The 57,671-nt window shown below is 42.2% G+C and carries 45 protein-coding genes and 2 riboswitches (1 of these 47 only partly in view); of the genes, 12 read left to right on the forward strand and 33 right to left on the reverse strand.

Going from position 1 to position 57,671, the window contains the following annotated elements; all coding sequences use genetic code 11:
* The 3 genes from RSX31_RS19155 to RSX31_RS19165 form a co-directional block, all read right to left on the reverse strand.
* Positions 1-221, reverse strand: the start of a protein-coding gene (locus RSX31_RS19155) for a DUF2243 domain-containing protein (RefSeq protein ID WP_148994434.1). The gene continues 256 nt to the left of window position 1, outside the view; 221 of the gene's 477 nt are visible here — the first part of the coding sequence; it begins with the start codon at positions 219-221; the stop codon falls past the left edge of the window.
* Positions 222-428: 207 nt separating this feature from the next.
* On the reverse strand, positions 429-1,694 hold the full coding sequence (gene hflX, locus RSX31_RS19160; RefSeq protein WP_315635694.1) for a GTPase HflX: 1,266 nt from the start codon (positions 1,692-1,694) through the stop codon (positions 429-431).
* Between the two features lie 471 nt (positions 1,695-2,165).
* Complete coding sequence (locus tag RSX31_RS19165) at positions 2,166-3,017, reverse strand: CBO0543 family protein (protein ID WP_315635695.1); 852 nt, start codon at positions 3,015-3,017, stop codon at positions 2,166-2,168.
* A gap of 134 nt (positions 3,018-3,151) precedes the next feature.
* Between RSX31_RS19165 and RSX31_RS19170 the strand changes: the two genes are divergently transcribed.
* Entirely contained in the window at positions 3,152-4,192 is a 1,041-nt protein-coding gene (locus RSX31_RS19170; RefSeq protein ID WP_315635696.1) for a DUF3231 family protein, read from the forward strand.
* Between the two features lie 112 nt (positions 4,193-4,304).
* On the opposite strand, the gene RSX31_RS19175 is transcribed toward RSX31_RS19170, so the two are convergent.
* From RSX31_RS19175 to RSX31_RS19190, 4 genes are read right to left on the reverse strand one after another with little or no spacing between them, the layout of a single operon-like run.
* Entirely contained in the window at positions 4,305-5,240 is a 936-nt protein-coding gene (locus RSX31_RS19175; RefSeq protein ID WP_315635697.1) for a hypothetical protein, read from the reverse strand.
* Positions 5,237-6,331 carry a hypothetical protein gene (locus RSX31_RS19180; RefSeq protein WP_315635698.1) on the reverse strand — a complete coding sequence of 365 codons (1,095 nt, stop codon included), beginning with the start codon at positions 6,329-6,331 and terminating at the stop codon, positions 5,237-5,239. The genes RSX31_RS19175 and RSX31_RS19180 overlap by 4 nt, the downstream gene beginning before the upstream one ends.
* Before the next feature lies 1 nt (position 6,332).
* Positions 6,333-6,782, reverse strand: a complete 450-nt coding sequence (locus tag RSX31_RS19185; protein ID WP_315635699.1) for a hypothetical protein — start codon at positions 6,780-6,782, stop codon at positions 6,333-6,335.
* Complete coding sequence (locus RSX31_RS19190) at positions 6,779-7,309, reverse strand: sigma-70 family RNA polymerase sigma factor (RefSeq protein WP_315635832.1); 531 nt, start codon at positions 7,307-7,309, stop codon at positions 6,779-6,781. Before RSX31_RS19190 ends, RSX31_RS19185 begins: the two co-directional genes overlap by 4 nt.
* Before the next feature lie 607 nt (positions 7,310-7,916).
* Between RSX31_RS19190 and RSX31_RS19195 the strand changes: the two genes are divergently transcribed.
* On the forward strand, positions 7,917-8,342 hold the full coding sequence (locus tag RSX31_RS19195) for a hypothetical protein (protein ID WP_148968207.1): 426 nt from the start codon (positions 7,917-7,919) through the stop codon (positions 8,340-8,342).
* 45 nt (positions 8,343-8,387) lie between these two features.
* Here RSX31_RS19195 and RSX31_RS19200 read toward each other — a convergent pair whose 3' ends face one another.
* Positions 8,388-11,714, reverse strand: coding sequence for a GH36-type glycosyl hydrolase domain-containing protein (locus RSX31_RS19200; RefSeq protein ID WP_315635700.1), 3,327 nt, complete (start codon positions 11,712-11,714; stop codon positions 8,388-8,390).
* Between the two features lie 19 nt (positions 11,715-11,733).
* Positions 11,734-13,899, reverse strand: coding sequence for a beta-glucosidase BglX (bglX, locus tag RSX31_RS19205; protein ID WP_315635701.1), 2,166 nt, complete (start codon positions 13,897-13,899; stop codon positions 11,734-11,736).
* Positions 13,900-14,275: 376 nt separating this feature from the next.
* Here bglX and RSX31_RS19210 point away from each other — a divergent pair, with 376 nt between their 5' ends.
* From RSX31_RS19210 to RSX31_RS19235, 6 genes are all read left to right on the forward strand, one after another.
* Positions 14,276-15,511 carry a sugar ABC transporter substrate-binding protein gene (locus RSX31_RS19210; protein ID WP_315635702.1) on the forward strand — a complete coding sequence of 412 codons (1,236 nt, stop codon included), beginning with the start codon at positions 14,276-14,278 and terminating at the stop codon, positions 15,509-15,511.
* 161 nt (positions 15,512-15,672) lie between these two features.
* Entirely contained in the window at positions 15,673-16,572 is a 900-nt protein-coding gene (locus RSX31_RS19215; RefSeq protein WP_148967978.1) for a carbohydrate ABC transporter permease, read from the forward strand.
* Between the two features lie 33 nt (positions 16,573-16,605).
* Positions 16,606-17,436 (forward strand): carbohydrate ABC transporter permease, encoded by an 831-nt coding sequence (locus RSX31_RS19220; RefSeq protein WP_315635703.1) that lies wholly within the window; start codon positions 16,606-16,608, stop codon positions 17,434-17,436.
* A gap of 121 nt (positions 17,437-17,557) precedes the next feature.
* Positions 17,558-18,550: a LacI family DNA-binding transcriptional regulator gene (locus tag RSX31_RS19225; protein WP_315635704.1), complete on the forward strand. Its 993-nt coding sequence runs from the start codon at positions 17,558-17,560 to the stop codon at positions 18,548-18,550.
* Positions 18,551-18,848: 298 nt separating this feature from the next.
* The gene (locus tag RSX31_RS19230) at positions 18,849-19,424 is read left to right on the forward strand and encodes a TetR/AcrR family transcriptional regulator (RefSeq protein WP_315635705.1); all 576 of its coding nucleotides are present in this window, start codon (positions 18,849-18,851) and stop codon (positions 19,422-19,424) included.
* Between the two features lie 77 nt (positions 19,425-19,501).
* Positions 19,502-22,669 carry a bifunctional cytochrome P450/NADPH--P450 reductase gene (locus tag RSX31_RS19235; protein WP_315635706.1) on the forward strand — a complete coding sequence of 1,056 codons (3,168 nt, stop codon included), beginning with the start codon at positions 19,502-19,504 and terminating at the stop codon, positions 22,667-22,669.
* A 223-nt stretch (positions 22,670-22,892) separates the two neighbouring features.
* On the opposite strand, the gene RSX31_RS19240 is transcribed toward RSX31_RS19235, so the two are convergent.
* The 11 genes from RSX31_RS19240 to RSX31_RS19290 all read right to left on the reverse strand — a co-directional run bounded on the left by RSX31_RS19240 (position 22,893) and on the right by RSX31_RS19290 (position 40,919).
* Complete coding sequence (locus RSX31_RS19240; RefSeq protein ID WP_315635707.1) at positions 22,893-27,203, reverse strand: bifunctional 2',3'-cyclic-nucleotide 2'-phosphodiesterase/3'-nucleotidase; 4,311 nt, start codon at positions 27,201-27,203, stop codon at positions 22,893-22,895.
* Positions 27,204-27,410: 207 nt separating this feature from the next.
* Positions 27,411-29,234, reverse strand: coding sequence for a hypothetical protein (locus tag RSX31_RS19245; protein WP_315635708.1), 1,824 nt, complete (start codon positions 29,232-29,234; stop codon positions 27,411-27,413).
* Positions 29,227-30,309: a glycosyltransferase gene (locus RSX31_RS19250; protein ID WP_148994450.1), complete on the reverse strand. Its 1,083-nt coding sequence runs from the start codon at positions 30,307-30,309 to the stop codon at positions 29,227-29,229. Before RSX31_RS19250 ends, RSX31_RS19245 begins: the two co-directional genes overlap by 8 nt.
* 424 nt (positions 30,310-30,733) lie before the next feature.
* On the reverse strand, positions 30,734-31,564 hold the full coding sequence (locus RSX31_RS19255; RefSeq protein ID WP_148994451.1) for a carbohydrate ABC transporter permease: 831 nt from the start codon (positions 31,562-31,564) through the stop codon (positions 30,734-30,736).
* A gap of 13 nt (positions 31,565-31,577) precedes the next feature.
* Positions 31,578-32,477 carry a carbohydrate ABC transporter permease gene (locus tag RSX31_RS19260; protein WP_315635709.1) on the reverse strand — a complete coding sequence of 300 codons (900 nt, stop codon included), beginning with the start codon at positions 32,475-32,477 and terminating at the stop codon, positions 31,578-31,580.
* A 151-nt stretch (positions 32,478-32,628) separates the two neighbouring features.
* On the reverse strand, positions 32,629-33,879 hold the full coding sequence (locus RSX31_RS19265) for an ABC transporter substrate-binding protein (RefSeq protein ID WP_148994452.1): 1,251 nt from the start codon (positions 33,877-33,879) through the stop codon (positions 32,629-32,631).
* A gap of 55 nt (positions 33,880-33,934) precedes the next feature.
* Entirely contained in the window at positions 33,935-36,043 is a 2,109-nt protein-coding gene (locus tag RSX31_RS19270) for an amylo-alpha-1,6-glucosidase (protein ID WP_315635710.1), read from the reverse strand.
* Between the two features lie 145 nt (positions 36,044-36,188).
* A complete protein-coding gene (locus tag RSX31_RS19275) occupies positions 36,189-37,205 on the reverse strand; it encodes a LacI family DNA-binding transcriptional regulator (RefSeq protein WP_315635711.1) in 1,017 nt (338 codons plus the stop codon).
* Between the two features lie 512 nt (positions 37,206-37,717).
* Positions 37,718-38,584, reverse strand: a complete 867-nt coding sequence (locus RSX31_RS19280) for an AraC family transcriptional regulator (RefSeq protein ID WP_315635712.1) — start codon at positions 38,582-38,584, stop codon at positions 37,718-37,720.
* Positions 38,585-38,712: 128 nt separating this feature from the next.
* Complete coding sequence (locus RSX31_RS19285) at positions 38,713-40,158, reverse strand: DEAD/DEAH box helicase (RefSeq protein ID WP_315635713.1); 1,446 nt, start codon at positions 40,156-40,158, stop codon at positions 38,713-38,715.
* A gap of 560 nt (positions 40,159-40,718) precedes the next feature.
* Complete coding sequence (locus RSX31_RS19290) at positions 40,719-40,919, reverse strand: cold-shock protein (protein ID WP_064094055.1); 201 nt, start codon at positions 40,917-40,919, stop codon at positions 40,719-40,721.
* A 318-nt stretch (positions 40,920-41,237) separates the two neighbouring features.
* Here RSX31_RS19290 and RSX31_RS19295 point away from each other — a divergent pair, with 318 nt between their 5' ends.
* Positions 41,238-41,450, forward strand: coding sequence for a hypothetical protein (locus RSX31_RS19295; RefSeq protein ID WP_148994456.1), 213 nt, complete (start codon positions 41,238-41,240; stop codon positions 41,448-41,450).
* A 96-nt stretch (positions 41,451-41,546) separates the two neighbouring features.
* Here the strand turns inward: RSX31_RS19295 and RSX31_RS19300 are convergent, their stop codons facing one another.
* From RSX31_RS19300 to RSX31_RS19310, 3 genes are all read right to left on the reverse strand, one after another.
* The gene (locus RSX31_RS19300) at positions 41,547-41,747 is read right to left on the reverse strand and encodes a cold-shock protein (protein ID WP_060671790.1); all 201 of its coding nucleotides are present in this window, start codon (positions 41,745-41,747) and stop codon (positions 41,547-41,549) included.
* 250 nt (positions 41,748-41,997) lie between these two features.
* Entirely contained in the window at positions 41,998-42,147 is a 150-nt protein-coding gene (locus RSX31_RS19305; RefSeq protein WP_082051258.1) for a DUF3934 family protein, read from the reverse strand.
* A gap of 85 nt (positions 42,148-42,232) precedes the next feature.
* Positions 42,233-43,006 (reverse strand): MerR family transcriptional regulator, encoded by a 774-nt coding sequence (locus tag RSX31_RS19310; protein ID WP_315635714.1) that lies wholly within the window; start codon positions 43,004-43,006, stop codon positions 42,233-42,235.
* Between the two features lie 199 nt (positions 43,007-43,205).
* On the opposite strand from RSX31_RS19310, the gene rluF reads away from it, so the two are divergent.
* On the forward strand, positions 43,206-43,913 hold the full coding sequence (gene rluF, locus RSX31_RS19315) for a 23S rRNA pseudouridine(2604) synthase RluF (protein ID WP_148994458.1): 708 nt from the start codon (positions 43,206-43,208) through the stop codon (positions 43,911-43,913).
* 60 nt (positions 43,914-43,973) lie between these two features.
* Here the strand turns inward: rluF and RSX31_RS19320 are convergent, their stop codons facing one another.
* The 7 genes from RSX31_RS19320 to RSX31_RS19350 form a co-directional block, all read right to left on the reverse strand.
* Positions 43,974-44,384 carry a DUF1761 domain-containing protein gene (locus RSX31_RS19320; RefSeq protein WP_148994459.1) on the reverse strand — a complete coding sequence of 137 codons (411 nt, stop codon included), beginning with the start codon at positions 44,382-44,384 and terminating at the stop codon, positions 43,974-43,976.
* A gap of 95 nt (positions 44,385-44,479) precedes the next feature.
* Positions 44,480-45,280, reverse strand: coding sequence for an AraC family transcriptional regulator (locus RSX31_RS19325; protein ID WP_148994460.1), 801 nt, complete (start codon positions 45,278-45,280; stop codon positions 44,480-44,482).
* Between the two features lie 196 nt (positions 45,281-45,476).
* A complete protein-coding gene (locus RSX31_RS19330; RefSeq protein WP_315635715.1) occupies positions 45,477-45,968 on the reverse strand; it encodes a response regulator in 492 nt (163 codons plus the stop codon).
* A gap of 79 nt (positions 45,969-46,047) precedes the next feature.
* Positions 46,048-47,079 (reverse strand): fatty acid desaturase, encoded by a 1,032-nt coding sequence (locus tag RSX31_RS19335; RefSeq protein WP_148994462.1) that lies wholly within the window; start codon positions 47,077-47,079, stop codon positions 46,048-46,050.
* Positions 47,080-47,423: 344 nt separating this feature from the next.
* A complete protein-coding gene (locus tag RSX31_RS19340; protein WP_148967959.1) occupies positions 47,424-48,257 on the reverse strand; it encodes an aldo/keto reductase in 834 nt (277 codons plus the stop codon).
* 196 nt (positions 48,258-48,453) lie between these two features.
* Positions 48,454-49,440: a TRM11 family SAM-dependent methyltransferase gene (locus RSX31_RS19345; RefSeq protein ID WP_315635716.1), complete on the reverse strand. Its 987-nt coding sequence runs from the start codon at positions 49,438-49,440 to the stop codon at positions 48,454-48,456.
* Positions 49,441-49,504: 64 nt separating this feature from the next.
* Positions 49,505-50,374 (reverse strand): 5'-methylthioadenosine/S-adenosylhomocysteine nucleosidase, encoded by an 870-nt coding sequence (locus RSX31_RS19350; protein WP_148967958.1) that lies wholly within the window; start codon positions 50,372-50,374, stop codon positions 49,505-49,507.
* A gap of 170 nt (positions 50,375-50,544) precedes the next feature.
* A riboswitch (purine riboswitch) is annotated at positions 50,545-50,648 on the reverse strand.
* Positions 50,649-50,846: 198 nt separating this feature from the next.
* Here RSX31_RS19350 and RSX31_RS19355 point away from each other — a divergent pair.
* On the forward strand, positions 50,847-51,746 hold the full coding sequence (locus tag RSX31_RS19355; protein WP_282137141.1) for a Gfo/Idh/MocA family protein: 900 nt from the start codon (positions 50,847-50,849) through the stop codon (positions 51,744-51,746).
* Between the two features lie 55 nt (positions 51,747-51,801).
* On the opposite strand, the gene RSX31_RS19360 is transcribed toward RSX31_RS19355, so the two are convergent.
* The gene (locus tag RSX31_RS19360; protein WP_148994464.1) at positions 51,802-53,295 is read right to left on the reverse strand and encodes an amidase family protein; all 1,494 of its coding nucleotides are present in this window, start codon (positions 53,293-53,295) and stop codon (positions 51,802-51,804) included.
* 318 nt (positions 53,296-53,613) lie between these two features.
* Between RSX31_RS19360 and RSX31_RS19365 the strand changes: the two genes are divergently transcribed.
* On the forward strand, positions 53,614-54,966 hold the full coding sequence (locus RSX31_RS19365) for a glucoamylase family protein (RefSeq protein ID WP_315635717.1): 1,353 nt from the start codon (positions 53,614-53,616) through the stop codon (positions 54,964-54,966).
* A gap of 71 nt (positions 54,967-55,037) precedes the next feature.
* On the opposite strand, the gene mmuM is transcribed toward RSX31_RS19365, so the two are convergent.
* Entirely contained in the window at positions 55,038-55,988 is a 951-nt protein-coding gene (mmuM, locus tag RSX31_RS19370; RefSeq protein ID WP_315635718.1) for a homocysteine S-methyltransferase, read from the reverse strand.
* Complete coding sequence (mmuP, locus tag RSX31_RS19375) at positions 55,957-57,369, reverse strand: S-methylmethionine permease (protein ID WP_148994467.1); 1,413 nt, start codon at positions 57,367-57,369, stop codon at positions 55,957-55,959. The genes mmuM and mmuP overlap by 32 nt, the downstream gene beginning before the upstream one ends.
* A gap of 93 nt (positions 57,370-57,462) precedes the next feature.
* A riboswitch (SAM riboswitch) is annotated at positions 57,463-57,569 on the reverse strand.
* Positions 57,570-57,671: the final 102 nt, after the last annotated feature.

Below are 57,671 nucleotides of genomic sequence, written 5' to 3' on the forward strand. Positions count from 1 at the left end.
GCATACATAAATAACCCGCCGATTGTAGCAAACCAGCTAAATGCATGAAAAAAACCATCAGATACTAGCCCTATCGTTGTTGTGGACTTGTCATAAAAATGATGCCAATGAAGCAACTGATGGAATACTGTTTCATCAATAAATGCAACGATCCCCATCCCAAATAAGATACCGGACCATAGATTCCTTGTTGAAGACGTCTTTGTATAGGTGGCTTTCATAGTTACAGGACCCTCCTTTGTAAATTATTAGCCATTCTACCCCTTCCTTTATGGGGATAAACTTTTCTTAAATAGGTCTAAATGGTTCATGAGCCATTGAAAAACTCGCCTTCCCCCTTAGTTCCGAAAGACTTATCGGAAGGTACTTACTATAATATCAAAAATAAAAACAGGACCTTTCGACTAAAAAAGGTCCTGTTTTCCTATTTATTCTTGAATGACATACTGTTGATATTTTTCAAAATCACTTACCTTACACTCGATTGTCAATTTTGTCCCAGCTTCTTCATATTCTGTTTCCACTACATTCGCTTGTTCATTGAAATAAGAAATCAAATGGCCTTTATCGTAAGGAATAACCATCTGACACTTTTTGTAGTTTTTAAAAATATAACTCTTCACGACGTCCAGTAATTCGTCCATCCCGATTCTCTTTTTAGCCGATAAATAAATTCGATCCTTTTCGACTCTAGGAACCTCTCCTTCTACTAACTCTGATTTATTAAAGGCATAGATGACTGGAATGTCGCCCACTCCAATGCCTTCAAGGGTTTTATCAGTCACCTTCATCAATTTCTCGTAGTGGGGATCGGAATAATCAACCACGTGAATGATGAGATCAGCCTCCACCACTTCTTCAAGTGTTGAACGGAACGCTTTGACCAACTGATGGGGCAGTTTGTTAACGAATCCAACCGTGTCTGTCAGGAGAAATGCCTTTTTGTCCGGTAAGGTGATATTTCTCACCGATGTTTCAAGAGTCGCAAACAACATATCCTTTTCAAATACTTGTTTATTCTCGTTTGGATGGAATTTTTCTACGAAAGCATTCATAGTCGTAGACTTCCCTGCATTTGTGTATCCGACAAGGGATACGACCGGTATCTCACTCTTTCGACGCTGCTTACGCTGGGTACTTCGCAAGTCGACGAGGGAATCCAGCTCTTTATTCAACGCTGTGATTTTCTCTTCAATCTTACGTCGATCAAGCTCGAGCTTCGTTTCACCCGCACCACGGTTCGCGAGTCCTGAGCCGCCGCCTTGACGCCCCAGTGACTCACGGCGTCCTATAAGACGCGGGAGCATGTATTGCAATTGAGCTACCTCTACTTGAAGTTGCGCTTCCCGGGTTTTCGCACGTTCTGCGAAGATATCGAGAATCAACATCGTCCGGTCCATTACCCGAATATCGAGCTTCTCTTCCAGTACACGAATTTGCGAAGGAGACAGCTCATCATTCGAAATGAGCACCTCTGCTTCCCACTCTTCAATAAGTGGCAGGAGCTCCTCGATCTTCCCCTTACCAATATAATGAACATGATTCGGACGGGGCAGATTTTGAGTCAGTTCACCGACAACATCAATATGCCTCGCTTCTGCCAATCCATTTAACTCAAGCATCGAATATTCGAAGTCATTATTCTTATCTTTTGTATTAACGCCTATGGCGATTGCTTTTAAACGTTCTTCCATTACTTCGTCACTTCCTATCTTTTAGTGTGTACAGAAAAAAACACAGGCCTCTGCCTGTGCTTTTCGTAAATGGATTTGAATAAACCGGTGGCGCATGAAGAAGACCGCATTTTCCCCTGGCGTTTTCCCAAGAAAACACACAAAATGGCACCACTCGGTAAGTATTCAGTTCTATTTTTTCAAGAAGAAAAGAAAGAGGAGCCATTCAGCCGCTCTTTCCTTCATTCAACGTCAAATGAAGAATTCCTTTAAAAATAGTCAGACCGATCCCATTTACCCTGCACACAGGCAGAGCCTTTGAACATATTCAATTAAGCGTTCAAATTGCGGATGCGTAGTCTGATTAAAATCAAAAGGAAAACCTCCATTTCTCATAAATTATAATCATCTTACCACAAACAGCTGAGGATGGGAAGATATGGTTTGAGGGACGGACCTTCAATTAGCCAAATCCATATTGGAATTGCCTATTTAGAGGTCCGTCCCTCGCTTCATATATCTGAGAAGCCGCAGGTTCAGACAGGATAGAAGGAGGATGAGCGCAAATTGGGCAATGGAGAGTGAGATGTTCCAGTTGGTGGTGTGAAAGAGATCGAGCGCTGCTGTGCATTGTTGAATCACACTCAAGACCGCAATCCAAACAAGGTATCTCCATAGAGTGGGATCATTCGCTTGCCTGCTCAAAAAAATCAAAAGCGGGACACTTAATAATATCAACCGATAAAAGAAATCAAACGGATGTACGTCTTTCACAACATAATAATAAAGCTCATATCTCCCTTTCAATACCGCGTCTATAAACAAATTCATATATAAGATAAAGAATAGGCTTCCATACCACTCCAGAGGCGTCAAATGAAAGAACGTCTTCTTTATACCAAGTAATTTATCAACGAATCGAAAGTTATATAACAAGGTCATATATAAGATTGGATAAATAGGAACGGAGTATATCAGTCTCCAGCCACTGTACTGAAAGAAGGTAGAATAGTGAGCGGCCACAAACTCATAACATAATGCAAATAGTGTCCACCCCAGTATGTACATCCCCTTGATGATTAAATTCTTCTTTGCGGGAAAAAAAGCTAAAAACAGGATATTAATCGCTGGGTAAATCCCAACCGCACCTACAAAATCAATCCAGTCCACCCCTGCTTCGAAATAGGAATATAACTTGAACATTCCACCCAAAATGGAATCTGCAAATAAAGCTAAATATATGGAAAACAAAGAAGTAACGTACATCTCGATGATCAGAAGCCTTTTTCTTACCATATAGACGAAACCATTCAGGACAAAAATTGTTATCCACATCAATAGCATATACATCATCCTAGCCATTCTTTAGATGTATTCATTATTCACTTAAATCATGGGAATACACTCTAAAAAACCATAAATATAAGAATCTCGATAAATAAATCTTTTAAGAAAAATCTATACTAATGATACATTTTTTGAACAGAAGGAGACCTATCCATGTCACATCATCCCAAAACAAATTTAACCTCAGCCGAATGGCCGCTCTTTGGTCTACATATCAAAGTGACACTTTGGCTCTGTGTGTATTTGAATATTTCCTTGCAAAAAATCAGGACCCTGATACGGCATCCATTCTCCGTTTATCTCAAGAAAAATCTGAGCAGCATATTGACTTCATCTCATCCATTTTCAAAGAGGAACATATCCCTATCCCTTTTGGATTTTCAAAGGAAAAGGACGTGTTCCCAGATGCCCCTGCCATTTATGGCGATACGTTTTTCTTAATGTATCTCCGGCAAATGGCGAAGGTTGGGATGATTACCTATAGCGGGGCCGTATCCCTTACTGTACGAGAAGACATCCTTGATTTCTTCCAACAGGCCCTTCGATTTTCCAGTGACCTCTACAAAAAAGCAACGGAGACAGGAAAGGAAAAAGGAGTTTTAATAAGGCCCCCATATATTGATTATCCTGAAAAAGTGGAATTTATTAAGGAAAAATCATATATGAGTTCCAGCCTGAATCCCTTTGTCAATAGACGGCCACTGAATGCCATTGAAATATCACATTTATTCCTTAACACGGAAACCAATTTACTCGGAAGCATGATTGCGACAAGCTTCGCACAAATGGCGCAATCAAAGGAAGTAAGAAAATTCATGTCCAGGACGCAGGAAATTGCACAAAAGCACCTCAATATATTTAGTGATGCTCTCATCAATAATGATATGCAGGCTCCCATGTCTTGGGATACCAATGTAAAAGCTTCAACTGTCCCTGCTTTCTCCGATAAACTGATGATGTTCCACACCACTCTGATAAGTAATGCCGGGATGGGGAACTATGGTACGGCTGCAGCGGCAAGTATGAGAGCTGACCTTGTATCAAATTATTTTAGACTCATACTGGAGGTGGCGGAATTAGGCAAAAGTGGTGCGGACATCTTGATCAATAACGGCTGGCTGGAAGAACCACCTCAATCTGCTGATCGAAAGAAGTTGGCGGAAGATAAGTGATGAGGTGAGGTCCGTCCCTCATCACGTTAACCTACTAAAGAAAAAAACTCCAAATCAACTCTTTTCCACTTGATTTACAAGCGGAATGATGGAAGATTTGGAGGTCCGTCCCTCAGTTCTTGATCGATACATTTACTTGATCGGAATGGGAAATGGTGATGGGGTGTTGTCCGCTTCCTAGTTTGAGGGTGGCGGATTTGTTCGGGATTCCTTCTTCGATTACGTCTTTATCGGATGCACTCACAGGTTCTGTCATTTGCCATTCTACTTCCTCCCCTTGGATGTCTCCGACGTTATCGGCATTGATGGTCAGGTCTTCATTTGAGGCGAGAATCAGGTTGACCCGCGCAGAGGTTGATACTTCCCAGGAGCTCGAAAGGGTTCTAGGTTTTAATGTGACTTCACTGTAGTCACTCGAGATTTCGAGGGACTTGGATGCCGGGATAACGAGTGTCGCATCCATCTCCTGCCCTGATTGCATCCAGCCATTGTAGTCAGGAAGACTTTTTAATGTGATATAAAGTGTATCATCTTTCCTTGTCGTCATTAGATAATCTTCCGGATTCCCAAGTAATGGTTTCCCTTCAGTAAAGGAAGAACGATACGTACCAAACACACTCACTTCTTTATCCGTAACTGTTTCAACCGTTAACGTATGATGGCTTGAATCAACGACGATCCGTTTCACCTCATCACCTACCTGATAGTTAAACGAAGGAAGGTCTGCTGTTCTCATTTCAGAATCAAAGAACGTTTGCAACTCCCCTGTCAATCCTGTCGCCTGCAGAACCGTAAATCCGATTCCCACCGTTCCTATGACAGCCACAAATATTATACTAAGGAAATCATATTTTAATATTGGCTTCTCCTGCTTTGATAAGAATAAGTACACTAGGATTTCTGCCCCTAACACAATCAGCAGTACAGGCCACCAACCTGCCAGCACATAGGCTGAATCCCATTTTAACAGCTGTGAAAACAGGAGGAAAATTCCCAGGAACAAAAGGGATGCCCCCATTGAGATGGATCCGACTCGCCAAGTTCTCATTCTGATACCTCCTCTTTTGAATGGGCTTTTTTACTTCCGGACACCAATTTAATTCCCCCCCCTATAAGAAGGAGGCAAACAATTCCCGGCTGGATATAGCTATACATCACATGATACAAATCAATGCCATACGTCTCTAAAAACGGTAATGATAGGGGCATAAGGATGTTCGTAGCCAAGTAATAAACTCCAAGCAACATCAATCCAATTCCTACCCACTTCTGCTGATTGATTAAGTAAGACACAATCGGCGTATCTTCTAAAGGTTCCTTTCCGTGTTTAGAAGCACGTTGCAATCCATCAAAGAAGCTGTAGAACCAGATGATCGGAACTAAGAATAGAAAAATCCCTAACCGAAGTACGTCTAATATATAAATGGAGAATAAGAACACTGCCATAAGCTGAATGCCCCGTCGCTGATAACCAAGATACAAATGCCCCGCCCCCGGAAACATCGATAAAAATGTGGCGAATGCCTTACTCTTTCTCCCACCTTCATGCTGGGCTTCCAGGTCTTCCAATACTGACCTATCCGTCAACACTTCCCCAGCCTGTTTTTTATTCAGAAGTTGCATCGTATCGAAGAAATTGTATACCCATACGACAGGTAGAACGATCAAGAACACCATAAACTCCCCTCTCCCCGTCATCGCTGTTACAAAGAGAATCATCGCAGCTACTCCGAGGAACGTTGCCAAAAATGTGACACCACGGTTCATCAATCCCAGTTGAAAATGACCGAGCCCTGGTACCATGGATAGAATGATGGTATAGAAGCGTTCGGTGCTCAGCTGTCCAGAATCACTTTCTACCACCGGTTCTCTTGAAGCTTCATTCGCTTTCAACATTCTTGATGCCACAAGTGCCGTATTAACGATACTGATGAGATATAATAAGAACGCAAACCCAATGGTGATAAAAGCTAAACCATCCCAGTTCAACACTTGTGCTCCCACGAATGCAACGGGAAATGACGCCATCAATACGAGGATAAACAGGGCCCCTCTTAATACCTTACCTAAGTACATCAATCCCACACCGGGTATAAAAGCCAACAAAAACGCAATGATTGGATTCTTCTTTTTATCCATCTTACTCTGCCTCCTGTTCTTCAATTTTTTCTACTTCATCAAGTAAAGCCGTTGTTTTATTTAAGATATTTTCTGTAAAGGATGCCGACTGCTGACCTCTTTCAAATTCCGTCGTGATCTTTATAAGTTCACCAAAGATACCAGTCGCCATCAAAATCAACGTCATGGCCGTAGCCAGCACGTAATGAAACACCTTTTCCTCATACCAGAGTTTCTTCACTGGCTTCTTCACTGAATCCGGCTTAAACGGAATTCGCTCCATCACCTCATCTGTATAGAGGGACGGACCTTCAATGGAAGGAAGCTCGTCTTGAACCGATTCGATTGCTTCCATATAAAGACTCATGCATTGATCGCAGCCGTATAAATGCTCCTCGTATTCGGTTCGCTTATTATCTTTCATTTCATCTCTGGCGTAATTCTTCCACTCTTCCAATGCAATATGACTCATATGAAATCCTCCTCCTTCCAGTGCTTCCGCATCCAAAGCCTTGCCCGGTACAGCTTTGTTTCAATCGTCTTCACCTGCACATGCTGTTCATTTGCAAGCTGCTGATAGGACTTTTCTTTTATGTAGAATCCTTCAATCACTTCTCTGTAAGATTCGGGAACTTCTTCTAAATGCCTCAAAACGAGCTGCTTTTGTTCTTTTTTTAATAATCGTCTTTCTACAGCATCCCGGGACTCTCTCTCAGGGAGGTCGTCGACCAGGTCCTCCTTCTGTCTTGCCTGTCTTCGCTTACAATCAATGGCATGGTTCACAGCGATTCTCGTCATCCATGTCTTGAACCCTTGATGCTCGTACTGGGGGAGAGAGGAATAAATCTTCATCCATGCTTCCTGTGATGCATCTTCCGCATCTTTCTGATTTCTCAGAACGCCGTAAATGCATTTAAAAACATACTGCTTATGCATTTCGATCAACATCCGAAACGCATGCTCACTGCCATTCATCGCCTTTTCAATTAGCGGATCCACCAACCTCTCTCCCCCTTTCTTGTGGTCTCATAGTAATAGACGAAAGAAAATGGTGATTCCCTACAGTTTTTTCGAAATTTTTTTGTTGGAGATGGTGCCCGTTACATTTGATTGGATTCTTAGCTGGTCATGGCTCGTAACTTCATGATTTGAGATTTCATCTTTAAATTCTGGATTTCGCCGTTAAACATCGACTCAACAGGAGATTATATGAACCGGGTAGAACCGGGTAGCGGATCGATATCTCCTATTGAATGCACGTTCGCTGATATATTTGAAATTTCACTGATATAATGAAAATTCCGCTGATAAACTGGTCGATTTCGCTGATATAATGACAAGTTCCAGAATTTCGCTCCCTCTTACTAATCGAAACAATACGAATTTTGTAGGTTATTCGTTGGTTCTCGATAAAAAGATCCAGCAACGCAACTTTATCCAATTTATCTCGATTAAAATTGAAAAAAATCGCAATTTATATCAATCTCTCCACATCCCCACTGCCACACCCATCCAGAAAATCACCCTTATTTACCACCTAACAAGAAATCCACATTCCTGATATACTCGTAAAGTACTTATCTTCATAAAAAAGGGAGTGGATATGATGAAAGAGGGAATTACCTTAATAGTGGAGATCATTAACAACCTCCACGACATGTTAATAAGAATAACGAGTGAGCTCGGTTTCACCCTTACGGATAAAGATCTGCACTTTTGGATTATGGGGATCATCGGTATCTCCGTGTTCTTTTTTGTATACATTGTGTCTAAGATTCTATCGAAGCTTAAGTTCGGGATCACGGCTCTGGCTTTCTTCTATACATTGACCTTCATGTTTGTGTTGGTCTTCGCAATTGAAATTCAGCAGGCAATCACAAACCGGGGGCAGATGGAGTTTATTGATGCCATCGTTGGTTTATGGGGATACATTGTGTTTTTCTTCATCTACATTGGTTTCGCAGCCATCATTCTACTAATTAAGTATTTCTATCAAAAGCTTTCCCGGAACAAAGAAGAGACCCTGTCATAAAAAAAGAGCAAACGCCATATGCGCTTGCTCCCCAACTATTTCATCTTACATAAACACTTCAATTCCATTGGATTCCTCACTCAAAAGACCCTCAAGAACCTCTCGTTTAATCCTCATACCACCCATACGATATCGATTAGATACCTCTTCTGTCTCCACTTCTTCACCATTAACCACAACGCGGCCGCTCTCTTGCCCCATATGATAAGTGAATGTCACTGGACGATTCATAAATTTAAAATCAAATGTCAATCCGTCAAATTTCTCAGGTAAAACGGGATCTATGATCAAATCTTCTGCTTCTTGACGGATACCCAGGCAGTTGGATATTAATTGATTCATGTAGATTCCAGGTCCGCTTGAGTAGATTCTCCAGCCGCCTTTTACCGGTACGGTCCCTGCGCGCAGCTCGTTAAAGCGTTCTTGCGCCTCGTATCGAGTATTGAATTTACCGTCGGAGCTGCTGAAGTATGCGTTACTTTGTCTTCTTTCAGCGTTTGGAACGACTTCAGTCAACCCGACCGGATTGATGATTTCAAGTCCCTTCCACACTTCCTCCGTATTTCCGAGCTTCGCCATCGCTTCAACAAAGCGAATATGAGCGTGAACATATTGCAGACCGATTTCCCGGCCGAAATTGGCTGCTTGTTCTGCTCGTTTGAAATGTGTGCTTACTCCACCTTCATAGTTTGCAGGGCGGTTCATTAATCGGACTCCGTCTGGACAGTAGAGGTGTTCCTTCACCAATTTGTAGTGGGATTCTGCTTGTTCCCTTGTGAATAATTCAGAAATGATACTGCGGTTCATCGGCAGCAGTCGATACTCTATGCCCGTTTTCGTGTCCGTCGGGTGAAGCATTAATTCTGCATGTGCCGGCTCTTCCATGTACACGAAGCCTGGTATCACATCATTTTGTAAAATATAGCGTTTGTAATCATTCTGTATTCCTGAAGCAAGTGCCTTGAATTTCGAAGCTTCTTCATCCCGTACTCCCTCAAGCACGTTAGATAATTGATTCAAGACCTGATAGGTAAGGGCTACTGTCCAGCTGCTCGCCATGAATTGTTTCAGCTGGGGGTTTGCCGGTTGAAGCGTATCATCCCAGTCCCCATCGCCGTATGACGAAAGGAATGTGTCATGCAAGAAATGCTCTTTAATGTAGGCGATTTCTTTATGAATATGGTGTAATAGCGTCGCCTTTCCTTCCGATAAATCAAAGCCATCCCGGGTCGAATAAGGGATTTCTTCCTCCAGAATACTGTAATCATTGGTTGCTGTGATATAGTCACCGACAACTTTTAACGGCCAAACGATGATATCTCCATGACTATCATCCTGCTGGATCTTGAAGTAACGGTCAAACATGAACCATTGCGGCCAATTACCGTTGTCTTCATATTGATGGGAATAGACGGTTTTGATGATATCTTTCACACTTTGGTAGTTGTGAGTGGCCATGAAGTACTCCGTCGGACCCTGGCAAACATCGCGGGTTCCCCATGCCGCTCCGCCGTATTGCTCCAGTCCATGTGGTACGGAGAAATGGACAAGCATATTGTGAGTGTACCACCACGATAAGGAGTTGACTTTGGCCAGTTCACTAGGAACCTCCCCATGTTGAGAAAGCTTGAACCCATTCATCACTTGATGATAGTACTCTCGATAGCGCTCAATTTCAACGGTCATATCCGACTTTTCGAATTCTCTATCTTCCCCGTGAAGAAGTCCTTGAATGGTCATGGTCCATTCTGATGTCGCGGTTAAGTCGAGTACACAAAGTGATGCACTTCCGGCTGGGAGGTTCTTACCCAATCTTTCCTCGTTCTCCACACTCATGTCAGCCCCATCTACCTTCATCTTGTAACATAGGTCAGGGTACGTCTGGCTGCTTTCAGATTGAGAATCAGCAGAAACGGCGAGAATATCACCATTTTTTTCAAGCTTATAAGGGACTTCATACTCATTGTTGTTCATTGTAATCTGATTGGAAACAAGATAACGGTACTGTTTTCCGTTCTCTGATCGTACGTTCAGTCGGACTTCAGGCGTATCGACCGTCGTATAATTTGTAATGATGATCGTGTCATCCTGCGTCTTGTAATACCAGCGTGCATAGTTGAAGCCTAATTCAAACATGGAAGGCATGGTTAATAAACGATACACTCCCTCAACCTCAACATAAATGCGCTGACCGGACGTTTTCATGACGTTCAAATGATTCCGGGTATTCGTTATCATCTTGTTAAACGATGTATTTCCAATCACGAGTTGGGAGTTGAATACTCCGTACATGAAGGATGTGGATGTGATGGTCCCTTCCTTCAGCTCATGATTTCCTCCAGACATGAGGATGTGTCCATGAGGGCGTTCAACCACCAATTCTTTTTCCTTTAACACGACATGTTCGTGAGTGTCTGTGAAGAAGGAAAGCAAACGGTCGCCATCCCATTCTTCCGTATGACGCTCAGTAAATAGACCATCAATTTCTTCTTTGGACATTTCTTCCGTTTGAAGGGGTTCGCCAATTTCAGGTGATAGAATCACCTTTTCGAGAGGAGCACTGAAACTCTCATTAAGCTGCTGTACTTCATTCCATGCATGTTCCACCTCTTGGTGATATTCTAATGTTGTGATCGCCTCAGAATGATTTTCTCTGAATAGACCGTAGAAGACAAAATGTTCTTGTCCTGATAATTGGACCTTCTCTGATTGCAGTGCCGTATATGCAAATTCATATTGATAGACTTCGTTTGCCAATGAAGGCGTGGTCAAGATTTCCGGTTGGTTTGTTTCCTTGTACGATAAGCCGAAAAATTGGAACCCGTCCGTCGAGTAGCCGACCGTCTTTCCGATAGATCCTTGCTGAATATACGGAAAGCCATTCGATTGTGGTTGATTTTGACGAGAGCAGACGACAAATCCTTTATCATCTTCAAATACTTTGTGATCCACGTATTGGGACATATAAGCTTCATTTGAGCGGACGCCGCCTTTATCTGCCAATCCTAAGTCCTGTCCATAAATGACATCGACCTCCGCGTCCTGCCCATCTACCATCACATCCCAGAACCAAACTCCTGTTTGTGTCAAAGAAAAGGTTACTTCGAATTGAAGAGTCTTATGGTTCCCTGACCACTTCACCTGTGTTTCTGAAAATCGCACCTCACTCGTTGATTGAACACCGATTAATGGGACAATCTCGATTTGGGATGATTCATAGATTCGTAGATAAAGATTGTTTAACGAGCCATCGATGGAATTCGTCAATAATTGGTTGATCATGGTAGATGCATGGTTTATTTCAAAAAGATCACCGCTATTTAAAAAGGTGAATTGAAGATCACCGGATGTAAGCTTATGTGTAGTATTCATTCTGTTCCCCTCATTTCGTCTATTTTACTAATGTAAAGGATTGCTCCATTGCTTCTTTGCTATTTGGACCTGCATAGGCAATAAATGTACCCGGGTCACTGTCAAACTGTAAATCTGAATGATGATAACGTAGCTGTGGTTCTGATAGGGTAAAGGTAACCAGCTTCTGCTCTCCCGGTTCCAGGACGATTTTTTGAAAGTCCTTAAGTTCCTTTAGTGGTCGGATCACTTCCCCGCTTACATCCCGCACATAAAGCTGAACGACTTCCTCGCCTCTCATAGATCCGCTGTTTGTTACGGTAACCGAAACGGTAATCGGCTGATTTGGTGTCATAACAGATTCAGTAATCGTCATGTCGCTATACGAAAATGAGGTATAACTTAAACCGAAACCAAACGGTAGAAGCGGATCATTCGGAATATCCAGGTATTGTGAAACATAACGGACCTGGGCATCCGGTGCTCCCTTTGGTCTTCCGGTATTGAAGTGATTATAGTAAACCGGTACCTGTCCTACACTATATGGGAAGGACATGGTCAGTCGTCCGGACGGATTTTCATCTCCGTATAAAAGGTCGGCCACCGCTGCCCCGCCTTCCGTTCCGGGGTACCAGGCTTCGAGGACCGCATCTACCTGGTCGATGACCCCATGTAAATCCAGTGGTCTACCATTAAATAGAATGGCCACCATCGGTTTATTTAATTTCTTCAATCGCGAAACAAGTTCCAGCTGGGCATCAGGTAGTTTAATATTCGCTCTACACCCTGCCTCCCCACTCATTTCAGAATCCTCCCCAAGTGCCAGAACGATGATATCTGCTCCTTCCGCCACTCTCTCTGCCTCAAGCAATTGCTCTTCAGAAACCGTTTGAATTTCAGATCCTTTAGCAATCGTTAGGTGAGAAGATTCCACTTTCATCTTCATTCCATCCATTAATGTCACGGCATCTTCTTTTGATCCTAACCATGACCAAGGTCCAAGGATGTCCTTGTTTTGAGCAAAAGGTCCAATAAGTGAAATTTTCTGGTTCCGTTTTAAAGGTAAAACGCTCTCATTTTTAAGTAGAACGCAAGACTTTGCTGCTAGTTTACGAGCTGCCAAGCGGTGTTCAGAGTTTAACACCACTTCTTGTTCAAGCTTTTCATCTGCACCGCGGTAAGGATTCTCGAATAATCCTAACTTTTGTTTAAGCTCTAAAATGCGTAAAACGCCTTCGTCGATGATGGATTCATCTACTGCTTTTTCTTCCACCAGCGTTTTTAAATATTTCACATACGTCGAAGTCATCATTTCGATATCAACACCGGCTGTAATTGCTTTAAGGGCAGCTTCCTTCTCATCCTCTGCCACACCATGGGGAATCATTTCTTTCACTGCTCCCCAATCCGATATAAGAACTCCCTTGAATTCCATTTCTTCTCGAAGTATGGATCGCATAAGCTTTTTATTTCCTGTAGCCGGTATCCCAAACACCGTATTAAAAGCGGTCATGACCATTTCACAGCCTTCATCAAGAGCCGCTTTGTATGCCGGTAAATAGGTTTCTCTGAGTTCCCGCTCCGACATATCAACCGTGTTATAATCACGTCCGCCTTCAGCTGCACCATAGGCGGCAAAGTGTTTGACACAAGCTGCCACACGGTTATGGTCGTGAGTTAGATCCTTCCCTTGAAACCCTCTCACAAATGCTCTGGCAAATTGACTGTTTAAAAAGGAATCTTCACCTGTAGACTCCATCACTCTTCCCCAGCGAGGATCGCGAACGAGATCCACCATCGGGGCAAACGTCACATGGACTCCGGATACTGATGCTTCTTTTGCAGCAATTTCCGCACTCTTTTCCGCTAACTCCAGGTCCCATGAGCATCCGATCCCAAGAGGTACCGGGAAGATCGTTTTGAAACCGTGTACAATATCAGACATGACTAATAAAGGAATGCCCAGTCTGTTTTCTTCCATATGAGTGCGCTGAATGTTAATAACGTTCCTTGCACCAGAAGCTCCCAATACAGATCCACTATTTCGGACAACTTCCTCGTCGATCCCCATGTCGACCATCGGGCCGGTAATTTCACCTTGATCGCTTGCCCCTTTAAAAAAAGGAGTAGCAAGCTGGGTAAGCTGTGCAATTTTTTCATCCAATGTCATTTTGTCAAGTAATGCAGTCAGTTTATTTTCATTCATAAGTAGAACCTCCAATTGGTTTTTTCATTTTGGTTCTTTCAAATTATTGAAACGTTTCGATTAACAATTGAAGAAAAGTATAAAGGTAAATGGTTGGTCAGTCAACTATATAATCTAACTCTACCACCCTTCTAAAAACCTTGTTATAACAATAAATTACATAAGGTATATATAGGTGTAATATGGAATGAAACTTAAAATTCTAGTATTTTTCAGAAAAGTGTTGAAAGCGGATACACCTTTGATTATAATATAGTCATCGAAACGTTTCAATAACACCTGGTAAGATATTTTCCATAACAGGAAATTAACTCTTACCACCTCTGATTCAATTTTTTTAATAGGGTTTCAAACTAATAGAAATGGAGATGAAGGTATGAAAAAGAAAACATGGTCTTTCTTTATGATTTGTGTACTTGCGCTATCTACTGTATTAGCAGGCTGCGGCGGTGGAAGCGATTCTGAAGATGGGAAGAAAACCATCACTGTCTGGGCAATGGGTGAAGAAGGTAAGAAGCTTAGTAAGCTTGCTGAAGAATTTGAAAAAGAAAACACAGATATCAAAGTAAAGGTACAAGCGATTCCTTGGGAAACAGCTCATGACAAACTATTAACAGCTGTTGCTTCAAAAAATGGACCTGACGTTCTTCAACTGGGTACAACCTGGGTTCCGGAGTTTGCAGACGCAGGAGCGTTGCTTGATTTAACTCCATATTTAGAAGATTACCCGGATTTCAAACCTGAGAACTATTTCGCAGGTTCTGCGGACTCTATGACCTATGATGATCAAGTGGTCGGGATTCCTTGGTATATCGATACTCGTGTCTTATACTACCGAACTGACCTGTTAAAAGAAGCAGGATACGATCAAGCACCTGCTACTTGGGATGAAATGAAAGATGCAGCGACGAAGTTAAACGACAGAGGCGATGATGTTTACGGTCTTGATATCGACCGCAACGACCAAATCACACCGTTTATCTTTGCTTGGCAAAATGGGTATGAATTTGAAGGTAAAGATAAGATGAATTTCGATAGTCCTGAATTTAAAGAAGCGATAGAATACTATACAAGCTACTTTAAGGAAGGAATCAGCCCTACTACTGAAGGAATGGATATTGTCCAGGCGTTTAAAGATGGCGTGAAACCGATGTTCTTCAGTGGTCCATGGATGATCAATATCATTAATGACCAGGCTCCGGATCTTAAGGATAAATGGTCAGTGGCCGTTATGCCGAAGAAAGAAAAGAATACATCAAGCATGGGTGGAGCAAACTTCTCTATCTTCCATAATTCAGAGAATGTAGACGAGTCCCTTAAATTCATCTCTTATGTGAATGAAGTGGATACACAAATGGAATGGCTGGAAATGTCCAATACTCTTCCATCAAGAAAAGAAGCATGGGAAGAGCCTAAATTAAAAGACGATCCACTATTATCCGTGTTCGGGGAACAGCTGAAATCTACTAAAGCTTCTCCACAAATCAAAGAGTTTGAAAAGATCGCACAAGAATTCCTTTCAACAATTGAGAGAGTAACCGTTGGCGACGCTGACTTAGACAAAGAATTAGAACAATTTAATAAAAAAGCACAGGAAATGGTAGAAGAGTAAATCGAGTCATTCAAGACGAAAATAAATGAAACAAACGCTTCTATTATGAAGTTATAGTAAGGTACATTTGGAGTTACAGGCATAAGGATCAGCCCTTTGCCTGAGCTCCATTTTTAGCAAGCTTACCTTTACGAAGCGTAGTTTTAGTTAGGTGGGATATCATGGGCAATGGATTCAAATTCAGTAAAAACAATAAACATCCATATGTGTTTATAGCTCCTGCGGTTATCATATTGACTGTCTTTAGTATCATTCCGATCATTGTAGCGTTCTTTATTAGCTTTACAGACCTTGACTTAAAAGGCTTAGCTGATTGGTCCAACATCAGTTTCATCGGACTTGAGAATTATTCAAAGTTGATAACGGATGATTTATTTCATAAGTCGATCATTAATACGTTGTTTTATGTAGTCATCGGCGTTCCCCTTGTCATTATATTCTCTTTGGGAATCGCCTTATTGCTGAACTACGGAACAAGCTCGTTATTCAAAGTATTTCGGGGCGTATACTACATGCCTTCCATCACAAATATCATTGCCGTCGCAGTTATTTGGGGATTTCTTTACAATACAGAGTACGGGTTGTTCAACTACCTATTATCACTATTAGATGTGGATAAAATTCCTTGGTTAGGAGAGCCAACGATTGCGAAACTATCGTTGATTGTTTTAGCCGTATGGAAGGGAATCGGAATCAACATGATCATCTTCCTTGCTGCCTTGCAAGGAATACCGAAGTCCTATTACGAGGCTGCTGAAATGGATGGTGCCAATCGATTACAGGTACTGTTCAATGTCACGATTCCATTACTCCGGTATGCTACTTTCTTCGTGACGATCACCACCCTGATTGGCTGGTTGCAATTCTTCGAAGAACCATTTGTCATGACCAATGGCGGTCCATTGGACGGTACGATATCAATGGCATTATTCATCTACAAAAAAGGCTTCCAATTCAGTGAATTTGGTTATGCCGCAGCAGGTTCGTTTATTCTATTTATCTTTATCATTTTGATTACGCTATTCCAATTCAAGCTTAGAAAATCTGATACAGAATATTAAGTCTGAAAATTTATTAGTATCGGGGCTGAAACAATGAAAGCAAATACAATGAAACGAAAAACCGAAAAAACGCTGGTTGCCTTACTCATGATTCTTGGTGGAGTCCTTGTATCCATCCCTTTCATCTGGATGATTTCAAGCTCATTCAAACCTGAAAGTGAAGTTCTGCAAATCCCACCTACCCTGTTCCCAGAGAATCCTACAATGGAGAACTACCTTAACTTATTTGAAAGCATGAACTTTGGTGTGTATTTGAGAAATACCCTTGTCATCGTCTTATTTTCCTTTTTAGGATTATTCTTTAATGCCATGGCCGGTTATGGATTTGCAAAGTTTCATTTTAAAGGGAAAGAAAAGATCTTTTATATAGTGCTTGCAACCATGATGATTCCTGCACAAGTCACGATGATTCCCGTTTACTTAATCTTGAACGAGATGGGATTGACCAATACGATGGCCGGGATCATCCTGCCGGGGCTTGCAGCAGCATTCAGTATCTTCCTATTCAGACAGTTTATGACCACGATTCCAACTGATCTGCTTGAAGCAGCCCGCCTTGATGGGGCAGGAGAATTCTATATCTTCTTTAAATTAATCGTTCCCATCGCGAAGCCGATCTTTGCTGTACAGGGAATCCTGACGTTTATCGGAGCATGGAACAGCTTCCTATGGCCGTTGATCATCGCGAATGATGAGAGTCTCTACACCCTTTCAGTAGGACTATCCCTCCTTCAAGGGCAGTATGCGAATAACTTTGGTCTTCAAATGGCTGGAGCAGCCTTCATGGTCGTACCGATTATCATCATCTTCTCTTTCTTCCAAAAATATATCGTCGAAGGCTTTACGATGTCGGGGATTAAATAGTAAGGGGAAAACATCACCTCTACTAGTCGAGAGTGTGAATGACTATACTATAAAGGTATAATGGATTTAACAATTTAGATGGAACAACCGCTATTCGTATAGCAATCAAGGATGTGAATAAATGGCAACAATCAAAGATGTAGCAAAGCTTTCAGGAGTAGCCGTTTCAACGGCCTCCTACGCTTTAAATAACAGTACCAAAGTAAGCGAAGAAACAAGAAAGAAAGTATTGGATGCAGCAAAACAATTGAACTATCAAAAGAACGGACTCGCATCCGATTTAAAACGTACCAACACGAATACCATCGCCTTGATTCTGAGTGATTTATCAGGTCCGTATTATTCTGAATTAATTAAAGGCGTCCAGGATGTGACATCTACTAACGGGTACGACCTCATAGCCTGCAGTTCAATTGGCGGTGCCCAATCTACAGCCATTAAATTTTTGAAAGAAAAACGAGTCGACGGTGTGATTATCTTAGCCCATAACATCACAGACGAAACGATATTGGAATCCACCCGCGAAGGATTCCCTATCGTCGTGTTGGACCGGGATATTAAACATGACTATGTTCTCCAGGTGGAAGTCGACAATGTCGAAGGTGGATTTCAGGCTACGGAACATCTGATTAGGAAAGGTCACCGGAATATTGCTTATATTAGCGGACCTTATAACTCCCATGACAATGAACTCCGCTTCCAGGGCTTTAAGCAAGCCTTGGAGAAACATGATATTCCTTATCGTTCTAAATGGAAAACATCAGGTGGATTTACACGTGAAGGCGGATATAAAGCAACGAAAATGCTCATTGCCCAACAAGATATCCCCCAAGCCATTTTTTATGCCAACGATGAAATGGCGATCGGTGGCTTGCAGGCCCTGTCAGAGAAGAATATTCGGGTCCCGGAAGACCTTTCCATTATCGGATTTGATGATATTCAACTGGCTGAGTACGTATCTCCCCCATTGACCACAATGAGACAGCCGAAATACGAAGCCGGCGCACTCGCTGTTCATCTAATCTTTCAGAAGCTTGCTAAAGAGGAAGTCGATCCTTATTATAAGTTGACGACTGAATTAGTGGAACGGAAATCAGTTAAGGACAATAAGTAGACTTGAAGAGAAGCGAATCCGTGAAGATGGGTTTGCTTTTTCTTTATCTTCGTGAAACACCTCTAAAAGCTTATGTATCCTTCTTATTGCAAATAACACTTCTAATAATGTCACCTGTACAAAAACACATTCCAACTCCTCTCTTAAAGTGACTCTTACTAGAACCTCCTCCACATACGTTAACAAAACCTTCACAAATATTAGGTACATTGTGTGATTGAGATGGTATTTTACTGGGTATACAATGAGGAGGAATGAATATTCATTCCGTATTTAACCGATGAAAGGCTGAATCCTTATGGCAACTGCAGTAAATAAACGAGACAGCATTATATCAAGCGCTTTGGTTCTTTTTGCTGAGCGTGGATATGACGCGACTACGATTCCAATGATTGCGACATCTGCAGGAGTTGGAGCCGGTACCATCTATCGTTACTTTGATAACAAAGAAGTGCTTGGCAACAAGCTTTTTCAAGAGTATGTAAGGATATTTACAGAAACTCTTGAAAATGAATTCCCTTATGATGAAACCATTCGGGAGCAATTTCATCATATATTTCAAGCCATGATTCAATTTACAACAAAGCAAAGCCAAGCACTTTATTTTATTAAAACACATAGCAGTGCCCATTTTTTAGATAAAGTAAGTCATGATAGCTTTCAAGGACTCCTGGAGATCCTAAAGAATTTCTTTGATTCAGGAAAAGAGAAAAAAGAAATTAAGGAGCTTCCTTCCTCCGCTCTGATTGCCATCGTTTACGGAGCGTTTCTAGAGCTTCAACGATTGGTTCGTATTGGGGAGCTGGAACCGGAAGCAAAACTATTAAAAGATGTAGAAGAAAGTATGTGGGACGCTGTACGGTTACATGTATGAGAAATGATTTGTTTCTCATACACCAAACGGAATGAACGTTCATTCCGTTATAATTCTTTTTTAAGAGGTGCTATTAAATGACAAACTCAAACCAACTTCCGCAGCCAAAGACGTATGGACCCCTTGGCAGTTTGCCGGTCATCGATAAAGACAAACCTCTTCAATCCTATATGAAGCTTGCAAGAGAGCTCGGCCCGATCTTTCAGTTTCAATTTCCGGGACGTATCAGTACGTTTGTATCGAGTGCCTCCCTTGCTGAAGAAATTTGCGACGAAACACGATTTGATAAGAAGGTCGGCCCTGCCTTACAAAAAGTAAGAGCATTTGGCGGCGACGGTCTTTTCACAAGTGAAACGACGGAAAACAATTGGAAAAAGGCGCATAATATCCTGCTTCCAAGCTTCAGCCAGCAGGCAATGAAGGGCTATCATGCTAAAATGATCGATCTCGCCACCCAACTTATCCAGAAATGGGACCGCTTAAATCCGGCTGATGAAATCGATGTTCCTGAAGATATGACTCGCTTAACCTTGGATACGATCGGTCTCTGCGGTTTTAATTACCGCTTTAACAGCTTTTACAGGGAAAACGCCCACCCATTTGTCGACAGTATGGTCCGGGCAATGGACGAAGCCATGAGTCAAACGCAGCGACTTGGTGTTCAAGATAAATTGATGGTTAAATCTAAAAAACAATTCAAGGAAGACATTCAATACATGTTCAATCTGGTAGATGAATTGATTGCGAAACGGAAACAAAATGGTGATCAGGGTGAGGATGACCTGCTCTCTCATATGTTAAAAGGAACCGATCCGGAAACGGGTGAAGCGTTGGATGATGAAAACATCCGTTATCAAATCATCACTTTTTTAATTGCAGGACACGAAACAACGAGTGGGCTTCTATCGTTTACCCTTTACTTTCTCATGAATAATCCGGAAAAATTGAAGAAAGCGCAGCAAGAAGTGGATGAAGTGCTGGGTGACGACGTTCCTGATTATAAACAAGTGAAGAAATTGAAATATATTCGCATGGTGCTTAATGAAGCACTTCGTCTATGGCCGACCGCACCGGCATTTTCCGTTTATGCAAAAGAAGACACAACTTTAAACGGGCAATACAAAGTTAATAAAGATGATGTATTCACCCTTATTATTCCTGAGCTTCACCGTGATCCATCCGTTTGGGGAGATGACGTGGAATCGTTTATACCAGAGCGTTTTGAGGACCCGTCTTCGATTCCATATCATGCTTACAAACCTTTCGGAAACGGACAGCGCGCCTGCATCGGACAGCAGTTTGCCCTTCACGAAGCGACCCTTGTTCTCGGAATGGTTTTGCAACACTTTGACCTGATTGATCATAAAGAATATCAATTGGAAGTAAAAGAAACCTTGACCCTCAAGCCAGATGGTTTGACGATGCGCGTTTCACCAAGGAAACCGGTCGTGTCCTTTACCGCTGCTTCTTCGGAAGAAGTGAAATCTGAGAAAAAAGCAGCACAAGCTTCTCTAGAGTCGACTCATGGTACTCCACTCTATATTCTGTTTGGATCAAACATGGGAACAGCTGAAGGAATCGCCCGCGATCTTGCTGAAACAGGTCGTCAACAAGGCTTTATAGCCGAGGTTGCTCCTTTAAATGATTATACGAGCGGGCTTCCGACAGAAGGAGCGGTTCTCATCGTTTCTGCTTCCTATAACGGAAATCCTCCGGACAATGCGGACGCATTCGTTTCTTGGCTAAGTGAAACGGAGGAAGGAACACTAAACGATGTTCGCTATGCGGTATTCGGATGTGGCGACCACAACTGGGCGACTACGTACCAACGCATTCCTACCTTCATTGATGAGCAGATGGAACAAAAAGGAGCTCACCGTCTGTCGAACACAGGCCATGGTGATGCAAGCGACGATTTTGAAGGAGATTACGAGAAATGGTCGGAAGCACTTTGGCCGAATCTAGCAAAAGAATTGAACATTGAGCTTCATCCAAACGGGGAAGAAAGCAGCTCGATCACGATGAATTTTGTCAGTGATGTCAGTGACACACCACTTGCCCGCACCCATCATGCCTTTACATCGGTGGTAAGTAGAAATATTGAATTGCAGCATGTGGAAAGTGGAAGGAATACAAGACATCTTGAGTTGACTCTTCCAGAGGGTGTAGATTATCAGGAAGGAGACCATATCGGGGTGCTTCCCCGCAATCCAAGCTCTCTTGTTGAGCGAGTGCTCAGTCGATTCAACCTGAACGGCCAAGACTATGTCCAACTCACTGGAGATCCGGGAAAAGCAGTCCACCTTCCAACAGAGAACCCAGTAAATCTTAAAGAATTACTCTCTAATTATGTGGAATTCCAAGAACCCGCTACTCGTTCGCAAATCCGGGCACTTGCGTCTCATACTGTATGTCCTCCCCATGTATTAGAGCTTGAAGAGCTATTGGAGGATGGAACGTACAAAAGGGAGATACTAAGTAAACGGATCACCATGCTGGATCTGGTGGAAAAGTACCTTGCCTGTGAAATTCCGTTTGAAGGGTTCCTGCTTTTACTCCCAGCACTAAAAGCAAGATACTACTCGATTTCAAGCTCTCCCCTCTACAAAGAAGGAGAAGCGAGCATCACGGTCAGCGTCGTTCGCGGAGAAGCATGGAGTGGAAATGGAGAATACAAAGGAATAGCATCAAACTATCTGGCAGAACGTTCCGAAGGCGATAAGATAGCGTGCTTTATCTCTACACCTCAATCGAACTTCCAGCTTCCGGACGCAACCGAAACACCAATCGTCATGATCGGCCCTGGTACTGGAATTGCACCATTCAGGGGATTTATCCAGGCACGCCGCATTCTTAAAGAAAAAGGAGAAACGCTGGGAGCAGCCCACCTTTACTTCGGCTGCCGCAATCCTGAACACGATTTCTTATATCAAGCGGAATTAGAGAAGGCCGAACAAGATGGAATCGTAACTCTTCACACGGCTTTCTCAAGATGCCCTGGTAAAGAAAAGACATACGTCCAGCACCGTTTGGCGGAAAGCGCTGAAGACATCCTACCTTTATTGAAAGATGGAGGCCGCTTATACATCTGTGGAGACGGTGGTAAAATGGCACCGGATGTGGAACGCACATTAGTAGAATGCTATATGCATTTCTATCAAACAACGAAAGAAGAAGCTGACGCATGGCTGGGATCACTTGAAGAAGATGGTCGATATGCCAAGGATGTTTGGGCAGGAGCGTAAATTTTAAAGGAAGCAGCGGACCTTTGTTGGGTTCGCTTCTTTTTTGTTGGGCTGCAGGAATTCTCAGGATCATTTAGAGGTATTATTGACTCCTTAGGTGCCTGGCACTTTCCCTATCCTATCAAACTGTCCCGCTACTTATCTCCTAAACCCTTAAATGCGCCCACTACAAAACAACACACCAAAAAAGCACCGGATGATTACGGTGCTTTCAAACAAATCTTTACTTATTAACCTTTGTAATACGTCCTTCTTCAACAGGATCTACTGTCCCTTGTGCTTTAATGTATGAAACGAAAGCTTCTAAATCTACGATATCAATGACTTGATTCTTACCTTCTAATAGTACCGTATATCCGTCACCGCCGCCTGCCATAAAGTTGTTCACCGTGATTGAGTATGTTTTGGCCAGGTTAAGTGGTTGATCGTCTCCAGTTGTAACGGATTGGATTCTGCTTCCTTCAGGTTTACTGCTATCATATGAAACCTTCAATCCGGAAATCTGTAAGATTCTTGGTGCATTGGGATCTTTCGCCCATTGAGATTCGAATAGTTCATAGACCTGCTGTCCAGTCAGATCCATCGTTACAAGATCATTACCGAATGGCTGAACAGTGAAGGCTTCTTTCCATGTGATTTCACCTGCATCGATTTCTGCACGGATACCTCCTGGATTCATAAAGGCAAAATCTGTTCCTGTATGACTTCTCATGGCATCTGCAATCAGATTACCCATGGCAGACTCACCATCAGGATTTTGATCCCTGCTGATTCCTTTTTTTGTGTTCCCAATTTTCACATTCAGGATAGGTGCAACATCTGCAAGATATTCATCGAGTAATTCTTTAATCCCGGCATCTGGCGTGATGGTTCTGACGGCAGATACGATTTCTGCTTTTTTCGACGTGATATCCTTGGTAGCTGGATCAATCACGAAATCCACATCCGAAAACGCTGTACCATAAGAATACGATTGAACAAGTAGCTTTCCATCCACAATCGTATTTGCATACTGATGATTGTGTCCACCAAACATAATATCCACTTCATCGTCTACTTTTGTTGCGATATCAGCCAGTTCTTCTGTAGGGTTGGATCCATCGGTGTTTGATTTCACCGGGTTATGGGATAGGACGACAATCGCCTCTACACCCTTTTCCTTTAGTTCTTCTGCATATTTGTTAATCGCTTCGGCTTCATCCGTAAATGTTACTCCCGCTGTTCCACTCGGTGTGACAATTCCTGGTGTATCGGAGAAAGCAATTCCTATAAATCCAACCGGAACTCCGTTAACCTCTTTTACCACATATGGAGAAAGAATCGGTTCTTTGGTTTTGCTATCCACTACGTTTGCCGCTACATAAGGGAAATTCGCCCCTTCAAACACCCCATATTTAGAGTAGGTTTTCGAATGTCTTCCCCCGTCGATCAGGCGCATCATTTCATCTACACCTTCGTCAAACTCATGGTTTCCTACAGTACCTACATCAAAACCAATTTCATTTAGCATTTTGATGGTTGGTTCATCCTGTAATAACGCAGATACGGGAGAACTTGCCCCGGCGACATCTCCTGCATGCACCATTAGTGTGTTGGGATTCGTTGCTTCACGTTCTTTTAAATGGGCAGCCAAGTATTCAATTCCCCCAGCATTCAAACCTTTGTTATACGTGTCCAATTGACCGTGAAGATCATTGATGCCTAACAATTGAACTTCAAAGGGCTCTTCTGCAGGAAAATCAATCTTGTATTTATGGAATCCATTCGTACCTTCTCCGACATGATGAATGTTCGATGTTTGCTGAGCAAACATTTTTGCTTCTGGAGAAGACTCAAATGTGACATCAACATTTCCGGAAATCGGTGCAAACGTCCAGTTCTTATCGGCAGTTGGATTAATCGTTTTGTTTTTAATAATGTAGTTCATGACTACTTGACGATTCTCGTCTGGCGAAACATAGATGACTCGTTTCCCATCAGGATTCGCAAGCTTTGTAAATGAAGCACGATAGTTATTCGTAGCCACGACAAACTTCTGATCTTCCTCTACCGGCTTACCATTAAACATTACGTTTTTCACACGACTTGTTCCTGCATTAATCACGTTACCGGACTGATCATATTTAGCAGGTTTTGTTACATCCACTTCATAAGTCACACCATCGATCGTATCAAAGTTGTAAGCTTGGAAATCCTTATTAATCAGTGATTGTTCCTCTGTTTTCGTCGGGTCGATTTGATTAAAGTTTCCGGTTGTCCATTCGATATATTCTTTTACTTCGGCACCTGTTAAAAGTAACGCTTGAACCGTATTTGGATACTTGTAAAGGTCAGAAACGTTTTTAATCGTCACTGTTCCTTTAGGAATGTTTGTGTACTCACCGGCCCCATTTCTTCCAGCTTTAAATGGAGCTGCAGATGAAAGGACAGGAAGATCTTCGTATTCAGTTCCATTTAACGCATTTTCTACATACTCTTTTTGAGCATTGCTGACAATTTGTACGGATGGATCATCCTGTACCCGTGCAAAGAAGCTGTGAATTGGGGCTTCCGTTTGACCCACTTCACCATTGATGTATTCAATGGTGCTGTCATGGGAGTCTTTTAAGACATCAACCATTTCTTTATCCGCTGTTACTCCTGTTGAAGAAATAACTTCCGATTGAGAATCTTTCACTTTCCATTTCCCATTTACCTGTTCCAAAGTTAAGTCAATGACACCAAGTGTTTTCCCGTCAACATTTGCTTGAACGGCAGCCACACCATTGATTGTTCCTTTTTTATTATCCACGCCTTCAAGGGAGTTGTAGGAAGCATCTCCCGGGAAAGACAGGTGAGTGTGCCCGAATAATATCGCATCGATTCCGTCTACTTCACTTAGTGGATACACGGTATTTTCTTTATTGGATTTATCTTTGTCAAAACCTGAATGAGAGAGAACAACAACCACTTCTGCTCCATCCTTCTTCATTTTTGGAACCCATTTTTCAGCTGACGCCACTACGTCCTCAGTCATAACTTTACCTTCCAGGTTCGCTTTATCCCATTGCATGATTTGAGGAGCTACGAAACCAATGACACCGACCTTGACCGTTTGCTTGTTCCCATTTTCGTCGACAACTTCCTTGTCCACGATTTTATATGGTTTTACAAGGTTTTCATCGTTTGAAGGGTCCTGATCATGATCATCTTTATACACGTTCCCCGAGACGTATGGGAAGTCAGCGCCTTTGATACTATTTTCCAGGAACTCTAATCCATAATTGAATTCATGGTTTCCTAAAGTTGCAGCATCATAATCCAATAAGTTCATCGCTTCATAGATCGGATGCGTTTCATTTTCGATTAATCCTTCAGATACGGCATTTTCTCCACCTAGAATGGAGACGTACTTGCTATCAATCAATTGCTTGGCAGCTTCAGCCATGGCATTTTTCTCAACTAAAAGGACAGGAGCATCGTGCTTGGCTGCGAGAACTGATCCCGTTAATCCATCCACGAAATTTCTTCCTGTTGTGACAAACACTTTATCCGTTACTGTATCCAACTCAGTAGCAATTTTGAGTGACGTTTCAAATCGATTTTGACCGAAAATCCGTGATGGGTTTTTCAGTTGTTTTTCAACTTTCTCACTAATAACCCCGGGTCCACCTACAATGATGGTCTTATCTTTCCCTTTAAGAGATTCAGTTGTTGTGCCTGGTACACTATCCTTTTTTGTTAAAAGAATCGGATACCCATTCTTTGCAGCATATGGTGCAATCGCAATGGCATCTGGATAGTTGGACCCATCAGCAAGGATGGCAGTGTCGGTGTTCCCGCCAACTTCCTCTGCTATCATGGAGGCTGTCTCATAGCGATCAGAACCTTGGATTCTCTTAATATATAATTTCATCTTGCTTAATTCACTTTGTACATCTGCAGAAACGGCATTTACCCCGCCTAAAATAATCACTTTTTTCGCACCAAGACGATTTATTTCTTCCTTCGTCTTAGCATTTAAGCTCTTCGTACCCGTCAATAGGATCGGAGCATCCAAGTGATAAGCCAATGGCGCACCCGTTAACGCATCGGAAAAATTATCAGAACGGGCGATGACTACTGTTTCAGACTTCGCCCAGCCTTTTTTCGATACCTCTACAGCCGTTTCATATCGATCATCACCTGACAAACGATTCACAAATGTTAAGGGATCAACCTTAGCGATAAAATCAGTAAACGGATTCCCTTGAAGCAGGTCACCATTATCCAACAGTAAATTATTCGGGTTTTCTTCACGTTCTTTTTTGATCAGAGTTGAAAGGCGAACAAGTCCGTTTTCAACTGGCTTATCAGAATAATAGTCATGGTCCATTAAACTTCCATGCACATCGGTTGTTTCCATTATTTTTAATTTTACATAAGCATCAGTCGATAACACATTTGTTGGCGCATTTTCTGCCGAAACGGTACCCCCTGCCGGAGAAGCAATCATACCTAAAGCTAAAGTTGACAGAGCAATACTACTTAACTTCTTTTTTACTCCACTGTTCAAACCATTCAACCCTCTCAAAATTAATATGTAAGGAACAACCCAGATCGATCAAACAGTCGAATCGACTCATATTTTATTCTAATCTGAATTATCTAAGACAATTATACTTCGAAAATTGTCATTTACTATCATTTTTTTACAAATTTTAATAAATTTCATACAAAAACAGAAGACTATGAACCTATAAAAGGATCATAGTCTTCTTTATCAAATAGGAGTAATTGTCCACTCATCATTTTCGTACAGAACTTTATAAACTCCTTCAGGATTATCAACGTCAATATATTTTAATAGCCATTCATTAAACCTTTTATCAGAGTCCAGTACGACTAAGAAGTCTGATTTCTTGAGGCTTATAAAGAACTTTTCTTTTTCTTCCTCAGAGCTTAACCCGTTCGTGATTGAATAGTTCATAGATAGCTGCTCATAGGAAACGATATATTTCAAATATCCTCTATCATTTTTACTCTTTGGGCTATAGTAAGTCACCTCAGGATCAATGCCTCCCGTTGAGGCGATCTTGCTAAATTTGTTTTTCACTTCCCATCTGATTGAGGAAATCGTTTCCGGTTTTTCCGTAATCACTCTCATATTTCCGCTGAATGGATATACGAATAGACTCCCCAGCAGAAACAAAGTAATGATTTTCGAAATAGGCTTATTGTTTATATAACGGTTCCACTCATGGATGACAGCACACATTAATATACCAATCACATAGATAATAATCGTTGATTGGTACCTGCCGAATCCTGCAATTCTTGCTGCCTCAAATTCAGGCATTAAATATACATACATGAAATAGAGAGAGAACATGTATAGAACATAAAAACCATTCGAAATAAAAATGGAGAAAACCAAAAGCCTGGATAGTTTTCTTTGGACCACATACATCACTACCAATAGGATGACGGCAATCATATTAACAATGACGACAGCTTTAAAGTTATTCGATTCTAAATTAGTCGAGGCCCTCCATAACTGTGGGCCGATATGATCCATAAACTCTGAGGACTTATCATTATTCGCGACTTTATCCGGTGTAACAGCGAACTTGTTTGCACCGTAACCCGTTTGGTAAGCCTTAATGGTGTATTTTATCCATAAGTAATTCAAGAACATAGGAATCCCGATCAACCACACCAAAGCATTATAGACAATCTTTCTTACATCTTTCGTCAAACGTTTCTTATGGACGTAATAGAAATAGATAAAGCTTAGAATAATAATGACATTGAATGCCAGAAAGATTTTCCCGCTATCTTTTAGCAGCATAAGTAGGATCAAGATGGGTGTATTCACAATCAGCTGCTTTTTCCAATCACCTCTATAGTAATACGCTACAATAACCGAGGCCAAAGCAACCAATCCTAATAAGATGTCCACTAAAAGGTTATAGAAACTTCCCCAATTGACCAGTAATAGAGAAATTCCTGCCGCCATCGTTAAAAGAATAACTGCAGGTCTTTTCCATTCACTAAAAAAGTATAGTGTCACGACACAAGAAATAGCTAAAAATGCCTGCGCCATTAAGGCATAACTTTCATGTTCCCCTAATACTTCCAATATGAAATATATAAACACCGCACTGCCGGGAGGATAGTTTTGAAATGTCACAATCGTCGAACTGTCAGGTAAGCCATTGATCAGCGACATCTCCCTGACAATTAATCCCCAGTGGCTGAAATTATCATAGTGGGTTAAGATCAGCCCCTTCAAATAAATCATCATGGCAAGTATTGACAGGGCAAATACAATGATACCTGGATGAAGCATCGGCATTAATGCTTGTTTCCTTCTAAAGAAAAGAATAAGGTAAATAACAAAAAGAATAAGCCCCGAGTAGTAAATGAGATTTACTGCTAGAGGCATAACATTAATTAAACCTGCACAAAACACCACTGTAGTAATGGATGAAAAGATAAAGATAGGAATAAAAGCGATATGCACTTTTACTCTATTAAAGGAGAGAAGTCCCCATCCGCTTAAGGAAGCGAATAATAATAAAAATGAAACAACGCTGCTACTCATTATTCAACAACTCACGACGACCAACATCATTTTTAAAAACCCATTCTCTTTGAATCACAAAACTTACCAGGAACAACAAAGAATCCACGATTATCTTAATGACTACCTCTCCAGAACTTACAGCCGAATAAATGTAGTGTACCCCCAGGGCTGAAATCCCCATCTGCACGATGCTCAGGGCATAATATTTTACCATCGTATTCGATGAACTGGACTTAAATACTACGTTTCTATTAATCATAAAATTAATGAAAGAAGATAAAACCCTTGAAAGCACTGTCGAGACGATGATAAATGAATCGGGTAACACTTCTTTTAACATCAATGAGAAAATCATGAATAAAACGATGTCTATCCCAAATGATGCAAAAGAGGATGCTATAAACCTTAGGAACACCGAATAGATTTTAATAGAATCTTTAATGGGATTGAAGTGAGATGATTTATTTTCTTCTATATAAATTGTCTTAATTTTAACTTCTTCTATTTTAATATTCTTTTTCTTACATTCCAGCAACATGTTCATCTCGTACTCATAACGTTCACCCTTCACCTCTAGCAGATCATCTACAAACACTGCAGGAATTGCTCTCAATCCTGTTTGCGTATCTGATACCTTGATACCGCTGGCAAATTTCACAACTACCTTTGTGAGGTTATTACCGAATCTGCTTCTAAACGGAATATTTTCTTCTGAAAAATTCCTTGAGCCCAGTACTAAACTATTCGGACTTTCCAATAATTTAGCTGCTACTTTTTTCATATCTTCCAATGTATGTTGACCATCCGAATCAATCGTAATGAGACCTATAGAATCGTTATAATTCTCATTAAAATATGTAAAAGCCGTTTTTAATGCCCGACCTTTTCCCTGATTCACCTCATGGTGCAGGACTACACATCCATTCAATCCTTCTAACTCTTCAAAAATACCGTAACACTCTTTTTCACTTCCATCATTTACAATAATAACTCGTGAAAATTGAGCTGAAATGATTTCATTCACTAAAATAGTCAATTTTTCATCTGGGTTATAGGCAGGAATGATGATGGCAATATCATGTATGGATTTCATTGTATCTCCTCCCAAAAATTTCAATCTATCCCACTATATCTAAAACAACTGGAAAATTCAATAAAAAAACCATCTCTTCACAAAAACTACAGGATCGAGAATAGTGAACATTCCTCTTCCTATCACAATACCCAAAGTATACAAATTCACACCTCCGGGACGAGGGGACAGGCCACCTTTATTCACATAAGGTAGAGCCCACAGGCTTGTCTGCTATCATTCACTGATAAATTTACTTCTGACAACAACATGCCCCCGCACACCCCACAAACCTGACTCGCATCACCATAAACTACAACCAAATCAGCAAAAATTAATTCGCAGCAAACCCATAAAGATTCCTGCTTCCCCCTCTATTTTCACCTGCCCTTCACTACTTTACTCCAAAAAAAGAGAGCTCCCAAAATGAGAAGCCCTCCTGTTCCTATTTCCCGCCTGTGAATGAAATTCCTTTAATAAAGTAGCGATTAAAGAATGCATACAGAAGGAGTACCGGCAGTGTAAAGACCATGGATGCCGCCATGATGTAGTTCCAGTAGCTGACGTATTGGCCTTTAAAGGTGTTCAATCCTAATGGCAGTGTATACATTTCTGTATCGGTCATGACAATCAATGGGGTCATGAAGTTGTTCCAGAATCCCATGAAGACAAAGATTGCTTGTGCGGCCAAGGCTGGTTTTGCTAATGGTAAAACCACCTTGAAGAAGATACCGAAACGGCTTAGACCATCGATTTGAGCAGCCTCTTCCAGTTCCTTCGGGAAGTTGATGAAGAACTGTCTCATCATAAAAATGAAGGTTGCATTGATCATGGCCGGTACGATCATCCCTTGATACGAGTTAAGCCATCCGATTTCTTTTAAAATTAAATAGTTCGGGATCATCGTGACTTGAGCCGGAATCATCAGTACTGCGAGAATCATTATGAATAATGCCTTCTTTCCTGGAAAGCTTAAGCGCGCCAAGGCATATCCAGACATGGAATTAAAGATGATATTCAATGCTGTTCCGACTACTGCGATGAATAAACTATTGAATAACCATCGTGGAAATAGCTCCTGTTTAATGAAAATCTGTTTATAATTATCCAATGTGAAATTCTTCGGTATGAAATTCATCGTTCCGCTAATGATTTCTTCTAATGTTTTAAAAGAAGAGGAGAGTGCCCATAAGAATGGAATCAGAGTTGTGATCGCATAGCCTATCAGGACAATGTATAGAAGACGCTTACTGAACGTCTTTTTCTTCGAATTCATGCTTCCATCCTCCTTAATAGAGTGATTCTTCTTTAGAGAATTTACGTTGAATCAAGGTCGCCACCAGGATGATTATGGCGAGCGCGAAGGCAAGTGCTGCAGCATACCCCATGGTTCCCAATGATTTAAAGGCATATTGATAGATGAGGAGGACAACCGTTAACGTCGAGTTATTCGGTCCACCGGATCCACCTGAGAAAATATACGATTGATCAAACAGCTGGAACGTTCCGATAACCCCCATGATCACGACAAATGACGTAACTGGTCGCAGAAACGGAACGGTCACATAGAAGAACTTCTGGATCGCATTCGCTCCGTCCAGTTCAGCCGCTTCGTATAACGAGTCTGGAATATCCTGAAGAGCTGCAAGATAGATGACCATGAAAAACGGTGCCGTTGCCCAGATATTCATTAACATAATCGCATTCAGGGCAATGTCAGGATCACCTAAGAAGTTATAAGTCGGCAAGCCCACTTTTTCTAAAAGGTTGTTGATCAGCCCTTCTTTGTTATACATCCACATAAAGATCAGTGTTAATACGGCTGAAGACGTTAGGGTTGGTAAGAAATAGACAATCCTGAAAAGCTTCTCACCCTTTAATCCTGCGTTTAACGTTGCAGCCAGAACCAATGCCAGAAAGGTCTGTGTCGGCACCACAATCAGTACGTACTTTGCCGTGTTTTTCAATGCGATAATAGCCCGGTTGTCTTCCATGATCCTTGCAAAGTTTTCAAAAGCAACAAATTCAAAACTCATATCTCCCAGGAGTTGAACCTTATGAAAGGATAAAAAGATGGCATAAAGAATCGGTCCAATAATAAACACCGCTAATACAACTAGCGTGGGAGACATAAATAAGTATCCTTGTCCTGCATCCTGTAATCTCTTCTTAGAAGATTGTTTGTTCATTCTCATCCCTACCTTCTATCTGTCTTAAATCTTCAGCTATTACCTGTATTCTTTCCGCCCAGGTCAGCATCGAAGACCTCAAAAGAAAGAATACAGTCAATGGTAAAGCTGTACCTGACACAATCATGAGTGTCAGGTACCATTAATAAGATTATTGAATTTCGCTATTCGCTTGTTCTTCTGCTTCTTTCAGTGCTTCATCCAGAGGTCGGTCACCCAGGAAGGCAGCGATAAATTGGTTGTTAAAGTTGTTCATGATGATCGGCAGGTTCTTTCCTTCTGCCCAAACCGTCGCATATGGTGCTCCGGCTACTAGTGCTCCGCGTAATTCATCCTTGTCATACCCTAATTTTTCCGCTACTGACTTACGTGTCGGAAGGGCAAACCCTTTGGACGTCCATGTTTCCATCCCTTCTTTACCAGTAAGATACGAGATCAGCTCCCATGAAGCTTCCTTCTTTTCCGATGCCGCATTCATCACATATCCAACCGTGTAGGCCATTGTCCCTTTTTCTCCATTGATTGTCGGTAATTCAGCCGTTCCGTATTCAACATCCGGGAACGTATCCGCTAAGAATGGGATCGCCCAGTTTCCTTCGATGACCATGGCTGCTTTCCCTTGCCCGAACATTTCCCCTCCCCAGTTCGCTCCAACTTCTGAAGCCTGTGCAGAGGTTTTGTCTTCGTTATGCTGGTCGATGATCGGCTGAAGGGCATTGACCACTTTATCTGAAGCAAAGTTCGCTTGATCGTCCTTCACGACTTCTCCACCTGTTGCCTGAGCAATGTGATAAAGGCGGGCGAGTTCCGGAGCTACTCCAAATCCATAAACGCCATCTTTTGTAAGAGCCTTTGAAACTTCACGAAGCTCATCCCATGTTTTCGGAACTTCTACTCCTGCTTCTTCAAACATTTTCTTATTATAGAATAAGGCTAGAGTCGAATAGTCTTTCGGAAAGCCATATGTCTTTCCATCAACCTGGAACGCTTCAAGCATCGGTTTCTCGAAATCTTTCACATCGAAATCTTCTGTTACGTAATCATCCAGCGGCTCAACAACCCCTGTTTCAATCAGGGCAGGAGCTTCCAGAGCATCCAAATAGAAAACGTCAGGGCCTTCCCCACCAATCAAACGTGTTTTCAATACATCCATATACTGCTCAGAAATGACTTCGTGCTTTACATCAATATTCGGATGTTTTTCTTCAAAGTCAGAGATCGTTTGAGTCAAAAGCTTCTGTTCAGAAGGATTTCCTCCCCAGCCGGCAAGAGTGATTTCGACTTTCTCACCATCAGCTCCATTTGAACTCGTCTTCTCGTCTGATCCACTGCACCCTGCCAGAACCGTCCCCACTAACATCGTCGTAATACCTAGACTCGCGATCCATTTCTTCTTCGCCATTTTCATAACCCCTTTTTTGATTTATTTAAATTAGGATTGTTATTCCTGGATGTGATTACACTGTCTGCTTTTCTTTCACAATGTCGTAGCCTGTTGAATTTTCTAAAATGGTGGTTTCTACTTTGTCTCCTTTTCGCGTTAAGGAAAGAGACAGCACTCCATCACCAATCGTAATATCATGAACCGTCAATATGTTCATTTCATCAAGTAAAACCGGATTGAGATGTATTGCTTTTGTTAAGCTGTTTGGAAACAACCCTAATAGTGATTGAATAAATACAAGTGGTGTCCCTGCTGCCCACGCTTGTGGAGAACAAGCAACCGGATACTTTACAGCCTTCCCAAATGCAGATTCATATCCGCAGAACAACTCCGGCAGTCGATCATATTCGAAGTGGCGGGATGCATCAATCAGTCCACTCATCACCTTCTTCGATTCGTCAGTAAATCCTAATTTACTTAATCCCAGCAAAGTCATGCTGTTATCATGGGGCCAAATGCTTCCATCGTGATAGCTCATCGGGTTATATCCAGCTTCGCCTTTCCCCATGGTACGAATTCCGTACCCTGAAAACATTATGTCATTCGTTAACGTTTGACTTACTTTTTCAGCGCGGTTCCCTGACATCATTTCAGAATATAAAACATGTCCTGGATTGGAAGTGATCGTACCTACCTTTTCTTTGTTTTGATCAAGGGCGATGGCGTAGAATTCCTGGTCTTCCATCCAAAACTCGTGTTCAAATCGTTCTTGCAGGTTTTTCGCTTCTGCTTTTAATCTAGAAGCCGTTTCATTATTCTCAAGTGCTTCATAAACAGCAGCTAATCCCCGTTTCGCCTGGTACACATAACCTTGAACCTCTACTAAGGCGATAGGCGTATCAGCGTATTCCCCGTTTCGATGAACGATGGAGTCCCCGGAATCCTTCCAGCCTTGGTTGGCGATTCCCTTGGATGATTCCTGATGGTACTCTACGAATAAATCTCCATCACGATCTCCATATTGATCGATCCACTCAAGCGCTCTCCTCACATTGCCTTCCAGCTTATGGAATGTATCGAAGTCACCCGTCCATTTCACATACTCTGTTAAAAGAACAAGGAATAACGGTGTTGCATCAATCGTTCCGTAATAAGGCGTGAATGGAATTTGGTTCGTATTCGCAAGCTCTCCGTAGCGAATTTCATGCATGATCTTTCCTGGCTGTTCGTCTCTCCAAGGATCAACCTTTGTCCCTTGCTCACCGGCCATCGTAAACAGGGTGCCTTTTGCAACCTGGGGTTGGAACGCGATCATTTGAAGGGCCGCAATCAGACTGTCTCTTCCGAATGGAACCCCGAACCAAGGCAGGCCAGCTACAGGAAACTTTCCGTATCCAGTGTCAGTCAATAACACTCTAAGATCAGATAACCCTCTGTCCACAAGGCGTTGAAGCGGCTTGTAATCCGTTTCTACTTTCGTTAACTGAGCAGACCATTCTTTATAAGAGACTTTTAATTTTTGAAGAGCCTCTTCGACAGGTAAAATGTCATCTCTGGTTTCTACATTTTCCAGTGGAACGATCATAAATGTAATGGACTGTTCTTCCTCATGCTGAAGCTCTACCTGGAAGGTAATCTCTCCATTTTCCTTAACGTTTTTCGCTTTGGCATCCCACTGAATTTTTGTGGCTCGATTGATATCGTCTGCTCCTTCATATTGGAAGGTGAGGGATTGATCCTCAACGTTCTGACCTGTCCTCTTTCCTACGTTTCCAGTTTGAAATCCGCGTACGATAAACATATCGTTGAAGTCCACGTCTACTTCAACATTCAACTCAAACGATACGGGCTTTGGATAATAGTTTTTCGTCGTAATCGTTTCATATAACACATCATCATAAATAAAGCGCTTACGTTCGATTTCTACTGATTCCCTCCAGAGAATAAGATTTCCATTCTCCTCTTGGTGGGGGTTCGTCGATAGAATCGTAGACATATAGTTTTCGGATCCATCCGAATGTAATAGAATCGGTTTTTCATTATTTATTTTCACATTCAACTTGCTAAGGTACCTCGTGTCATTCTTGTATAAACCAAGCCCATAACTATGATCTGATACGATATCTCCTTGCTCATCTGTAAGAAGAAATAAGTTGTTTTCTTTAATTACTCTGTAGTTCATATTGGTTCCTCCTACTTTCAAAACGCTATTGTTTGTGAATTATTTTGCTGTTTCCCGAAACGTTTTGGAAAATAGGTAAAAAATAATCCAAAACGTTTCGGATTACCCTCTAAATAAAAGTTGGCTTTTAGATTTTCACCAACGTTTATTTATTTCTATGATTCGTACTTTCTCTTTTGATTAACTTTGTCTCCAATACCATTCGGTGGGTCTTGGACTGATTTGATAACAAATCCAGCAATAATCTTGCCCCTTCATACCCGAGCTGAAACTTATTTTGTTGGATGGTTGTAAGCTTTGGACTAACATATGAAGCTAACAAAATATCATCATATCCGACAATCGAAAGTTTTTCCGGCACCTGTAACTTCAACTCTTTCGCTGCACTCATCGCACCGATGGCCATTAAATCACTTGCACAAAATAATGCTGTTATTTCAGGGTGTGAGGTTAATAATGCGTTAGCCGCTCTCATTCCACTTTCTTCTGTGAACTCTCCATTTACAACGTATTTGGTATTGAGTTCCACCTGTGCTCCTTGTAAAGCATTTTTATACCCTTCCAATCTCTGCTGACTAACAAACGCGAACTCATGTCCATTAATCATCCCAATGTTCTTGTGTCCATTGTCGAGTAAATGCTGAACGGCTTTTTCAGCCCCTAATACATTATCCGTCGTCACATGACTCACATTCCCGGACTCAAGGGGAATATCAATTAATACGCAAGGAATATCACTTTCGACGACTTCATGTAAATAAGGATCATCGGTTCGAATCCCCTGGATAATGACCCCGTCCACTCTTCTTTCTCTGCAAAGTTGAGTATACGTCTTTTCACGCTGCTTCGAAGAATTGGTGTTGAATAAAACAAGATCGTAGTCAGCACCTGAAACAAACTCATTAATCCCCGCCAGCACTTCCACAATGAAATTATCCTTTACACTTTCCTTCGTAAATCCGGAAACGAGTAATCCAATCGTTTTCGACTTCTTCATGACCAGACTTCGAGCAATCGAATTCGGACTATAATTTAACTCCTTGGCAACTTCTGCAATCTTCCTTCTCGTGTCTTCGTTGACATCAGAATATCCATTTAACGCTCTTGACACCGTCGTAACGGATACCCCAGCTACTCTGGCAATATCTTTAATTGTAGTCACTTGTACATCTCCCAAAACGTTTCGGATTTCCTTTAACTGAATAATACAACATCTTGAAAACGATTACAACATTATTTTTCAATAACGTTGCTTGGTGGGACATGGGGACAGGCACCGTCTCTCACTTATAGCTTGTTGATCCTAGGTATTCGCTCCTCTTTAATGCTTCATTCGCCGTTATATTTTGGGTTTCGCCGTTAAAATCAGGATTTCGCCGTTAAATAGACCTCAGATCAAATCGGAACGTGGTCACTGAAAACAGGACCATGGTTATGCCTATTTTTGAATGTCTGGGTTCGCTGATAAATTTTGGATTTCGCTGATATAATCTGAATTTCGCTGATAAATTGAAAATATCGCTGATAAAATCAATATTTCGCTGATAAACCACTCATTCCTTTAAGAATCCTTACCTTTTCAACCACCCATTCATTCTTTTCTAAAATCTCCCCCCTTTATGATTCCTACATTCTAAAAAAACAGCGAATCCAAATGAATTCGCTGCTTTTCCCTTACTTTTTCCTAACCGGTATCCATATTTCACTTCTAAACGTATTCGATCCAACGTCCTTACTCTCATTCCACAACATCTCCGGTCCCTCTGCTTGTTCATAGCTTGAAGACGGGAACCATTCAGAGTAGATCCGCCCCCACACTTGTTGCAAAGTGTCCGGAAATGGTCCGACCGCTTCGAATACAGCCCATGTCAGATCGGGAACTTCAAGTTTCGATAAACCATCTGGACACTCCTCTGTTGTTGCAGCCCCTATATAATGATCGAGCTCCCCCTTTTCCTCCATCCTGCCTTCAGAAAAATTGACGGATGCACTAATCAATCCTTGTGGTTCTACATTTGACATGCTCTTAAATCTCTTGATCATGTTCTCGTCCAAGCTTTGCCACATGTCTGCAATTTCAGGATTCACCCCATTAAAGATGAGTGGCACCCGTTTCATGATACCTACAATGGAAAACGGTTCTTTCTTTACGATTCGATAATTCATTTCATTGCCTCCTCTGATGGATAACTGGAAGGTCATAGGTGGAAATGCTTTGAGTGAATGGCCGCTCACTTGTGACGGAGTGACGCCATGCATCTTTTGGAACACTCTCGTAAAGGAATCGGGTGAAGAATATCCATATTTCATGGCAATATCGATTACCTTTACGTCGCTGTTTTGCAGTTCAAGAGCTGCAAGGGTCAAACGGCGGCGCCTGATGTATTCCGATAAGGGAATCCCCGCAAGGAACGAAAACATCCGTTTAAAGTGATACTCCGAGCAATACGCACGCTGAGCCACTTTTTCAAAATTGATTTCTTCAGTCAAGTTCTCTTCGATGTACCGTAAAGCGTCATTCATATTCTTCAATGAATCCATTTCCACTGCCCCCTTCATCAATAGAATAGCAAAATAGAATTAAAGCAACCCGACTTATCGTGCACCAATTTGCAGGATTTGATTTTTATAATAGTGGCCTCCTCTTTAGAGAAGGCCCACCAACTTCATTATTTTCTCGCTTCATGAACCTTCAGCATCTTACCCTTGACTGTGGTTTTCTTCATCGCATGCAATACCAGTGGTCCTTTACCGTTCAAAATCTCCACGTAGGAAAGGTTTTCCTGAATGGTGATGATGCCGATGTCATCTGCGCTTACTCCTTCGATTTTCGCAATTGTTCCGACGAAATCGACTGCCCTGATTTTCTTTTTCTTGCCGCCATTGAAGTAGAGTTTCATGATATCTCTATTCAATTGCTCACTCTTGTCTGATTTAAAATCAGGTTCCGTCTCTAATTTCCGTTCAAAATCCGCCTTCGCTTTCGCCACTGTGTCCTGTGACGGCGGCTGCAGCTTTGGAATCGTAAATCCGATATAGCCTTCAATCTCAGCAAGGAATTTATCTTCATATGGTGTGCAGAAGGTGATCGCCTTTCCTGCAGAACCGGCGCGCCCTGTTCTTCCTGTTCGGTGAACATAACTTTCTTTCTCCATAGGGATATCATAATTGATGACGTGGGTAATATTTTCGATATCAATCCCACGCGCCGCCACATCGGTTGCGATGAGATACCTGAATTCCCCTCTTTTAAAATCGTCCATCACTTCAAAGCGCGCTTCCTGAATCATACCGCCATGTATTTTATCAACAGGATACCCTGATTGGTCCAACTCATCACATAATGTATCCACATTTTCTTTTGTTCGGCAAAAAATGATGCAGCTATCGGGATTCTCAACGGTTGTCACGTTTTTCAGAAGAGTCAGCTTGTCATCCTCTTTCACTTCGATAATGGAATGGTCAATCTTATCTGTTGTAATGCCGGTTGCCTTAATTTCAATATGAACAGGTTTCTTCATATATTTATGGCAGAGTGCTTCGACATCCTCAGGTAATGTAGCAGAGAATGTCAACGTTACCCGGTCTGCCGGCAACTCCTGAATAATCGCTTCCACCTGTTCAATAAACCCCATGTTCAGCATCTCATCGGCTTCATCGATCACTAAGTACGCAAGCTTATCCAGTGGAAATGTTCCTTTTTCAATATGATCGAGAACACGACCGGGAGTGCCGACTACGACATGATTTTTCTGCTTAAGCTCAAGCTTTTGTCGGTGAAAAGGCGACTTCCCATACACTGCAGCCGCTTTGATTCGCTTATAACGTCCGATGTTCGTGATATCTTCTTTCACTTGAACCGCGAGTTCACGGGTTGGTGTCAGCACAAGTGCCTGAGGCTTATTTTCTTCCCATGCTACCAACTCACAAATCGGAATCCCGAAAGAGGCTGTCTTACCGCTTCCTGTTTGGGAACGCACAACAAGATCCTCCTTCTCCAGAGCCAATGGGAGCACTTTGGACTGAACCTCGGTTGGAGCCTGATAGCCTAAATCGGATAGAGCCCTTACAATATCATCACTAAGCTTATAATCCTTAAATTGCTTTATACTCATTTCAATACCTCATTCATTCCTTCATATAGTCTTATTCTCATAGGATAGTGTCGATTCTATTCAATGGAAAAATACCCTCTGCAAATTCTTTTCAAATATCTTTAGGTATTCCACCAATAGTGTGTTATGCTTTACCTAACCATTTTTAACTTGTAACATGTTGTCTCCGGGACCGACGAACGCTGTCGGTCCCTTTTTATATCCAAAAGCGGAGGCGACTTGATCAGCCCCGACAAGCATAAGCTAAATTGGCCGGGAAGGCGCACTTTGCCTTCTTGGCCAATTTAGCTTATGACCTCGAGGGGCTAGCCGCCGGAGCTGGATGTCACCTAAAGCGGAGGCGGCTTGACCAGAGGCGACAAGCATAAGGCGAACATGCCGGAAAGGCGCTCTTTGCCTTTTTGGCATGTTTGACTTATGACCTCGAGCCTCTAGCCGCCGGAGCTGGATGTCACCTAAAGCGGAGGCGGATCGTTCAGCCTCCCTAATAATCCCCACTAATATCTATTCCCCAACAATAAAAAAAGGACCCTCCGAGAGAGTCCCTTCATCAAAAGCTATTACGCTTTGTTTACGTTAGTCGCTTGAAGTCCACGTTGACCTTGCTCAGTGTCAAATGTAACTTTTTGACCTTCGTCTAAAGATTTAAATCCTTCGCCTTGGATAGCTGAGAAATGTACGAATACATCTTCTCCACCTTCGATTTCGATGAAACCGAAACCTTTTTCTGCGTTAAACCATTTTACTGTACCTTGTTGCATAATTGTTTCCTCCTGTGTGGACTTGAATCCACGATTTATTACTATCGTTGCTCAATTAGATATCAAAGGCGAAAAGTTTAAATACTTTCTTTCCTTACAGACCGAACAAAAATAATTCTTATTTAGAATAACAGATAACCTGAGAAAAAGCAAATCTATTCCTATATTCTTCACAAACCAATGATCTTCCCACTTCCTTCATCATTTAACTCAGGCGGCTCACTTTAAAAAACCTTTGAATATTTACCCTTAAACTCTCCATCAGTAAAGGAGAAAACCATCCTTGTGTCGAAAGTAAGAGATAAAGGGGATGACCCAATGAATAAAATTGGATTATTAAAAAGTTTAAATCAAGCCAGCCGCGGAAACTTCTTTTCAATTGACATTCCTATGACGTCAAAAGAAGAAGCGCAAACCATTGAAAATCTGGCAAATGAGTTAGAAAAAGAAGGGAAAATCAAAATCAGGGAATGTGCTCAGAATGAAACATCTGTTTACATTCAAGGAATCATCAAGTATGCGTTAACATAATTGTGGAGGGCTGCCTGCTACTTGTTCGACAGGCACCTCCTTTTTTTTGACAAATAAAAAAAGGACTCTACGAGAGAGTCCTTCATCATAAAGCTATTACGCTTTGTTTACGTTAGTCGCTTGAAGTCCACGTTGACCTTGCTCAGTGTCAAATGTAACTTTTTGACCTTCGTCTAAAGATTTAAATCCTTCGCCTTGGATAGCTGAGAAATGTACGAATACATCTTCTCCACCTTCGATTTCGATGAAACCGAAACCTTTTTCTGCGTTAAACCATTTTACTGTACCTTCTTGCATGTGTGTTTCCTCCTGTGTGGACTCGAATCCACGATTTATTACTATTATTGCTCAATTAGATATCAAAGGCGAAAAGTTTAAATACTTTCATTCCTTACAGACCGAACAAAAATAATTCTTTCTTAGAATAACAGGAAATCGTAAAAATAGCAAATGCTTTTTATAAGTTTGTTTAAGACGCACTCATAAACTCCTTAAACCTCCTATAAAAAAAGTCCACTTCCCCAAAAGGAAATGGACTTACATATGACTACTTATCTTCCTGCTTACTCCCATGCTTCACGCCTTTACTTGTATAAGGCTTGTTGCTCTTTTTCTTATTCGCTCCGGCCTGCCAGCGATTCCAGCCTTTCTTTCCAGTGCCTTGGCCCGTTCCGCTCTTTTTCTTTGGTTTACTCATTTTTTCACTCCGTTATGATAAGGTTCGTTCTTTCACGTTCGTCTCCATATCATAACACTTATCGGCGGATGAGAGTACTTCTTGTTTATTCCACTTCTTTTTCCTGTCCTGTATAGATGTGAATCGCATCCCGCAAGAACTCGGCTACACCGTCTTGCTCAGCGTCATAATAAGCCTTGAACCGATCATCATCCACATACATCTGAGCAAGGCCTGCATGGGCTTCTTTACTGTAATGCCCCCAGTAGAACGAAATCCACTGCCTATGGAGGTCAGCCGCTTTCTGGGCAGCGTCGCTTGCGGGATTCCCAGTTTGAAATGCTTCCCCTAAGGTTTGTTTAATTTCCTGCTCTAGTGCAGTGATCTTTTCATGGTCTTCCTGAGACATGTTCATGACTCTGGCGTTGGATTCGTCCACTGCCTTGTCGCCGTATTTCCCCCGCACTTCTTCCCCGTACTTTTTCTCATTTTCTTCCACCATTTTCTCCTTGAACCCTTCAAACTTTTCTTTATCCGACATGGTGATTCTCCCTTCCTTTACACGTAATGTTTTATCTACATTTGCAATCAATTGATCAAGCTGCGCGCGTCTGGCCATTAAGGTTTCCCGGTGTTCCCGTAAGGCATGGGTTGCGTCAAAGGCAGGATCATCAAGAATATCCTTGATCTCATCCAGTCCTACACCCAGTTCTTTGTAAAAGAGGATCTGCTGCAGGCGATCGACTTCCTTCTGCCCGTAAATCCGGTATCCTGACGAATTGGTCCTGGCCGGCTTCAGAAGCTCAATTTCATCATAATAGCGCAGGGCCCTCGTGCTCACCCCAGCAATCTCTCCAAGTTTCTTGACGGTATATTCCATGATGTCACCTCCTGACAATTCTTACTTTACAGGTTGACGCTGCGTAAATGTAAAGTGGGAATTTGAAAAAAAGTTCGCGTTATTTATCTTTCATAGGATAGCCCGCCTGCACGGGATCTATTTAGGGGAATCCCTTGAAAATAAAGTGCCAGTCCGATATTCTTAGATTATTAATTATCAGTTTAAGGTTGTGTTGAGCATGCGTATCAATAAGTATATAAGCGAGGCTGGAAAGGCATCCAGACGCGGTGCAGATAAATTGATTACCGAAGGAAGAGTGACCATCAACGGGAAGATCGCGAAGATTGGCGATCAAGTGAATCCCGGGGATGATGTGAAAGTTAGCGGAGCTCCTGTGCGGGTAGCAAGAAATAATGTGTATATTGCACTAAATAAACCTGTTGGGATTACAAGTACAACTGAAAAGGGTGTCAAGGGGAATATTGTGGATCTCGTCAATCATCCACTGCGAATTTTCAATATTGGACGACTGGACAAAGATTCAGATGGCTTGATTCTTCTGACGAACGACGGGGATATCGTCAATGAAATCCTCCGTGCGGAAAATCAGCACGAGAAAGAATACATTGTCACTGTTGACCGTCCGATTTCAGAGGATTTCTTAAAGCAGATGTCAGAGGGCGTTAAGATTCTTGGAACGAAAACCCTGCCTTGTAAAGTGGAGCAGGTGTCAAAATACGTTTTCCAAATCACGTTGACTCAAGGGTTGAATCGGCAGATCCGCCGTATGTGTGAGGCCCTTGGATATGAGGTCTACAGACTGCAGCGCACGCGCATCATGAATATTCAACTGGGGAATCTGCCTGTGGGACAATGGCGCGACCTTTCTAAGAAAGAGAAGACGCGATTGTTTCAGGATTTGGATTATGAACCGAAGGAATGGTAATCATTCAACCGGACCTACCATACGTTACGTATGGTGGGTCCGGTTTTTACTTGTGTAAACCTATCTCCATATCCCTAATATGAAACCCATCAACGTAAAGGTCACAACATGATACCCGGCATTTATGAAGAAAAGTTTAATTGATTTCCTTTCAAATAAATACGTGATACCCATCGCGGTCGCCACCCAGAAAAGCCCTGCTGTGAACCCTGCAGAAGCTCCGATCATCCCGTTTCTGTCCGGACCTAAAAACAGCACCAATACAATCGAAATAATAAGTGATAGGATAAATGCACCACCGAAGATTTTCCCCATGTGACCGTTCTTCATGTCTTCTTCGTCAAAATTGTTTTCCACCATCCAAGCTTTCCCGAATAGGAGGGAATACCATAAACCTCCTATTACAAAGGAAGATAGTGCTGCCACAAATACCGCTAAGTAGTTAATGGATTCAGCTGATTGAGCTAGCATATTCTTTTTTCCTCTTCCTTCCTGCACATAATGTATGACCTTCACCCATTATAGGTACACGGCGAGGAAATGTATTGTAAAAAATGGACATGTTTTTATGAAAGAAAATTCTCAGAACCGGATGCCCTTCTTTTATACTCTCCAGGTGTCATACCGGAAAACCGTTTAAACTCTTTATTGAAGTGAGACTGATCATAATACCCCAACTTAGAAATCAAATCTGCCACTTCGTTATGAGAATGGGAATAGAGAGATGAATAGGCTTTCTCAAACCTGTATACCTGAGCCAGCAGCTTCGGATTCACACCTGTGTGATCATGAAAGATCCTCGTAAGGTGTCTTTGAGTAAAACCTAAGGAAGCCGCCAATGTTGGAATCGATTGATTGGGATTCATTTTCAGCTGATTTACTATACCTGTGATGACTTTAAATTGTTTTGTTTTCTTTTCAGATATTTTTCTAATCAAGAACTGATCTAAAAGGGGATATATCTCTGCGTTTTCTTTTACCATGCAAAGGGCTTCATACATTTCCTCCTGAAAAACTCCCCAAATGGAATGGAGGGAATCTACCTGGTTGACCGTTTCACCAATGGGGATCTCTAAAAAAGGAAAAATCCCGTGTGGATAAAAACGTATGCCAATTAAGTTTGATTTCCCCCGGTAATTGATTTCTAAAGGTTCATAGTGACACCCCGACAACCAAGATTGGTTTACGCTGCGGGTTCTCCGATTCATCACTTTATAGTTTCCTTCAAGTGCAAAAATCATTTCAACCTTTCCGTTGGGCAGGATTAATTCAGTCTTGTCTTCCGTCCCCGTGTGCAACTCTACATTCCAGTAGCATTCAATCCACGGTCTCAAATTCTTATCAGGCTTTCTGACCTCAAATTTCATAACACAGATCTCACCTTTTATGTACAGGATTACCTCTTGCTTTAGTAGAAACGTATGGCTCTCCTTTTCTTTAACAAAGAGAGCCCTATTGCTCACACCAATTATTTCAAAAGCTGTGATTTAACTCAAGCATGTAAATTGAAAAAGGGGTCTGCCCCCCACTGCGTAAACCGCATGGGAGACAGACCCCTCAAACTCACCCTGCTGGTGACTTCATCTTATCCATAATCATAGTGAAATAGTTCTTCACCGGGCCTGGCGGGTGGGGAATGTGGAATGAACCAGACTCCTGAGACTCCTCATCCTCTTCGGTTAACTTAGGAGAATAAACCCGCTCCCCCTCCACTATGCTGCGAATCGAGGAAGTCAGCTCTTCACTTGGACTGTCCTTTAGTAAGTATCCGCCTGCATCGAATTGTTGAGCCCGCTCTAAATATCCCTTTTTCGGAAATGTCGTCAAAACAAGCAGATGACATCCCACTATCTTCACAGCTTCCAGAGGTCCGTCCCTCTCGAGCATTTCAATATCCATGATAAAGAGGTCTGGTTTCAATTGGTGGACAAGGGCGAGTGCTTCTTGCCCATCCTTTACCTGGCCGACTACTTCCATGTCTTCTTCCAGGTTGAGGATGGAGGTCAGGGTTCCACGTAATAATTCCTGATCCTCTGCAATGACGATTCGAATCATGTAGGTTCACTCCTTTTAAAGGCCTTATCAAGTAAAGACTCCCCTTATATGAAGCGTTGATAAGGAGAGTCGGTCAGGGTTATAATTCAGGTTTGGCTTCAGTTGAAATTCTTGATTTTGACTTATCCAGGGACTTAATGCCTCTAAAGCTTACAAACGTTTTGTTTTCTTCATCCCAAAGCTTGAATCGCAATGATTTTAAGCTTGTCAGAAGTGAGATTGTTGGTACTTTTTGTAATGGCTCTGAGTTTTTATGTGCTTCTTCCAGTTTGTAGTTCGGTACTCTCGGACTTAGATGGTGAATATGGTGATAGCCGATGTTACCTGTCAGGAACTGCATGATTTTTGGAAGTTTATAGAATGAGCTTCCTTCAACAGCCGCCAACACATATTGCCATTCTTTGTCTTCTTCGAAATACGAGTCTTCGAACGTATGCTGAACGTAGAACAACCAAATACCGATCGATCCTGAAACCATAAAGATAGACCCTTGTACAAGCAGGAATTCCTGCCAGCCCAGTGTTACACATAGAAGTGCGATAAGAGACACGATGATCACGTTCACTAAATACGTGTTATTACGTTCTTTCTTACGTGCATTTTTACGGTTAAATCTATTTTTAAGAAGGAATACATAAATCGGTCCTAATACAAACATAACGAACGGATTGCGATAAAAGCGATACGCTAAACGAATCTTAAGAGGTGCTGCTAAATATTCATCAATCGTCAGCGTCCAGATGTCACCTGTTCCACGCTTATCCAGGTTCCCGCTTGTCGCGTGATGGACGGCATGATCATGTCCCCACTGATCGAACGGGAATAGCGTCAACACACCCATGGCTGTTCCGACGATTCGGTTTACACGACGGCTTTTAAAGAAAGAGAAATGGGTACAATCATGAAAGATAATGAAGATTCGTGTTAAGAATCCTGCAGCGATCACGATTGGAACGAGTGCCAGCCAGTAAGATACTGAAAGGCTTTGATACGCAAGAAACCATAATAGAAAGAATGGACCCAGCGTGTTGATGATCTGCCATACACTTTCCTTTGTTGTAGACTTTTCAAAAGGAGCAACTTCTTTTTTCAACGTTTTTATATTTGTCATGTCATAATTCCCTTCATTTAAGGCGTTGGATTCATTATAGGATAAGCGATATCATCGTGTTAGTAGTAGGTGTCATATGCTGGGTATGACAAATGTCATAAGGGAGAATTTGTCATGAGCCCATAATTGCCCAAACCGTTGATATTGCTGGATTCACAATATTTTTTCCACGTTTCCAATTGGTTATATTATTTTTTTTGATTAGAAAAATATTCTTGTTTGGGGGATTTTTTAGAGAGGTTTTATAAAAAAGGTCTTCAATACTCTTGTATCAGCTACAGATAAAATAAAGAGGAAGGCCCAAAGTTTTTCTTCAGGTCTTCCTCCTTTGTACAATTCACTCATTAAAAATCGAACTCATCAGGATCCGGGCCACTGCGGAAGTCTTCATTTAATGCATCTAATTGGTTCATTTGCTCAGAAGTTAATTCAAAATCATATATAGAAATGTTTTCTTGAATTCTGGACTCCGTCATAGACTTTGGAATTGTGATGACTCCGTGTTGGAGGTCCCAGCGTAGTATCACTTGAGCGGGTGATTTACCATAGGACCGAGCAATCCCTTTAATGGTTTCATTGTTTAGAAGCTCTGCATTCATAAGCGGAGACCACGCTTCAACTTGAATATTGTGCTTGCGGCAGTAATCTCTCACTTCCGTTTGAATCAGCTTGGGATGGAATTCAATCTGGTTAATAACCGGCGTGATTTCAGCACCTTCGAGTAAGTGTTCCAAGTGATGAACTTGGAAGTTACTTACACCGATCGCTTTGATCCTTCCATTTTTATAAAGGGATTCAAGAGCTTTCCAGGACTCCATGTACTTCTCTTTTCCAGGCCAGTGAATCAGATAAAGATCCAGATAGTCGAGCCCCATTTTCTCTAAGCTTTCTTCGTAAGCCGCTATCGTTTCATCGTATGATAGGCCGTCATTCCAAACTTTTGAAGTGACAAACAGTTCCTCCCGGGTCACAAGTCCAGCTTCAATCGCTTTATTGATGCCCTTGCCGACACTCTCTTCATTTCCATAAATCGCTGCTGTATCGATACTGCGATACCCCATTTTGATCGCTGTCTGTATTGCCCGTGCAAGCTTCGGGCCGTCATCCACACGGAAAACCCCATATCCCATTTCCGGCATTTTTATATTATTATTTAAAGTGATAGATTTGACGCTCATACCTACACTCTCCTTTTTCATAAAATGAATTGTCCTCATGAGAAGAACATGGATATAGTATGGACGATGGAAGAGAGATTGAAAAGTAGGTACTTTTTTGTGGGATAGGCACTTCAAAGTTCCTGAATAGAGGCTTCTTAGAGCTCCCATAAAAAAAGAGCATGGAAACAACTCTCCACACTCTCTCCATTCTCTATCATTTGCAGACCAGGATCTGCCGGACAAATCTTCCTTTACTCACTTCACAGCGATCCACAATTTCAAAACCCGCTTTTTCAATGTTGGCGTCCACATCTTCCAAGGTGACAATCACGGCCTTTTCCGCAAAACGCCTTGCACTGCGGAGCATTTCAAGCTGTTCTTCATCTGTTATCACCGAACATAGATTGTAGGGAAGGTCGATTACAGCTACATCATAGTGACCAGTTACGTCGTTAATATCCTTTAATGAGACATCCCCTTTGTATCCAAAATGAGCGATATTCTCTTTCACTCCATCGAGGATCAAAGGATTGCGGTCACTCCCGACGATATCGATTCCCATGGATAGTGCCTCCACAAGGACCGTCCCTATTCCGCAGCAAGGGTCGATCATTTTGATTCCTTCAGGATTCGGTGCTGCGATATTCGCGACGGCTCTAGCCACACGAGTGCTGAGGGCCGTCGAATAGCTGTGTGGCTTTTTCACATGGTGCAGCCAAACCGCTTCGTTTCTCACATACTTGCCAAACACCCAACGATCATTGGTTTTCATCACCCCGAACCAAATCTCTGGATCGACTAACTCCGCTTCACCTTTCAGATGCATTCCAACTTCTTTTTCAATCCTGCGAAGCTTTTTAAAGCCTACTCTTTCCGCATCCAGATTTTGAACAAAAACGACTTTGAATCCATCAAGTGCTTCTAATTTTTCTATTTCTTCAAGCAGTTCTTCAAATCCATTACCTTCGCAGATAATTTCGATTCTCTCTCGAATAAAAGGACTTCTGCTGGGATCTATTTTCACTGAACTTTCCAGAATGCTAGATTCAGCGCTTTTTCCAAAGAATACTCTTCTTTCCAAGGCACATAGGGATTCTTCGTTCGGTTCCCATGAATAATGATAGATATATTTTTTCATTTCTATTGTGATCAACTCCGTGTGATGATAAAAATGTTGTGTTGCATTAGACCATTGTAACATAAAAAAAAGACCTGACCCCGGGCATGCCATCGCATTCATGCACCTAAGGTCGGGTCCCTCAATATTATTTATCTTCCATCACGGAAATATATTCTTTCACTACTTCATAGACATACTCCTGATTCGCTGATGCGGTTTCCGGGTTGTATGCTCCACCATTAGTCTTGTTATTCGACAATACACGGATTCCCAGGAACGCTACATCATATGCACCTGCAATCTGTGCTGCTGCTGCCCCTTCCATTTCCTCTACAGAAGTACCGTATTTCTCATGGAACCATTGAATGCGGTCCACTTCATTATTCCACACATCGGCAGAACCGATGGTACCTTCGACGATCTTTCCATCGGTATAAGTATCCTTTACTGCTTTGGCAGCTTCAAGTAAGTCCTCGTCTCCATCGTAGTATCGGATTTTCTCAGCATTTGGGTCTTCACCTGCACTGCCTTCAGAAGCCATTAAGTCCATCGGCTTCCAGACGGTTGGATCAATTCCTTCGCTATCGGCTTTGTCAGCTGTTTTCAATGAACCCAGGTTAACGGTTCTTTCTCCTAATACGATATCAAATACATTTAGTTCAGGGTCATGTCCACCTGATGTTCCTTGGTTGATGATGGCGATCGGATCGTACTTCTCAATGGCTACCGCAGTAGCCGCTGCCGTGTTTTCCATCCCTTTACCTGTTTTGGCAACAATGACAGGATAATCATCAAGCGTTCCTATGTAAAAAACAAATGATCCCGATTTTTCTTCTTTCACATTTTCTAATTTCCCTGCAAACTTTTCTGCTTCAATCGGCATTGGACCTTGAATCATAATGGGTCTCTCTGCCCTTTCTTCCTTAGCTGCAGTCTGTGAAGTGGAACTGCATCCAGTTAATAAGGATAATGCGAGTACGGATAATGATACAAATAAAGCCAGTTTCTTTTTCATCAAAATCTCTCCTTTTTCGTTTTTTCTTGATGGTGATATCTCGCTGTTTTGCCCAAAAGAAAAAGATCTAGAACATGTAGAGTGGTTTCTACTTTCCAGACCTTCGAAGTTAAAGTATACGTGATATGACGTGAATGCCCATCACAAAATGGCAACGGCAAAAAACCGAAAAACCGAATACTTCAACTCGTAGTCCAGTTCTTATAATGGGAACCAGGTAGAAACACTCAGACCATATTACCGAGGATATACGAGTAACGATATGTAATTAGTACAGTGTTAATATAACAAACTCCATTTAAATAATCAACCTAAAATACGAATTTTATTCAATCAATTAGATTTAATGTTCGTGTTTTAGTGATTCCCTCCCAACATAACCAGCATCTTGATCACTCTTAGATTTGATATATAAATAGAGAATAATATAATGAAAGAATGTTACTCAAAAAAAAACAATGGGGTGAAAAACATGAAGATCGGACTTATCGGACTGGGGGATATCTCCAAGAAAGCCTACCTGCCAGTTCTCTCTGAAAAAGAAGGAATCGAACTCGTGCTTTGCACAAGGAATGCCGAAACTCTAAATGCTCTTGCAACTAAATATCGGATCCAGGAAAAGGTTCACAGTGTGGAAGAACTGATTGCTACCAATATTGACGCAGCATTTGTAAGTACAGCTACCGAAGCCCACTTTGAAATAACGGAAAAACTACTACAGAATGGCATCAACGTTTACATAGACAAGCCGATTTCCTTGAGTATTCACGAAACCGAAAGAATCGTCCAGCTCGCAAAAGAAAGGGGCAAAATCGCCATGGTCGGTTTTAACAGACGATTCATACCAAAAGTGAGAGAACTTAAAGAACAAGGCAAACCGAGCTTCCTTCTTATCCAAAAAAACAGATATGCCCTACCTGATTACGCCAGAAGGTTCGTCGTAGAAGATTTCATCCATGTTGTAGATACTCTGCGATTCTTAATGGATACAGAGGTCCAGGATGTAAAGGTTCAGTATTTAATAAAAGATGACATGCTCCATCACTTAGTCGTCCAGCTCATCGGTGAGGAGTGCACCTCAATCGGAATCATGAACCGGGACGGCGGTGTGACGGAAGAAATCATCGAGTACTCGGCAGGCCATCATAAATATGTCGTCAACAGTCTCGTTGAAACGACTCATTATCATAATAAAGAAGTCAGCCTTTCTTCATTTGGAGATTGGGAGCCTACTTTATATAAGCGTGGGTTTTATGATTTAGTGGATCATTTCATAGACTGTGTGGAAAACGGTAAAACCCCTGACCCATCGATTGAGGATTCACTGGTTACCCATGAGATTTGTGAGAGGATTGTCGGGATGATTGAATAGTAGGACAGACAGAGGGAGAAGGGGACATGGAATGCCCCTGTCCCCCTCCCCCTTTTTAAAACAAAGGGTTTTTCTCTATTTTCAACCAATGCTCAGACTTCTCAATCTCTCCAGCCAATTGCAACAGTAAATCCTCTCTGCCTTTTGCTGCCATCACCTGGACTCCGACCGGCAGCCCTCCAGAGGTTTGATGTATCGGGAGTGACATGGCCGGCTGTCCTGTTAAATTGGCCAACTGTGTAAAAGGGGTACGCATCAGATTCTTCTGCGCTATCTGATCAACGATCCCAATCTTTTTCAATAGTCTCCTGAGTCCCAATTTCCCTATTGAACTAATCAAGAATTTCTCTGAGGAGGTCGGTTCCAGTTCTCCTATCTTGGCTGGGGGAAAAGCCGTTGTAGGAGTAAGGTAGAAATCATACGTTTCATGAAATGTTTCCATTTGATAAGCTGCTTTATCCCACTCCCTAATACTCAGAATGAATTCTTCAGCAGGGGTGGCCTTTCCAATCAAACCCAGGAGCCAGGTGGAGGGTTCCACATCAGTGTAAGTAGCTTTTCGTCCCAGCACTTCTTCTAACGAAGTTAACAATGCAGCTGTTTCACCAAAATACATGGTTAAAAAACTTCTTGCCATCTTATGTCCATCCACCGGCACCTCTCTTTCTTCCACATAGTGACCCATGGAATCTAGTAATTTAGCAGCCTTCACAACAGCCTTTTCGCACTCAGGATGAACTTCAGTACCTATGGGAGAATCTTTGGAATAGGCAATCCTTAATTTCTTGCCTATCGGAGTTTGCGATGCTTCCATGTAGCTCCCTTCAAATGGCGGGGCATAGAAAGCCGCAGACTTTTCATATGTTGTTAATTCATCCAGCATGGCAGCGCTATCCCTGACCGACCGGGTTAAAACATGCTCAACAGAGGCACCTTGCCATGTTCTTCCGTAGGTTGGACCAACAGGTGTTCTTCCCCTGGTTGGTTTCAAACCAAATAACCCGCAATAAGCAGCCGGGATTCTGATAGATCCCCCACCATCGTTGGCACCCGCGATCGGAACAATGCCGGATGCTACCGCAGCGGCTGAACCGCCACTTGAACCTCCAGGCGTATAATCCAAATTCCACGGATTTCTTGTCGCACCGTGATGTGAAGGCTCTGTAACAGCCACTAAAGCAAATTCAGGCACATTCGTTTGCCCCAGAATGACCACACCTGTTTCACGCAATCTCCTGGTGTACTCTGCATCTGTCTTCGCTCGATAGGTTCGAAGTGATCTTGAACCTGCTGTCATAGGCTCCCCTTCTATTTCCTGAGTGATATTTTTCAATAGCATCGGTACACCGGCGAATGTTCCAGTAAGCTCTTTGTCTGCAACCTCCCTCGCCTGTTCATACATTTTGTGAATCACTGCGTTCAACTTCGGATTGTGGGCTTCTGTTATTTTAATGGCTTCTTCAACCAATTCTTTAGGATGAACTTCTTTTTTCTTCACTAACTCTGCGAGCCCTAAACCGTCGTAGTTTTTATAATGAAACCCCTGCATCCTGCTCACCCCTAATGACTATGTTTCTATGACTTTCTACATAATGGGAAAATATCCTTTTTTTAATAGAAATCAATAACACTGTTGACAAAAAAAAAGAAGGTAGTCACCCAATGCAGTAGCACATTAGATTTGGTGGCAGCGTCTGTATTTAGAGTTTACCTGCCGACGGATACTGGTATAAAAGACTCAAAAAAGAAGTCACATACGGACGTGTTATTTTCAGATAATTGTTACTATTGAGTGATATACGTCTATTGATCACTCTTGTATACTTTTAATCGAAACGTTTCACCAAAATGAAAGGAAGTGTCAAATGTGAAGAAATATTTTTCATTGCTTTTAGCTTTATTGCTTATCGTCAGCGCCACACTCCCTGCTTCGGCTTCTGCAAATCACACAACCAAAGGAAAAGAGATTGCTTTATCCAAACAATTGAAAGCGATTTCAAAGAATACCTATCGATACTTCGAGGATTTTACAGATGAAAAAACGGGACTCACTTATGATGCCGTCCGTATGGATAACGGGGAGATCAATGCCCAGAAATTCACCTCTCCTACGAACATTGCGATGTATATGATGAGTACGATTTCAGCTGAGGAAGTCGGCCTGATCTCACGTGAAGAAGCCGTGACAAACATCGGAAAGACGTTGAGTTCATTAAAAGACATGGAAAAATGGAACGGGTTATTTTACAACTGGTACTATACAGAAGATGCAACGCTTATGACGGATTGGGGTCAATTCATCTCAACTGTAGATAATGGATGGCTGTCTGCTGGTCTCATTGTAGTTGGACAAGCGTATCCGGAACTCTATGAAGAAACTCACGCATTAGTAGAGGACATGGATTATTCCACTCTTTACACCCCGGAAGTAGGACAAATGCGTGGCGGATATGATGTAGCAACCGAGAGCTATACTTCTCACCATTACGGTGCCTTTTATACGGAACCACGTGTGGCAAGCTACATCGCGATCGGGAAAGAGGACGTACCTGAAGAGCACTGGTGGAGAATGTTCCGCACCATGCCAGAAAGCTGGGATTGGCAGGCTCAAATTCCTGAAGGATATACAGAAACATATGACGGCGTAGATGTCTTCGAAGGACATTACAGCTACAAGGGCACTAAATATGTACCAAGCTGGGGAGGAAGCATGTTTGAAGCATTGATGCCACAGCTTGTACTGAAGGAAAAAGAACTCGGGAAGAACGCACTCGGCTTGAACAATAAGCGTCATGTAGACATCCAGATTCAATATGCTAAAGAGCAAGGGTATGCAGCCTGGGGCATGTCACCAGCAGCCACACCGGATAATTATTCAGAATTTGCCGCTACACCTCTGGGTATGGACGGCTATAAGTCAGATGGCACTGTCACTCCACATGCCACATTCCTGGCACTTGAATACGCACCGATGGAAGCATTCAAAAACATCCATGCGTTGAAACGTTTCGATATGTATGGTAAATATGGCTTCCTTGCTTCAGTCAATGTGGAAACGGGAGAAGTGACACAAGCCTACCTCGCTTTAGATCAAGGTATGACAATGGTCTCAATCGTCAACTATTTAAAGGATGGAGTCATCAGAGATTACTTCCACCAAGATCAGATCGGGGAATCACCTGAGGACTTGCTGATTAAAGAGACGTTTTCTATTAAATAATAGTAGCGATAATAATACAAAAGCCCAAGTGGATGTATTACTTGGGCTTTTTGTATTTTAAGTGTTACTGCCTACCTCCACCTCTTCGCCAACGCCTCAATATGACCCGGATCCGTCCGGCAGCAACCACCCATGATACGGGCACCTGCCTCGTACCAAATTACTGATTCCTCATCAAACGCGCAACACCCTTTCTTTCCATGCCACGTTTTGGTCCCGGCATTGTAAGTCTCACCTGAGTTCGGGTACGCGATGATTGGTTTGTCAGTGTTTCTGCTTAATACGCTTATCGCCTTCTCGGCCGCAGGTATCGGTGCACAATTCACACCAATTGCAGCGATTTGTTCATCGTCATTGAACACACGCGCGCACTCTTCAATCCCCGTTCCATCACTTATCGTCTCTCCATCCTTTAATGAAAAAGACAGCCAGGCGCAGGTATCGTGAAATTCTTTCAGAAGTGAAGCTAGTACCTTTGCTTCCTGCAAGGACGGGATGGTCTCAAACGCCAACAAATCAGCTCCCGCCTCCACTAATGCCTGGATTCTCGGAAAATGGAAATCTGCTAACTGTTGATCACTTACTCCATAGTTCCCCACGTATTCAGAGCCGTCGGCAAGGTATGCCCCGTAAGGTCCTACAGAACCTGCAACGATTGGCTTCGGCCGATTCGAATTTCCCTTCTCTTCCTTCCAGAAGTCATCCCGGGCTTCTTTGGCAAGAGTAACCGTTTTCTTGATTAATTCCAGAGCTTCAGGTTTCTCTATTCCTCGCTTTCGAAAACCATCCACCGTTGCCTGGTAGCTGGCTGTAATCGCACAATCGGCTCCTGCACGGAAATAATCAGCATGAACCTTCTCAATCGCTTCCGGTTTTTCGAGGAGTATACGGGCAGACCAAAGGGGATCGTTTAAATCAAAGCCATGGGATTCCAGCTCTGTGGCTAATGCTCCATCTAAAATCAGTTGGGAATCTATTTGTAAAATAGCATCAATGGGATTTAGCTTCAGTTGATTCGACATAACCTCTTCCTCTTTTCTTTACGTATTGTGTTAGATAATAGCTTCCATAGCAAAGGGCGATAAATGGGATTCCGCAATAAAGGGCTATCCTCTGAGTGGGATCAAAGGCAATGCCGATACAAGAAGCTAGACAAAGCAGAAATGACGCAATGGGAACGAGTGGGTAGAGCGGCGTCCGATAAGTCAAGTCTTTCACATCGTTTCCCTCCCTTATGTACTGTCTTCGAAATAGAAATTGGGCAGCACTAATGCTCATCCACACGATTACTACCGCAAGGCCAGAGACCGACACCATTACGATGTAGACCGTCCCCGGTGCAATGATGCTTGAAAGCAATGCCAGCCCCCCTCCCAGCATGCTGCAAACTATCGCATTGAGAGGGACTCCCCGATCAGTCAATTTGGCAAAAACCGGTGAGATCATTTGCTTATCTGAGAGCGACCATAGCATTCTGGAGGAAGCATACAGACCGGAGTTTGCCGCTGATAAAATGGCCGTTATGATCACAAAATTCATGATATCGGCGGCATACGGGATTCCAATCCGACCAAGCACCGCTACGAAAGGACTTTCCAATACACCGGCTGACTGGCTCGGTAATAAAGCGGATAATACGATAATCGTCCCTACATAAAAGATGATCAATCTCACAAGCGTGGTGCGGATGGCTTTAGGAATCGATTTGGATGGATTCTCTGTTTCTCCCGCCGCAACCCCGATCAATTCTGTTCCTGAAAAGGCAAAATTGACGGCAAGCATGGTCATCAAGATGGCAAATGCCCCATTCGGAAACAACCCTGAACTTGTGATATTCGAGAAAAACGGAGCGGGCTCTGAATGACTGAGAGAGATGAACCCGACGATCGCCCCTGCCCCGATCACAATAAACGCAACGATTGCAATCACTTTTACTATAGAAAACCAAAATTCAGATTCAGCAAAAAACCGCACCGACAACGTATTAAGCACAAAAATCAACGCAGCAAAGACCGCGCTCCAGATCCATACACTAATCGAAGGAAACCAACGCTGCATCATCAAGCCAGCCGCCGTAAACTCCGACCCCAATGCCACTGTCCATGTCAGCCAATATAACCAGCCCACCGTGTACCCGGTCCCAGGTCCAATGAACTTTGCAGCATAACTATGAAAGGATCCTGTTTCCGGCATATGGACAGAAAGTTCACCTAAACAAAGCATCACAAGATACACCACCAGCGCCCCAACCAAATAAGAAAGGATCGTCCCGAATGGTCCTGCCTGATGAATCGTATACCCCGAACTCAAGAAAAGCCCGGTTCCGATCACCCCCCCAAGAGACAGCATCACTAAATGACGTGTCTTCATCGCTCTTTTAAAACTCTGTCCTGCGTTTTCCATCAAAAACACCCTTCCTTCTAAATATATTGTGGAATGGGTAGACAAACAAAAAACGCACCCTGAACGAGTGCGTCACCGACAAATAAAAGATTGCTCCTATCTATCAGGGTTTGAATCACCCGCTGGAATTAGCACAGTATCTTCACAGACCTGTTGCTGAGGCTTCAAAGGGCCAGTCCCTCCACCTCTCTGGATAAGAAATATGTAGATTTTTTAAAACTCTATCAATATATTGGAATAATGTCAAGACCATGAAATAGATGAGTAGCCCAGCCTATCCGAATGTTACTTTAGGAAGAAAA

It is taken from the genome of Rossellomorea yichunensis, from assembly GCF_032337515.1.
Taxonomy (GTDB): Bacteria; Bacillota; Bacilli; order Bacillales; family Bacillaceae_B; genus Rossellomorea; species Rossellomorea yichunensis.

Bases quoted from the DNA above. Each gene is read 5' to 3' on its own strand.
- hflX (WP_315635694.1), bottom strand. From the start codon at position 1,694: ATGGAAGAACGTTTAAAAGCAATCGCCATAGGCGTTAATACAAAAGAT.
- RSX31_RS19165 (WP_315635695.1), bottom strand. From the start codon at position 3,017: ATGCTATTGATGTGGATAACAATTTTTGTCCTGAATGGTTTCGTCTAT.
- RSX31_RS19175 (WP_315635697.1), bottom strand. From the start codon at position 5,240: ATGAGAACTTGGCGAGTCGGATCCATCTCAATGGGGGCATCCCTTTTG.
- RSX31_RS19180 (WP_315635698.1), bottom strand. From the start codon at position 6,331: ATGGATAAAAAGAAGAATCCAATCATTGCGTTTTTGTTGGCTTTTATA.
- RSX31_RS19185 (WP_315635699.1), bottom strand. From the start codon at position 6,782: ATGAGTCATATTGCATTGGAAGAGTGGAAGAATTACGCCAGAGATGAA.
- RSX31_RS19195 (WP_148968207.1), top strand. From the start codon at position 7,917: ATGAAAGAGGGAATTACCTTAATAGTGGAGATCATTAACAACCTCCAC.
- RSX31_RS19200 (WP_315635700.1), bottom strand. From the start codon at position 11,714: ATGAATACTACACATAAGCTTACATCCGGTGATCTTCAATTCACCTTT.
- bglX (WP_315635701.1), bottom strand. From the start codon at position 13,899: ATGAATGAAAATAAACTGACTGCATTACTTGACAAAATGACATTGGAT.
- RSX31_RS19210 (WP_315635702.1), top strand. From the start codon at position 14,276: ATGAAAAAGAAAACATGGTCTTTCTTTATGATTTGTGTACTTGCGCTA.
- RSX31_RS19215 (WP_148967978.1), top strand. From the start codon at position 15,673: ATGGGCAATGGATTCAAATTCAGTAAAAACAATAAACATCCATATGTG.
- RSX31_RS19220 (WP_315635703.1), top strand. From the start codon at position 16,606: ATGAAAGCAAATACAATGAAACGAAAAACCGAAAAAACGCTGGTTGCC.
- RSX31_RS19225 (WP_315635704.1), top strand. From the start codon at position 17,558: ATGGCAACAATCAAAGATGTAGCAAAGCTTTCAGGAGTAGCCGTTTCA.
- RSX31_RS19230 (WP_315635705.1), top strand. From the start codon at position 18,849: ATGGCAACTGCAGTAAATAAACGAGACAGCATTATATCAAGCGCTTTG.
- RSX31_RS19235 (WP_315635706.1), top strand. From the start codon at position 19,502: ATGACAAACTCAAACCAACTTCCGCAGCCAAAGACGTATGGACCCCTT.
- RSX31_RS19245 (WP_315635708.1), bottom strand. From the start codon at position 29,234: ATGAGTAGCAGCGTTGTTTCATTTTTATTATTATTCGCTTCCTTAAGC.
- RSX31_RS19250 (WP_148994450.1), bottom strand. From the start codon at position 30,309: ATGAAATCCATACATGATATTGCCATCATCATTCCTGCCTATAACCCA.
- RSX31_RS19255 (WP_148994451.1), bottom strand. From the start codon at position 31,564: ATGAATTCGAAGAAAAAGACGTTCAGTAAGCGTCTTCTATACATTGTC.
- RSX31_RS19260 (WP_315635709.1), bottom strand. From the start codon at position 32,477: ATGAACAAACAATCTTCTAAGAAGAGATTACAGGATGCAGGACAAGGA.
- RSX31_RS19265 (WP_148994452.1), bottom strand. From the start codon at position 33,879: ATGGCGAAGAAGAAATGGATCGCGAGTCTAGGTATTACGACGATGTTA.
- RSX31_RS19270 (WP_315635710.1), bottom strand. From the start codon at position 36,043: ATGAACTACAGAGTAATTAAAGAAAACAACTTATTTCTTCTTACAGAT.
- RSX31_RS19280 (WP_315635712.1), bottom strand. From the start codon at position 38,584: ATGGATTCATTGAAGAATATGAATGACGCTTTACGGTACATCGAAGAG.
- RSX31_RS19285 (WP_315635713.1), bottom strand. From the start codon at position 40,158: ATGAGTATAAAGCAATTTAAGGATTATAAGCTTAGTGATGATATTGTA.
- RSX31_RS19290 (WP_064094055.1), bottom strand. From the start codon at position 40,919: ATGCAACAAGGTACAGTAAAATGGTTTAACGCAGAAAAAGGTTTCGGT.
- RSX31_RS19295 (WP_148994456.1), top strand. From the start codon at position 41,238: ATGAATAAAATTGGATTATTAAAAAGTTTAAATCAAGCCAGCCGCGGA.
- RSX31_RS19300 (WP_060671790.1), bottom strand. From the start codon at position 41,747: ATGCAAGAAGGTACAGTAAAATGGTTTAACGCAGAAAAAGGTTTCGGT.
- RSX31_RS19305 (WP_082051258.1), bottom strand. From the start codon at position 42,147: ATGAGTAAACCAAAGAAAAAGAGCGGAACGGGCCAAGGCACTGGAAAG.
- RSX31_RS19310 (WP_315635714.1), bottom strand. From the start codon at position 43,006: ATGGAATATACCGTCAAGAAACTTGGAGAGATTGCTGGGGTGAGCACG.
- rluF (WP_148994458.1), top strand. From the start codon at position 43,206: ATGCGTATCAATAAGTATATAAGCGAGGCTGGAAAGGCATCCAGACGC.
- RSX31_RS19320 (WP_148994459.1), bottom strand. From the start codon at position 44,384: ATGCTAGCTCAATCAGCTGAATCCATTAACTACTTAGCGGTATTTGTG.
- RSX31_RS19325 (WP_148994460.1), bottom strand. From the start codon at position 45,280: ATGAAATTTGAGGTCAGAAAGCCTGATAAGAATTTGAGACCGTGGATT.
- RSX31_RS19330 (WP_315635715.1), bottom strand. From the start codon at position 45,968: ATGATTCGAATCGTCATTGCAGAGGATCAGGAATTATTACGTGGAACC.
- RSX31_RS19335 (WP_148994462.1), bottom strand. From the start codon at position 47,079: ATGACAAATATAAAAACGTTGAAAAAAGAAGTTGCTCCTTTTGAAAAG.
- RSX31_RS19340 (WP_148967959.1), bottom strand. From the start codon at position 48,257: ATGAGCGTCAAATCTATCACTTTAAATAATAATATAAAAATGCCGGAA.
- RSX31_RS19345 (WP_315635716.1), bottom strand. From the start codon at position 49,440: ATGTTACAATGGTCTAATGCAACACAACATTTTTATCATCACACGGAG.
- RSX31_RS19350 (WP_148967958.1), bottom strand. From the start codon at position 50,374: ATGAAAAAGAAACTGGCTTTATTTGTATCATTATCCGTACTCGCATTA.
- RSX31_RS19355 (WP_282137141.1), top strand. From the start codon at position 50,847: ATGAAGATCGGACTTATCGGACTGGGGGATATCTCCAAGAAAGCCTAC.
- RSX31_RS19360 (WP_148994464.1), bottom strand. From the start codon at position 53,295: ATGCAGGGGTTTCATTATAAAAACTACGACGGTTTAGGGCTCGCAGAG.
- mmuM (WP_315635718.1), bottom strand. From the start codon at position 55,988: ATGTCGAATCAACTGAAGCTAAATCCCATTGATGCTATTTTACAAATA.
- mmuP (WP_148994467.1), bottom strand. From the start codon at position 57,369: ATGGAAAACGCAGGACAGAGTTTTAAAAGAGCGATGAAGACACGTCAT.